The 57,521-nt window shown below is 39.2% G+C and carries 39 protein-coding genes, 4 tRNA genes and 1 other RNA gene (1 of these 44 only partly in view); 2 read left to right on the forward strand and 42 right to left on the reverse strand.

Going from position 1 to position 57,521, the window contains the following annotated elements; translation table 11 throughout:
* From EO111_RS00265 to EO111_RS00440, 36 genes are all read right to left on the reverse strand, one after another.
* On the reverse strand, window positions 1–1,023 hold the 5' portion of the coding sequence (locus EO111_RS00265; protein WP_127010168.1) for a hydrogenase small subunit. Its footprint begins 120 nt before the window's first position; the window shows 1,023 of its 1,143 coding nt (coding positions 1–1,023); its start codon is at window positions 1,021–1,023; its stop codon lies off the left edge, out of view.
* Between the two features lie 133 nt (window positions 1,024–1,156).
* Window positions 1,157–1,474, reverse strand: a complete 318-nt coding sequence (locus tag EO111_RS00270) for a co-chaperone YbbN (RefSeq protein ID WP_127010169.1) — start codon at window positions 1,472–1,474, stop codon at window positions 1,157–1,159.
* Between the two features lie 43 nt (window positions 1,475–1,517).
* Window positions 1,518–1,871: RNase P RNA component class A (gene rnpB, locus EO111_RS00275), an RNA gene on the reverse strand.
* Between the two features lie 67 nt (window positions 1,872–1,938).
* Window positions 1,939–3,048, reverse strand: coding sequence for a Nif3-like dinuclear metal center hexameric protein (locus EO111_RS00280; RefSeq protein ID WP_127010170.1), 1,110 nt, complete (start codon window positions 3,046–3,048; stop codon window positions 1,939–1,941).
* A 93-nt stretch (window positions 3,049–3,141) separates the two neighbouring features.
* Window positions 3,142–3,846, reverse strand: coding sequence for a class I SAM-dependent methyltransferase (locus tag EO111_RS00285; protein WP_127010171.1), 705 nt, complete (start codon window positions 3,844–3,846; stop codon window positions 3,142–3,144).
* Window positions 3,847–3,904: 58 nt separating this feature from the next.
* Window positions 3,905–3,979, reverse strand: a tRNA-Ile gene (locus EO111_RS00290).
* A gap of 5 nt (window positions 3,980–3,984) precedes the next feature.
* Window positions 3,985–4,070 (reverse strand) — tRNA-Leu (locus EO111_RS00295).
* A gap of 15 nt (window positions 4,071–4,085) precedes the next feature.
* Window positions 4,086–4,161 (reverse strand) — tRNA-Phe (locus tag EO111_RS00300).
* Window positions 4,162–4,205: 44 nt separating this feature from the next.
* Window positions 4,206–4,281 (reverse strand) — tRNA-Asp (locus tag EO111_RS00305).
* 94 nt (window positions 4,282–4,375) lie between these two features.
* On the reverse strand, window positions 4,376–5,164 hold the full coding sequence (locus EO111_RS00310; RefSeq protein ID WP_009353113.1) for a carbon-nitrogen family hydrolase: 789 nt from the start codon (window positions 5,162–5,164) through the stop codon (window positions 4,376–4,378).
* Between the two features lie 8 nt (window positions 5,165–5,172).
* Entirely contained in the window at window positions 5,173–5,799 is a 627-nt protein-coding gene (gene epsC / locus EO111_RS00315; protein ID WP_009353111.1) for a serine O-acetyltransferase EpsC, read from the reverse strand.
* A gap of 62 nt (window positions 5,800–5,861) precedes the next feature.
* Entirely contained in the window at window positions 5,862–6,776 is a 915-nt protein-coding gene (locus tag EO111_RS00320) for a PLP-dependent cysteine synthase family protein (RefSeq protein WP_062401388.1), read from the reverse strand.
* Window positions 6,777–6,879: 103 nt separating this feature from the next.
* The gene (locus EO111_RS00325) at window positions 6,880–7,866 is read right to left on the reverse strand and encodes a molybdopterin-binding protein (protein WP_127010172.1); all 987 of its coding nucleotides are present in this window, start codon (window positions 7,864–7,866) and stop codon (window positions 6,880–6,882) included.
* Window position 7,867: 1 nt separating this feature from the next.
* Window positions 7,868–8,245: a CrcB family protein gene (locus EO111_RS00330; protein ID WP_062401384.1), complete on the reverse strand. Its 378-nt coding sequence runs from the start codon at window positions 8,243–8,245 to the stop codon at window positions 7,868–7,870.
* 361 nt (window positions 8,246–8,606) lie between these two features.
* Window positions 8,607–10,022, reverse strand: a complete 1,416-nt coding sequence (locus tag EO111_RS00335) for an aspartate ammonia-lyase (RefSeq protein WP_009353123.1) — start codon at window positions 10,020–10,022, stop codon at window positions 8,607–8,609.
* A 468-nt stretch (window positions 10,023–10,490) separates the two neighbouring features.
* Window positions 10,491–10,721: a 30S ribosomal protein S18 gene (rpsR, locus tag EO111_RS00340; protein WP_009353119.1), complete on the reverse strand. Its 231-nt coding sequence runs from the start codon at window positions 10,719–10,721 to the stop codon at window positions 10,491–10,493.
* A 38-nt stretch (window positions 10,722–10,759) separates the two neighbouring features.
* Window positions 10,760–11,170 carry a single-stranded DNA-binding protein gene (locus tag EO111_RS00345; protein ID WP_009353084.1) on the reverse strand — a complete coding sequence of 137 codons (411 nt, stop codon included), beginning with the start codon at window positions 11,168–11,170 and terminating at the stop codon, window positions 10,760–10,762.
* A 21-nt stretch (window positions 11,171–11,191) separates the two neighbouring features.
* Window positions 11,192–11,476, reverse strand: a complete 285-nt coding sequence (gene rpsF / locus EO111_RS00350; RefSeq protein WP_009353064.1) for a 30S ribosomal protein S6 — start codon at window positions 11,474–11,476, stop codon at window positions 11,192–11,194.
* Between the two features lie 178 nt (window positions 11,477–11,654).
* The gene (locus EO111_RS00355; RefSeq protein WP_009353099.1) at window positions 11,655–13,487 is read right to left on the reverse strand and encodes a carbon starvation protein A; all 1,833 of its coding nucleotides are present in this window, start codon (window positions 13,485–13,487) and stop codon (window positions 11,655–11,657) included.
* Window positions 13,488–13,753: 266 nt separating this feature from the next.
* Entirely contained in the window at window positions 13,754–14,764 is a 1,011-nt protein-coding gene (dusB, locus tag EO111_RS00360) for a tRNA dihydrouridine synthase DusB (protein ID WP_127010173.1), read from the reverse strand.
* Complete coding sequence (locus EO111_RS00365) at window positions 14,748–15,515, reverse strand: type III pantothenate kinase (RefSeq protein ID WP_009353081.1); 768 nt, start codon at window positions 15,513–15,515, stop codon at window positions 14,748–14,750. Before EO111_RS00365 ends, dusB begins: the two co-directional genes overlap by 17 nt.
* A gap of 1 nt (window position 15,516) precedes the next feature.
* Window positions 15,517–16,500 (reverse strand): biotin--[acetyl-CoA-carboxylase] ligase, encoded by a 984-nt coding sequence (locus EO111_RS00370; protein WP_127010174.1) that lies wholly within the window; start codon window positions 16,498–16,500, stop codon window positions 15,517–15,519.
* Between the two features lie 214 nt (window positions 16,501–16,714).
* The gene (gene ftsH / locus EO111_RS00375; protein ID WP_009353116.1) at window positions 16,715–18,622 is read right to left on the reverse strand and encodes an ATP-dependent zinc metalloprotease FtsH; all 1,908 of its coding nucleotides are present in this window, start codon (window positions 18,620–18,622) and stop codon (window positions 16,715–16,717) included.
* Between the two features lie 75 nt (window positions 18,623–18,697).
* On the reverse strand, window positions 18,698–19,234 hold the full coding sequence (gene hpt / locus EO111_RS00380; protein ID WP_009353069.1) for a hypoxanthine phosphoribosyltransferase: 537 nt from the start codon (window positions 19,232–19,234) through the stop codon (window positions 18,698–18,700).
* A 22-nt stretch (window positions 19,235–19,256) separates the two neighbouring features.
* Window positions 19,257–20,552: a tRNA lysidine(34) synthetase TilS gene (tilS, locus tag EO111_RS00385; protein ID WP_127010175.1), complete on the reverse strand. Its 1,296-nt coding sequence runs from the start codon at window positions 20,550–20,552 to the stop codon at window positions 19,257–19,259.
* Entirely contained in the window at window positions 20,539–21,447 is a 909-nt protein-coding gene (locus EO111_RS00390) for a phosphatase (protein WP_127010176.1), read from the reverse strand. The genes tilS and EO111_RS00390 overlap by 14 nt, the downstream gene beginning before the upstream one ends.
* Window positions 21,448–21,545: 98 nt before the next feature.
* Complete coding sequence (locus EO111_RS00395) at window positions 21,546–21,845, reverse strand: septum formation initiator family protein (RefSeq protein ID WP_126940729.1); 300 nt, start codon at window positions 21,843–21,845, stop codon at window positions 21,546–21,548.
* A gap of 163 nt (window positions 21,846–22,008) precedes the next feature.
* Window positions 22,009–23,415, reverse strand: coding sequence for a pyruvate carboxylase subunit B (locus EO111_RS00400; protein ID WP_009353080.1), 1,407 nt, complete (start codon window positions 23,413–23,415; stop codon window positions 22,009–22,011).
* 256 nt (window positions 23,416–23,671) lie between these two features.
* Complete coding sequence (locus EO111_RS00405; protein ID WP_009353121.1) at window positions 23,672–23,992, reverse strand: hypothetical protein; 321 nt, start codon at window positions 23,990–23,992, stop codon at window positions 23,672–23,674.
* Window positions 23,993–24,111: 119 nt separating this feature from the next.
* Window positions 24,112–25,014: a hypothetical protein gene (locus tag EO111_RS00410; protein WP_009353093.1), complete on the reverse strand. Its 903-nt coding sequence runs from the start codon at window positions 25,012–25,014 to the stop codon at window positions 24,112–24,114.
* A gap of 8 nt (window positions 25,015–25,022) precedes the next feature.
* Entirely contained in the window at window positions 25,023–25,967 is a 945-nt protein-coding gene (locus tag EO111_RS00415) for a phosphodiester glycosidase family protein (RefSeq protein WP_127010177.1), read from the reverse strand.
* A 101-nt stretch (window positions 25,968–26,068) separates the two neighbouring features.
* On the reverse strand, window positions 26,069–26,548 hold the full coding sequence (folK, locus tag EO111_RS00420) for a 2-amino-4-hydroxy-6-hydroxymethyldihydropteridine diphosphokinase (RefSeq protein WP_127010178.1): 480 nt from the start codon (window positions 26,546–26,548) through the stop codon (window positions 26,069–26,071).
* The gene (gene folB, locus EO111_RS00425; protein WP_009353117.1) at window positions 26,548–26,910 is read right to left on the reverse strand and encodes a dihydroneopterin aldolase; all 363 of its coding nucleotides are present in this window, start codon (window positions 26,908–26,910) and stop codon (window positions 26,548–26,550) included. Before folB ends, folK begins: the two co-directional genes overlap by 1 nt.
* Window positions 26,910–27,743, reverse strand: a complete 834-nt coding sequence (gene folP / locus EO111_RS00430; RefSeq protein ID WP_127010179.1) for a dihydropteroate synthase — start codon at window positions 27,741–27,743, stop codon at window positions 26,910–26,912. Before folP ends, folB begins: the two co-directional genes overlap by 1 nt.
* A complete protein-coding gene (gene folE / locus EO111_RS00435; protein WP_127010180.1) occupies window positions 27,736–28,302 on the reverse strand; it encodes a GTP cyclohydrolase I in 567 nt (188 codons plus the stop codon). The genes folP and folE overlap by 8 nt, the downstream gene beginning before the upstream one ends.
* A gap of 9 nt (window positions 28,303–28,311) precedes the next feature.
* Window positions 28,312–29,868 (reverse strand): ABC-F family ATP-binding cassette domain-containing protein, encoded by a 1,557-nt coding sequence (locus EO111_RS00440; protein WP_062401361.1) that lies wholly within the window; start codon window positions 29,866–29,868, stop codon window positions 28,312–28,314.
* 172 nt (window positions 29,869–30,040) lie between these two features.
* On the opposite strand from EO111_RS00440, the gene EO111_RS00445 reads away from it, so the two are divergent.
* Window positions 30,041–30,883, forward strand: a complete 843-nt coding sequence (locus EO111_RS00445; protein WP_127010181.1) for a pyridoxamine kinase — start codon at window positions 30,041–30,043, stop codon at window positions 30,881–30,883.
* A gap of 9 nt (window positions 30,884–30,892) precedes the next feature.
* Window positions 30,893–31,489 carry an ECF transporter S component gene (locus EO111_RS00450; RefSeq protein ID WP_127010182.1) on the forward strand — a complete coding sequence of 199 codons (597 nt, stop codon included), beginning with the start codon at window positions 30,893–30,895 and terminating at the stop codon, window positions 31,487–31,489.
* 334 nt (window positions 31,490–31,823) lie between these two features.
* Here the strand turns inward: EO111_RS00450 and EO111_RS00455 are convergent, their stop codons facing one another.
* The 6 genes from EO111_RS00455 to EO111_RS00475 all read right to left on the reverse strand — a co-directional run.
* Window positions 31,824–32,207 carry a thioesterase family protein gene (locus EO111_RS00455; RefSeq protein WP_127010183.1) on the reverse strand — a complete coding sequence of 128 codons (384 nt, stop codon included), beginning with the start codon at window positions 32,205–32,207 and terminating at the stop codon, window positions 31,824–31,826.
* A 119-nt stretch (window positions 32,208–32,326) separates the two neighbouring features.
* Window positions 32,327–32,719, reverse strand: a complete 393-nt coding sequence (locus EO111_RS00460; RefSeq protein WP_038144450.1) for a type II toxin-antitoxin system death-on-curing family toxin — start codon at window positions 32,717–32,719, stop codon at window positions 32,327–32,329.
* On the reverse strand, window positions 32,719–32,865 hold the full coding sequence (locus tag EO111_RS08255; RefSeq protein WP_164727575.1) for a hypothetical protein: 147 nt from the start codon (window positions 32,863–32,865) through the stop codon (window positions 32,719–32,721). Before EO111_RS08255 ends, EO111_RS00460 begins: the two co-directional genes overlap by 1 nt.
* A 197-nt stretch (window positions 32,866–33,062) precedes the next feature.
* Window positions 33,063–39,638, reverse strand: coding sequence for a YadA-like family protein (locus EO111_RS00465; RefSeq protein WP_127010184.1), 6,576 nt, complete (start codon window positions 39,636–39,638; stop codon window positions 33,063–33,065).
* A 532-nt stretch (window positions 39,639–40,170) separates the two neighbouring features.
* Window positions 40,171–55,605: a YadA-like family protein gene (locus EO111_RS00470; protein ID WP_127010185.1), complete on the reverse strand. Its 15,435-nt coding sequence runs from the start codon at window positions 55,603–55,605 to the stop codon at window positions 40,171–40,173.
* Window positions 55,606–56,635: 1,030 nt separating this feature from the next.
* The coding region (locus EO111_RS00475) for an Abi family protein (RefSeq protein ID WP_164727576.1) at window positions 56,636–57,521 on the reverse strand (886 nt) is incomplete at its 5' end.

The raw sequence follows: 57,521 nt of genomic DNA on the forward strand, positions 1-57,521 counted from the left end.
AATGACTGCACCAAAAGCGCCGAATCCTGCCACTGTTCCTAATGTATCCACATCAGTGATGGTGTTTGGGGTATGAATATGAGGCAATCGTTGATAAAAGTTATCATTGTCCCAGAATCCCTTTTCAGAGCAACCAATACAACCATGTCCAGATTGAATTGGATAGGACAACCCATTCCACCAACGCAAATTGCCACAAGAGTTATATGTTTCTGGTCCACGGCAACCTACTTTATATAGACACCAACCAGCTTTCGATGCATCATCATCAAAATGTTCCACAAACAATCCAGAATCAAAGAAAGGACGACGATAGCATGTATCATGGATACGATTGCCATAGAATTGTTTTGGTCTTCCTTCTACATCAAGAGGTGGAATTTCGCCAAATAAAGCATAATGCATAATCACACCAGTCATGACCTCTGGAATCGGAGGGCATCCAGGTACTTTAATGATTTTTTTACCTTTTACAATAGAAGAAACAGATACTGTATTCGTTGGGTTCGGTTTTGCCGCTTGAATACCTCCCCAAGCTGCACAAGATCCATATTCGATGATGAAAGCAGCCCCTTCAGCGCATTCTTTCAATACATCTACAAATGGACGTCCACCAACTTGGCAGTAAGATCCATTTTCATCCAATGGAACGCCACCTTCAACAGCTAATACATACTTACCTTTTTTACTTTCTAACAAGTGATGTAAATGATGTTCAAATGGTTCCCCTGCTGCGGCAGCCAAGGTATCATCATACTCTAAGGCAATCATATTTAAAATCACATCAGATGCGAAAGGCGATGTGGATCGAATGAAAGACTCGTCACATCCTGTACATTCATGACCATGCAACCAAATCACCGTAGGTAATTCTTTTGTTTCTGCCGCTGCTACGACTTTATTGGTCAATGCTGGCGGCAACCCTAAAATAGCAGTTAAAGCTACACAGGATTTCATAAAAGTACGTCGGCTTAATTTACGCTCTTGGAATAGATTCCAAAGACTATTCAATGATTCTTTCACAAAAAAGCCCCTTTCTTGCAATAACTTTATAGCATCTCTACAAATTGATATACTATCCATAGTATATCATGAAAGATATTCCTTCTATAGAACATTAATCACTAATTTGTAAAAATATTTTTATATCCTCTATTTATAGTTTCAATAATTTACGTACAGAAGCTGCCTTCTTATAGCCTCCTACGCGATCTTTCTCTTTTCCTTTTTTATAGTAGATAATTGTTGGTACACCTTGCACATCTTCTTTTAAAGCAATCTCTTTAGCTACATCAATATCAATAGCAATCATACGTGCTACACCTTGCAATTCATCATATAACACATCCAGTTCTTCTTTCATAGATTGACAAGGAGAACACCATTCTGCTGTAAAGCAAGCTAAGACGATTTCATCCTCACCTTTTACAACAGCTTTAAAATCTTCATAGTTGTTAATCGATTCTAGTTTCATCACAATACCTCCTACAATAACAAAACCGCTCCGAAGAGCGGTTTTGAGCAAGCAATCAATAAGCCGAGTTCTGTCCTGCTTTCGCAGTGGCGATTATCTTTCTAGGCGCATAGTTGCCTATACGCTCAAGCGGCACAACCCGAAAGGTAGGCGGGCAACCCTTAACCCTTTCCTATTCGGCCTTGCTCCGGATGGGGTTTACCGAGCATACATGTTACCATGTACCTGGTGCGCTCTTACCGCGACCGTTCCACCCTTACCACCCAAAGGTGGCGGTTTACTTTTCTGTGGCACTATTCCCTATGGTCACCCACGCCGGCCGTTAGCCGGCATCCTGCCCTATGGAGCTCGGACTTTCCTCAAGTCAAGTAGACTTGCAATCGCCTTTCATACTTACTGTTTAAGTCTAGCATAGACCACCGAGAGGGTCAATACCTCTCTTATACATTATAAACCGAAAGTGCTTAGACTTCAAAGAAAAAATCTCTTTGCACTTTACTTTCTATGACCTCTACTTCTTGAGTTGTGAAAATTCTTTCTATCATTCGTTTCAATACTGTTTGGCTCATGTATTCTGTACCATAATGGCCCGCATCAACAACTGTGATTCCTAATTCTTTTGCTAGTTGCATATCATGGTATTTGACATCCCCAGTAATATACACATCTGCTTTTTGCTTAGCTGCTATCTTAATGAACTCCGCTCCACTACCCGTGCATAGACCTACACGTTGAATGGATGATTTCTTAGCTCCACCCCAACGCAATGTACTATGAGGGAATGCAGATTGTAATACTTCTTTGAACTCCTCTATCGATAGTGGTTGCGGTAAATTGCCAATGCGACCAATACAGTGTGCATCATAAGCATTCTCTAAGGCTACTATATCGTAGGCAATTTCTTCATAAGGGTGAGCTTCTTTCATAGCCGCTAACACCTGACCTAATAGCTTTTTAGGCACTACCGTTTCCACACGTTCTTCTGGCACAGTTTCAATCGCCCCTACCTGACCAATGAAAGGGTTCGTCCCTTCTAAGGGCAAGAATCTCCCTTCTCCAGCAACAGAAAAACTGCAATGACTGTACGCACCGATATGACCTGCCCCCGCGTTGCCCATGGCTTGGCGAAGTTGTTCACTATGCGTAATAGGTACATAAACAGCCACTTTATAAGCTACGTCACGTCCCGTTTCTTCTAACCCTTGTATATCTTGTAACCCTAGTCGTATAGCCACTTCGTCATTAAGCCCGCCAGCTGTAACATCCAAATTCGTATGCGCACTATACACATTAATCGTATGGCATAATAGATCTCTAATCATCTTACCTTGTATCGTATCAATGTTGATAGATTTTATACCTTTGAAAATCATCGGATGATGTGTCACAATCGCATCTATCTGTTGCTCTATCGCTTCTGCTACTACTTCTGGCGTCACATCTAATGCCGTTAACACACGTTGAACGGTTGAACTCATAGATCCCACTTGTAATCCGCAATTATCCCAAGACTCTTGCAACTGCAATGGCGCTTGACTTTCAATGGCTTGAGCAATATCTTTCATAGTTACCATATATACCTCCTATCCACCATCTCAAGGTATGATGTAACGTTCCATACTCATCAATGGTTATACTTTTTTTAATGGTGAAAGTTTCATCTGTACCTATTGTAAAATACCTTGTAACGCCTTCATTTCTTGTTCCATCACCTGAACAGCATCACTAGATTTCGCTGTATCACGCATATGTTGTAGGATAGATTGCAACGTTTCAATTCTACGTTGTATGTGCTGTGTCCAAACTTCAGATTGTTCTTGTTGTAACAAAGCACCATATTCCCATAACATCGATTCTCTAGATAGCTCATTATACACGGAAGTAGCGCCTCGTTGTACTAACCACATGTCATAATATTGGTTACCCTCTACTAAGCATGATTCTTGGACAATGCCATACCCTTGATCTACCAAAAATTGTTTCAACTCTCGTCGATGGCTTTGTGGTTGTAATACATAGGTATGTAACAATTCAGGACCTACCGTAATGATGTGTTGCATCAATTCTCCGCCCATGCCGCAAATGACTGCGCAGTCTACTTCTCCTTCTTTTGTGACAGCTAATCCATCTCCTAATCTACATGTAATATAATTTTCTAATTTCCGTTCTTTTACCAATCCTTTAGCGGATTCCAAAGGGCCTTGATTCACATCAATAGCGATAACTTGTGTAGCCACTTTTTCTTCTATGCAAGCCACTGCTAAATACCCATGATCGGTACCCACATCCGCCACCGTTTGACATTGTGGAATCATATGTAATACTTGTTCTAATCGTTTTGAAAGTGCCATATCTGTAATCTTCTCTTTCATTATACAATGAACATCTATAGATAACAAAAACCATCTCACATTGTGAGATGGTTTCTTATGGTGGGCCCACCTGGATTTGAACCAGGGACCGACCGGTTATGAGCCGGTTGCTCTACCCCTGAGCTATAGGCCCTCGTTTGGTGCGGATGATGGGACTTGAACCCATACGAGCGTACGCTCACCACCCCCTCAAGATGGCGTGTCTGCCATTCCACCACATCCGCATGAGGATATGTATATGGTGCCTCAGGGCAGAATCGAACTGCCGACACACGGATTTTCAGTCCGTTGCTCTACCGACTGAGCTACCGAGGCAAATATATAAATCGATATATTTGCTTAAAAATAGGTAAAAAAAATGGCGACCCCGATCGGATTTGAACCGACGATCTTCGCCGTGACAGGGCGACATGTTAACCGCTACACCACGGGGCCGTGTACTGAGTACTTATATACTATACCATAGGTATTACATCTTGGCAATACCTATGGTCAATTATATATATTCCTAAAATGCATACTAATTCTATTAATAACAATTTGGTTTTCTATCACGGAACACATTAATTTTAGAGCGAATGTGGTCTACAATGTCTAAATCAATAGTTACTATGTGAGTTTGCGGCGTTTCATCACATTCTAATAACACTTCACCCCAAGGGTCTACTACCATCGAGTGACCTGCCATTGGTAATTTACCAATAGTTCCACAACCATTAACACTACAGAAAAACATTTGATTCTCTATAGCCCTAGCTTGATTTAATATTTGCCAATGATGTAAACGTAACAATGGCCATTGAGCTGGCAAAAAGAATAATTCTATCCCTTGTAATGCTGATTTACGAATTAGTTCGGGAAAACGAATATCATAACATGTGGCACTGGAACAAAGCACGCCATCTAATGTAAAGTTATGAATCGAATTACCACCCGTGAAATATTCATTTTCTTTGGCAGGACTAAACCCATGCATCTTATCATACGTAGATAGCAATTCCCCTTTGCGGTTGTATACATAGGTTCTATTGTAGATAGTGTCTCCTTCTTTAACAGCTACTGATCCACCAAAGATATTCACATGTTCTGATTGCGCCAATTCACCCAACAAAGCTTGCGCCCGTTGACCTGATTCATCTGCCAATGCATGTAACTCTGGACCCGTCATAAAGCCCGTATTCCAAGTTTCTGGCAATACTACTACATCCACGCCTTGCTTAGCAATCGCTCGTACACAAGTTTCCACTGTTTCAAAATTACTATCTATTTGTCCAATCTCTGTAGCTAATTGAATGATACCTAATCGTAACTCTTTCATCATTCCTCCTAAATGTGCCAAGCCATATGATCAGTAAAGTCATTTGGCTCTAATGGCAACGCATGCCGTCGTGGTACATAGGATCCTTTGTCAAAACGATCTACTTTAGGGCGACGATATATAATATGCTCTGGTTCCGTTTCAAAAATGATCACATTCTTTGGTACATCTCGTTTAATGACTAGATTACAACCTATTTTTGAACCTTTTCCTACCGTAATATCACCTAGCACCTTTGTGCCTGCACCGATAAGCACATCATCTTCCACCGTAGGATGACGTTTTATCTTACGAGAATCCATCCCTCCAAGAGTCACCCCATGAAACAGTGTCACATTATCTCCTACAATAGCAGTTTCACCAATGACAACCCCCATACCATGGTCAATAAATAAGCCTTTACCAATTTTCGCACCTGGGTGAATTTCTATGCCCGTTACTCGACGTGCATGTAATGCTACTCGCCGGGCCAAAGTAAACCAACCTTTTCGATATAGACGATGCGCAAAAAAATGCCAAAATAATGCTGTTATATGAGGATATGTCCACACTACCATATACCAAGAGGTAGCAGCTGGATCAGATTGTAATACACGCTGTATATTGTATCGAATAGAATTCCATACCTCTCTCATAAATTCCTCCCTATACACAGATAGCATGGCCTAGACCATGCTATCTTTTGTATCACAATCGATTAAGAATGAATCCAATCTACACTTTCAAATTGAATCATAGATAGATATTTTTCTACTCCATCTGGAGCTACCACGACAACGTCTACATCTGGGAATTTACGACCATATTGACGAGCCACAAAAATCGCAGCTGCTGATGAAATACCAATACCAATACCAGTTTCACGCATGAAGTTAGCTACTTCTTCAATCGCATCTTCATCGGTTACTGTTTGTACTTCATCCATCAAAGAAGAGTCGAAGTTTTCTGGAATAAATCCAGCTCCAATACCCTGAATTTTATGAACCCCACCAGTACCGCGAGAAATAACTGGAGATCCTTCCGGTTCTACGGCCACCGCTTTAATATATGGGTGTTGCTCTTTTAAAGCTTTTGTTACACCTGTGAAGGTGCCACCTGTACCAATGCCAGCTACGAAGATACCTACGTTAGGCACATCGCGCAAAATTTCTTTCGCTGTTGTTTCATAATGTGCATGTGGATTTGCTGGGTTAACAAATTGCCCCAAAGTCACTGCATTAGGATAGTTATCAAGAATTTCTTGTGCCTTTCCAAGAGCACCTTTCATACCTAATTCTTTTGGAGTTAAAATTAATTGTGCTCCATAGGCTTTAATTAATTCACGACGTTCCTTACTCATACTTTCAGGCATAATAATGATTGTTTTAATGGACAACATAGCACCTAGCATAGCTAAAGCAATACCGGTATTACCACTTGTGGCTTCTACAATAATAGTATCGTTTTTAATTAAGCCTTTTTCTTGCGCATCTTGCAACATACCAAGAACAGCACGATCTTTTACACTGCCACCGGCATTGTATTTTTCTAATTTCACATATACATTAGTATCTGGAATTCGATACATTGGTGTGTTTCCAATTAAGTCAATTGCATTTTTTACAACAGCCATACTTATTCTCCTCTACTTAGACTTCAATATAAAACACTTAATTTTATTCCTATTCTATAGATAGGATTTGATTTTGTCAACTACATTCTTCTCAAAATTTTACTTATTTTGATTGAAAGCCACCATGCCCCATACGAATGCAATCTTCTTTTGTGATTCGTACATCTGCTAATAAACGTGGCGTTATCACATCAAAAGCGCTCGGATTATTGTACAATACACCACCTGGTACCCCCAGTACTGGCGTACTATCTTCCAAATACGCAATGCACACCATCGAGCCTGGCAACACTGGTAGCCCATAAGTAACTACTTCTTTCGCACGACGTGCAATGGCACCTGGAGTTAAATCATCAGGATCTACACTCATACCACCCGTGCAGAAGATAATCTCTGCCCCTTGGGACTTTACTTTGTCTATGGCCTCCACAATTTGATCAGTATTATCTGGCACAATTTCATGAGCTACCAGTTCTACACCATAATCCGCTACACGGTCTTGGATAACCGCTGTGAAAGCATCTTGAATGCGCCCTGCAAAGACTTCACTACCTGTAGTAACAATACCCATTTTTTTACGCACAAATGGATAGACTTGTAAGATAGGCTCCTTACCTTCACGTAATCGTTTCGCTTCTTCTAACTGCCATGCTTCTAATAATAATGGAATACATCGCATGCCTGCTACCGGTTGCCTAGCTTTTACAGGTGTGCCGTGTAATCTTGTAACAATGGTCAACTCCCCAATACTATTGATTTCATGCAATCCTTCCACATCCACGGTCAATACACCATCATGATTTGCCAAGGCTTCAATTTTGCCTTGTTGTACTGGGGTAGGGCTGAGAGATGGATGTTCACAAAAACGATATAATTCTTCTGCTACTTGCTCCTCATGAACCAAATTATAGTCGGATTCTTCCATTACATAAATATGCTCTTTTCCTAATTGCAATAATAATTCCACATCTTCCGCTCTGATGATGTGTCCTCGTTTAAATGGTGTGTCTTTTACTTCTCCAATGACGATGCGCACAATATCGTGGCATAGTGCTTGACCCACTGCATCTTTTACATGTATTTCTTTCATTCTAGTATCCCCACATTCGTTTACCAATGGTGAAAGCTAGCCCGCACAGGCCATACCCAACCAATACCTGTCCACCCATGTAGGATAGCATATACCACAAACCTTTCTCTTGCAGCATATATCCTTCAAAGATAAAGGTAGAAAAGGTTGTAAGTCCACCTAAAAACCCTGTAATACATAACAGCTTTACCCAAGGTGACACATTAGGTTGCCCTTCAATATATGCCATGCCCAAGCCAATAAACATGGACCCTATGATATTTACTAGCACCGTTCCCCAAGGATACAGTGCTCCTTTCGTGACCATATACTGTCCAATGCCATACCGCGTCATGGCACCAATAGCCCCACCAATAGCCACTGCTATATATACATTCATAATCAAACTCCTTTATTCCTTTATTATACACTACCCTAAGCGGATTATATACTAAACCGCGAATTTTTCTCTCTCGATTTATATATAAGTTGTTATAGTTACACCCTATATTAGAAGTGCCCACTATTTTTTTCACTATATGTCATATCAACATTATACACACATGACATCTCTCATGTAGCATAAGCTAGTACGTATACTAGATTCATACACGCTCCATACCAATATAACTCCTACTACGTGTTACAGAGAGCTTACCTATAAGAGCTATACTAAAGAAGACCCACATAGACTACCTAGCTCAACTACTTTGATACAACAAAAAAGAACTGCCTATTTCTAAGCAGTTCCTTTATATACATTAGTTTCCAGGATTTTTTACTAAATCTTGACCCGCAATACCAGGGCGCGTCATTTCTTTCGGAGAAAGAATATAATCCATTTCTTCTTTCGTTAACAATCCTTGTTCTAGAATGATTTCTTTTACGCTACGATCAGTTTCCAACGCTTCTTTTGCCAAAGCAGAGGCATTTTCATAACCAATATGCGGCAACAAAGCTGTGACGATACCAACAGAACGTTCTAACCAATATTCACATTGTTCTTTATCTACTTCAAGGTCAACTAACAATTTATCTACAAATGTATTTACCGCATTTTTTAAGTAGCACATAGAGTTGAACAAGTTATAAGCAATCACTGGTTCCATAACATTTAATTCGAATTGTCCATTTTCTACGCCAAGAGAAATTGTCAAATCATTGCCGATAACTTGGTAACAAGTTTGGTTCAACACTTCCGCAATTACTGGATTTACTTTGCCTGGCATGATGGAAGAACCCGGTTGACGTGGCGGTAATTTTAACTCACCAATACCACAACGAGGGCCAGATGCCATTAAACGGAAGTCATTAGCCATTTTAATTAATACTAGGGCTGTTACTTTCAATCCAGAAGAAATATCCGCAAACACATCTGTATTGTTCGTAGCATCAATTAAGTTGTCCGCCGTAATGAACGGTTCTCCTACAACACGGGATAATTCATCTACAACAGCTTTGATATACGTAGGCTCTGCATTCAAGCCTGTACCCACAGCAGTAGCCCCCATATTCACAGTATGTGCTTCTAACATAGCAGATTTGATACGACGAATACCACGGCGCACGCCAGATGCATAAGCACCCATTTCTTGACCTAATGTAATTGGCACCGCATCTTGTAAATGAGTACGACCCATTTTTAAAATTTCTTTATACTCTTCAGCTTTTTTATCTAATTCATCTGCTAAACGACGAAGTGCCATTAATAAAGGTTTACTTTTCATAATCGCACATACTTTGATAGCTGTTGGGAAAGTATCATTTGTAGATTGTGCCATATTCACATGGTTATTCGGAGATACAATGTCATATTGACCTTTTTCATACCCTAAAATTTCCAAAGCACGGTTCGCTAATACTTCGTTCATATTCATATTAAAAGAAGTACCTGCTCCTCCTTGGATAGGATCTACAGGAAATTGATCATTGAAATTACCACGTACCACTTCATCTGCAGCACGACTAATAGCTTGACCTATTTTTTCATCTAAACGACCAGTACTCATATTCGCTAAAGCACAAGCTTTTTTTACCATAGCCATAGCTTTTACGAAATCTAAGTCAATTTGTTTACCTGTAATAAAAAAGTTTTCAATACCACGTAATGTTTGTACTCCATAGTACAACTCATCGGCTAATTCTAATTCACCTAGAAAATCATGTTCTTTTCTCATAGTATACCTCATTTCTTATAACATCATATGTATCTACTGTATAAGCTTTGTGTATATGATATACCTGTATTATATCATGTATCTTGTATACAAAATAGGTGCATGCTTTCTAGTTCCGAATAATGCCTCCTTGTACATCTAATAAAATAACTAAAACTCATAGCAATCATTAATTTTGCTCATTTTTATATATTTCTATAGACTATATAGGAATATATATGATATAAAATTTATGTTATAAATACATCCAGTTCTATATTACAAGGACCCTCTGCTATATAGGAAACATATAAAAGCTAACTCCAACTACACTCCAGAAGAATAAATGTGGTTCCAACCGCACGCAAAAAAGCATAAAAAGTGGCGCCAACCGGGAGCCAACGAACTCAAATTATATCTTTTTAACCACTTTTAGAAAACAAAAAACCCAGTAACTAAGTTAGCTACTGGGCTTATATTTGTATAGAATTATTCTGCTGTGAATGGCAACAACGCGATAGCACGAGCACGTTTAATTGCAAGTGTCAATTTACGTTGATGTTTAGCACAAACGCCAGAAATACGACGTGGAAGAATTTTGCCACGTTCAGTCGTGAAACGACGAAGTTTAGCAATATCTTTGTAGTCGATTTGATCAGCATGGTCAACACAGAAGTTACATACTTTTCTTCTTGGTTTTCTGCCTCTATCTCTTCTCATTGAGAAACCTCCTTTGATATAGTTGTGGAGTTCTTAGCTTAGAACGGAATTTCTTCACCTGCGCCTGCACCGGAACCTGCACCAAAATCATCAAAATTGGATGCACCACCGTCAAAGGCATCAAATGATTGCGTATCTAAGGCTTGTCCCACGAAATTAGCAACTACTTCTGTTACATATCGTTTTGTACCATCTTGTGCTTCGTAAGAACGAGTCGCAATACGACCTTCTACAAAACAACGGCTGCCTTTACGCAAGTTTCCCGCAGCTTCTCCTAATTTTCCCCAAGCTACACAATTTACAAACGCTGTTTGTTCCTTAGTCTCGCCATTTTGATCCACATATGTATTGGATGCAGCTACTGTGAAAGTAGCAACAGCACGACCAGTTTTTGTGTAACGCACCTCAGGGTCACGAGCTAAATTCCCTAAAAGTTGTACAGAATTCATATCCTCAACCTCCTTAGGCTATTATTCTTCGTGTTTTACAATCAGGTGTCTAAGAACGTTATCGTCGATTTTAAGTACGCGGTCGATTTCTTTGATTTCGCCAGGAGCTGCTTCAAAGTTAATCAATACGTATACGCCATCAGTATGTTTATTTACTGCATACGCTAAACGGCGTTTACCCCAAACGTCAACTTTCTCAACTGTACCGCCAACACGAGCAATTAAAGCCTCAATTTTATCAAAAGTAGCTTTGTTTGTCTCTTCATCAGCTGGTTTCACAATCACCATGACTTCGTATTTGTTCATACAAAATCACCTCCTCTTTCGGACTAACGCCCCTATCTTACATAGGGGTAGGAAGATGCTTACCATCAATAAGCCTTATTATTGTACAACATTCTAGTCTGAATTGCAAGAAAAATATGAAAATAGACATAGTCCCCAAGGAGCCATGTCTATTTCATTAACATACTAATTATGTATATTATGCTTCTGCTTGTTTTGCTAATTTAGCGTAACTTTCAGCTTCTACTTCTTCTTGTGTTCTAAAATCTTGTGGTAATGTAGATAATCGAATCCAACTACGAATTGCCTCTACTAATACAACAAGAATCATAATAAACATAGCTACAGAGAAGGCCACTAAAATCCATTTACCAGCTGGAATATAGTTGAAGAATACGTTTTCAATATCAGCAGCGACTGCTACAATCGCCATAAGAATAGTTGGAACACCTGTTACCCAAGCATACCGTTTTTTCCCTAAACGCATGATGATTGTTGTACTTACTGCCAATGTCATCGTACCTAATAATTGGTTAGATACACCGAATAATGGCCAAATTGTGCCAATGTTGCCTTGTAATACTAGGTATCCCCACATGATACAAATCAATGCAGCACAACCATATACACCAGGAGCCCAATGTTGGTCATTGAATTTAGGCCAGTATAAGCCAAGTAATTCTTGTAATAAGTAACGACCTACACGAGTACCTGCATCAATCAAAGTCATGATGAACAAGGCTTCAAACATAATACAGAAGTGATACCAATAGCCCAATAAATGATCCATATTAGGTAGGCGAGAGAAGATATGTGCCATACCTACTGCTAAGGATACAGCGCCACCAGGACGATGCATCAAGTCTTCCCCTACTAGAGCTGATAACGCTGGTAATTCATGCACTTGAAGTCCCAAGGCTCTAAAAGATTCTGCCGTAGAGTTGATTGCAAAATAATCATCTGGATGCAGTGCAGTAGCTGCAATCATTGCCATCATAGAAATGAAAGATTCTGTTAACATACCACCATAACCGATAGGTAATACTTCTCTTTCATTTGTTAACATTTTAGGTGTTGTACCTGTTGCGATAACCGTATGGAACCCAGATAAAGCACCACAAGCAATGGTAATGAAAATATATGGGAATACAGAACCTTTCAATACAGGACCGCCACCCCAAATATATTCTGTCACTGCTGGCATTTGGATTTCAGGCATAACGATTAGAATACCAAGTGCTAAGGCTCCTATAGTACCAATTTTTAAATAGGTAGATAGGTAATCACGAGGAGCTAATAACAACCAAACTGGTAATGCTGCTGCGAAGAAGCCATAGACAGCTAACATAATTTCAATTGTTTTCAAATCATAAATAAACCAAGATGCATATTCACTAGCCGCTACATTGGGACCATAGATAATAGCTGCAAAAATAAGACCAACCCCAATGATTGTTGCTTCTTGAATTTTTCCCGGACGCAACCATTGTAGATAAATACCAATAAAAATTGCAATAGGAATTGTTGCAAACACTGAGAAAAATGCCCAAGCAGAGCCGTGAAGCGCATTGGCTACTACTACTGCCATACCTGCTAATGTAATAACAAGCAAGAATAACGTCGCTAGCATAGCACCTAAACCTGCAATTTTGCTAATCTCTTCACGGGTAATATCCGCAATGGATTTACCATCATAACGAATAGACGCAAATAGAATAACCATATCATGGACTGCACCAGCAAATACGGAGCCGATAAGAATCCACAGAGTACCTGGCAAGTACCCAAATTGTGCTGCAATTACCGGTCCCACTAAAGGACCTGCCCCAGCAATTGCTGCGAAATGATGACCAAATGTGACCCATTTATTTGTAGGCACATAATCATGTCCATCATTGTGAACCATAGCCGGCGTCATTCGATACTTGTCTAAAGTTAACACCTTCGCCGCTATGAATGCCCCATAAAAACGATATCCTAACATTAAGATACACGCTGAGGCAATAACTAAATAAATACCATTCATGACCATACATACACCCCCTAAATGTTGGATGAGTCACGCTATATATACCCATTCATTGCATGACATCACCCTATGATCTATGCAAAAAAGTAAATTGGTATTTCTGATTTAATTATAGTTACAAATATCATCCATGTCAATTTACTATTTCTCATAATGGTACTGATTTAGTCTTAAAGAAACTCCGTATTTACAATACATTCTAGGCTTATGAAGTTTCTTTATTCTCAATATAATAAGATTTCATGCCCTTTCAGAATGCACAAAACACCTTACATTGTATGCCCCGAACGGCTTTCCAAGTATGCTTTATAGTCATTTACAACGTTGATAAATGATTCACGTCCCATAGCAACATTGAGAGCATTTCTCCATCTTGCTGCCTCTGGCAATCCTTTGATATAAAAGCTAGCATGCGTTCGAATCTCACGAGTTGCTAAGTCCACACCTTTATAGTGACATAGCAACTCATAATGACGTAAGAGCATAGTAATTCGCTCTGATCCCGTTGGACTAGGGCTGTAGCTACCTGTTTCTAGGTATTCTTTAATTTGTCGAAATAGCCACGGATTTCCTTGCGCTGCACGCCCTACCAAGATCGCATCACAGCCGGTGTATTCCAACATCGCTTTCGCACTTTCTGGAGAGTTCACATCACCATTACCTATGACTGGAATCTGCAAAGCAGACTTCACCTCTTTAATGTAATCCCAATTGGCCTTACCACTATACATCTGTTCACGAGTACGACCATGCACAGCTACTGCAGCTACTCCTACAGATTCCATGCGTTGTGCCATATCCACTACATTGATACACGTCTCATCCCAACCTAGACGCAATTTAACAGTCACTGGAATTTGTACCGCTTTCACAGCTGCCTCCGCCACCTTCATGGCTAACTCTGGAGTCTTCATTAACGCAGAGCCATCTCCAGAGGATACTACCTTTTTCACAGGGCAGCCCATATTAATATCTACTATAGGCGCTCCCGCTGCCTCTACTACTTTTGCTCCAATGGCTATGGCTTCTGGATCTGACCCAAAAATTTGCATAGAAACAGGCTGTTCTACGGTTTCCATATAGAGCAATTCTTTTGTATGTTCATTATTGTATTTAATCCCCATGGCACTCACCATTTCCGTACACACGAAAGAGGCTCCCATTTCTTTTGCTAATAAGCGATAGGACACATCGCTAAATCCAGCCATGGGTGCTAACCCAATACGGCCAGGAATTATGACATGTCCTATGTGCCAGGATGTATTATTGATTTCTTTCATAAATAAGTCGTAATCCTTCTAATGTCATCATTGGATCAATGTGATCAATCACATCAGTTTCAGCACTAATGAGAGGCGCTAAGCCTCCAGTAGCCACCACTTTTGTATCCTCTGGCATTTCTCGTTTCATACGAGCCACAATGCCTTCCACTTGTCCAACATATCCAAATAATACGCCTGCCTGCATAGCACCAACTGTATTGCGACCAATGACAGGACCAGGATTTTTAATTTCAATTCTTGGTAACTTAGCAGTGCGACCAAACAGGGCTTCTGCAGAGATGCCAATACCAGGAGATATAGCCCCACCTAAGTATATACCACCGTCTAATACAGCAGAATACGTCGTCGCTGTGCCAAAGTCAATGATAATTAAGTTTCCACCATACTTTTCATAAGCAGCCACCGCATCTACAATTAAATCGGCTCCTAGTTCACGAGGGTTTTCGTATTTAATAGAAATACCTGTTTTAATACCAGGGCCTACGAATAATGGTTTTTTGTGAAAATAGCGCAAACACACACGCTCTAACGTAGGGTTCAACGGAGGTACTACAGAAGAAATAATGACAGCTTCCACATCCTCTTTATTCACCTTTGGATCATGAAGAAATAAATTGCTCAACAACATGCCATATTCATCAGTAGTTCTCCCACGATCTGTAGAAATGCGCCAATGAGCCATAATTTCTTTTCCCTCATATACGCCTAATACGATATTCGTATTCCCTACGTCTACAACTAATAACATCTTAATATCCTCCTCCAGCGGAGCGTATGGACACATCTCCTGCTATGATACGTTCCTCACGTCCATCCTCTAATTGAACGATCAGATTTCCATCTCTATCCAAATCTTTAGCATACCCTATATAATCTTTATCTGGCGCTTTTACCAGTACTTCTTTATATAAAGTTACACTATACTCTTTCCATTCTTCCAAGGTAGAGTCAAAGCCTTCTTGACACACCTTTTCATACTGATCCTCTAAGGCTTTTAAAATTACAGCGAAGGCCTCTTTGCGATCTATCTCTATCCCAGCTATAGCAAAAGACATGACTTTATCTTTCAGATCCTCGCTAACTTCTTCTATCGTCGTATGCGTATTGATACCAATCCCTAAGACAATATAGTTAATCTCTTCCATAGTGCCATTCATTTCTGTTAGAATACCCACCATTTTACGAGACCCTACCAATATATCATTCGGCCATTTGATGCCCGCCTCTGAAAGCCCCAAGGTACGGAATGCTTTCACTAAGGCAACTCCTGCCATTAAGGTACATTTTGACGCTTCCATAGGTAAGAACTTGGGTCTTAGAATTAAACTAAACCAAAGCCCTTTTCCATAGGGAGAATACCAACCTCTAGATAAGCGACCACGACCGGAAGATTGTTCTTCTGCACATACCACTGTACCTTCTGGAACTCCATCCATAGCCAAGGCCTTTGCGATACTATTTGTGGAATCTAACCGTTCTTCATATACATAATAACGGCCAAAGGATTTTGTTTGTAATACCCCTTCCATCTCTTCAGGACTAATCAGGTTCGGCTCTTCTAGCAACCGATACCCTTTTTTTGTAAAAGATTCTATCACATAGCCTCGTTTACGTAGTACTTCTATATGCTTCCAAATCGCTGTACGTGACACCTGGCAAGCCTCTGACATCGCTTGCCCAGATACAAATTGATTTCTGTTTTCTTTTAAAAAGTCTAGTATTTCATCTCTCACGGCTTGTCGCCTCCTTACCTTTATCGAGGTTTACAATACGATTGTACAGAGGTCCTACATAAAAAGCAAGTCTTTTCTAAGTAATTCACCATCCATAGCTATGCCAATTTGGTACACCTACAAAAAGGGCTCTCATAATACACCTTGATTAAATCTAATATGTACAAAAGGTACCTTCCCCTAGGGGAAGATACCTTCCTATTAGCATCTTAGATTATTCTTTTGATACATCAATTTTATCTGGCATCACGATACCTGCTACTTCTAGAGGAGTTTTCTTACTATTCTCTTCCTCTTCTGCTTTTGCTTGTGCTTCTTCTGGACTTAGTAAAGTACCATAGCGATACAAGTTTTCCACTTGCTTAGCATCAATTGTTTCTTCTTCTAATAAAGCTTTCGCCATATTATGTAAGAAATCAATATTTTCTGTTAACAAGTTCATTACATCACCGTATGCTTCTGCTACAATGCGATGCATTTCATTGTCAATTTTTTCAGCTACTGCTTCACCATAATTACGTTCAGAGCCTAAGCTTTTACCTAAGAAGACTTGTTCTTGATGTTCACCAAATACCAATGGTCCTAGCTCATCACTCATACCCAAACGAGTAATCATTTCGCGAGCAATGTTCGTCACCATTTGTAAGTCTCCAGAAGCACCACTACTGATTTCTTTCAGTACAATCGCCTCTGCACAACGTCCACCCAAAGCCACGCGAATCTGTGCTAGCAATTGGGAACGTGTCATATAGTTTTTCTCTTCTTGTGGGAGCATCATGGTGTAACCACCTGCGCTACCACGAGGAATAATTGTTACTTTATGAACAGGATCTGCATTGGGCCATAAATGAGCCACAATGGCATGACCAGATTCATGGTATGCTGTCAATTCACGTTCTTTTTCACTCACCACATGACTTCTGCGCTCAGGACCATAGCTTACTTTTTCACTAGCTTCTTCTAAGTCATGCATGGAAATGGATTTACGATCTTGACGAGCTGCTAACAACGCTGCTTCATTTAATAAATTGCTCAAATCAGCACCGGTAAAACCAGGTACTTTTTTCGCAATCGTTTTTAAATCCACATCTGGATCCAACGGTTTATTACGAGCATGCACTTGTAAAATCGCCTCACGACCACGAAGATCTGGACGACCCACTGTCACTTGGCGGTCAAAACGACCTGGACGTAATAAAGCTGGGTCTAAAATATCTGGGCGATTCGTAGCCGCAATGGTAATAATACCTTCATTGGCACCGAAACCATCCATTTCTACCAACAATTGGTTCAAGGTTTGTTCACGTTCATCATGACCGCCACCAAGGCCTGCACCACGTTGACGACCTACTGCATCAATTTCATCGATGAAAATAATGCATGGTGCATTTTTCTTAGCTTGACTGAACAAGTCACGCACACGAGAGGCACCAACACCAACGAACATTTCTACAAAGTCAGATCCACTAATGGTAAAGAATGGAACTCCTGCTTCCCCTGCTACAGCACGTGCTAACAAGGTTTTACCTGTCCCTGGAGGGCCAAACAATAAGACCCCTTTTGGAATTTTAGCCCCGATCGCATTAAATTTACCAGGATTACGTAAGAATTCAACGACTTCTTCCAATTCTTGCTTAGCTTCATCTGCACCAGCCACATCTTTAAAGGTCACATTAACTTTACCTTCTCCCTGCATTTTAGCACGAGATTTGCCAAAGTTCATGACGCGACCAGATCCACCTTGTGTAGACTGCATCATAAAGAACCAGAATCCAATAATTAATACAATTGGTAAGGCAGATGTTAATAAGCTAACCCACCAAGCTGGTTGCTCAGGTGGTTGCGCCGTTACATCAACACCACCTTCAGACAGTTTTGCAAAAATACCTGCATCACTTGGTGCATAGGTAGCAAATTCTGTACCAGATTTTAATTTACCTGTAATAGAATGATCCCCTGTAATTGTGACACTCTCTACATTTTTTCGTTGCACCTCTTGTAGGAACGATGTATATGTAATTTCTGATTTATTTTTTGTACCTTCAGAAAAAGAGTTAATCGCTGCCACTGCTGCGACAATTATCAACAAATAGAGGAGTACGTTTTTTAAGCCTCGCTTCAAATTTTTCTCCTTTCTCATCTATAATCTAAATTGATACTTATTTATCATATCAAATTTTGTCGAATATATCAACGATTATTGATAGACTTCTTCTTTTAAAATGCCAATATACGGCAATTGACGATATTTTTCATCGTAATCTAAACCATATCCAATGACAAACTCATCTGGGATGACAAAGCCTTCATAGTCTACATAAACATCTACTTTACGACGATCTGGTTTATTCAACAAGGAACAAAGACGAACACTAGCCGCTTTGCGAGATTGCAAGTTTTCTAGTAAATAGGACAAGGTTGTACCAGTATCTACTATATCTTCTACTACAATCACATGTTTTCCTTCTACAGGACGATCTAAATCCTTTAAAATACGAACTACCCCACTACTTACAGTACTACTACCGTAACTAGAGCAGGAAATAAAATCCATTTTTACATCGCCTTCAATATGACGTGCTAAATCTGTAAAGAATACAATGGCCCCTTTTAATACACCTACAAGGACAATTTCTTTACCTTTATAATCTTCTGTAATTTGACGACCTAATTCCGCCACTCGTTTTTGAATTTGTTCTTCCGAAAGCAATAATTCTTTCACTTCTGGTATCATAGTAACTCCTTATTAGTTAGCTCTATTTCTTTTCTATGTCACTACATAGAACAACCTTAATTGTATCATATGACGTCAAAACTTGCACCTGACGGAAACGAAATTCTTTTCCCTTTGGACCCTTGACTAAAGAACATAAACCATCTATAACTGCCTGATTCAATTGTTCTGGTTTCACATAAAGGCTTAGTACTCGTTTCCATAGTCGGCTCACTAAGGCATCATGCTTACCCATCAGTCCTCGTTTATCCAACACTATGCCAGTTTCATCATGACTGACATAGTCCGATTCTAGCCGTGTCACCTCTTGCTCAAAATAGGAGGTATCACATTGCGCCAATGCACCTAATCGATACAAGGCATTCACTGTTTGTGGATACCTTTCCGTACAGGTAGGTATCAGGACTTGTCGAATCCAATTCCTATCATAGGTCGTGTCTTGGTTAGACACATCTTCTCCATAAAAACACTGCAACCACTTAGCATAATCTTGTAATACCTGTTTAGGTAAAGATATACAAGGTCTCCACAGATTTTCTGTGATAATTTTCATTCCTTGTAAACCCTCTAGTCCAGTTCCACGTAACAAGTGAGCTAAGATTGTTTCCCCTTGGTCATCTAAATGATGAGCCGTCACAATATATTCATATCCCTTATCTTCTGCAATATCTTGCAGATGAGTATACCTCAATTGACGCCCCATCATCTCAAAGGATATACCTTCCTCTTTGGCCTTATCACCAACATGTTCATGCACTGTATAGCAGGGCATACCAAATTGTATGGCATACCATTCTACTAGCTCCACTTCTTCTAAAGCCTCTACTCTAAGTCCATGGTCCATAGTAAATACGCCTACATTCGTGAATCCCTCTATATAAAAATAATGTAATAAGGCTATAGAATCTACCCCACCGGAACAGGCTAACAATAGAGGCGTATCTTTTGTTACTGAATCCCCCATCGCTGATGTCACTGCCTGCCGAAACCGCAACACAGTAGCCCACATATCTCCATATAAGGCTTTCTCTCGACTACGATTCATAGGGATAGTAGATTGATACATACGGTGTCGATACGTATGATACTGATCAATACAATTCTCTCCATAGTATCTATTCAACACGGTGCGACTGTTATCTACTTGCTCAGCCAATTCTTCCATCGTCAGCAAGGGCACAACCATCTCCACATATTTGCGTGTTTCATTGGCCTTTTCCACTTCTATACTGGTGTGCAAATCTCCTTGACTTTCATAGGCATCTAACAAACTAGTCACCAAAGGCGCCCAAGAATAATAGGATTTATTTTGCACCATATTGCGCTTGCCACCCTTCTAATCCATCAGCTTCACTGACCACAATCGATCCAATTTGATACGTATCCATAAGAGATGTAATAATCTCGGCCCCTGGCACAATAATATCTACACGCCCTGGTTGCAAACCTTTCACTTCCAACCGTTCTTCACGACTCATATACCGAAGCTGTAATATCATAGCTTCAATAGTACCGCGGTCCATACGATGCCCCTGTATTCGTCTAGGATCGTAACTTTCCATTTGCAAATCTATGGCCGCCAAGGATGTTGCGGTGCCACCAATACCAATAAACTCGCCAAACGTCCCTTCAATGGGTAGTTCATCCCACATACGCACAGTTTCTTCCCATACACGTTGGGGTCCCTCCCTAGATATATCTTGCATACGCACAGCACCAGCGGGATAGGATTTTGTAAAGTACACATGGTTCGCATCACCCAAGGCAATTTCCGTACTTCCTCCCCCTACATCAATAGTAGCATAGTGAAAGTCTGGATGTTCATAAACCGTGGCCCCTATAAATCCATAGGTAGCCTCCTCTTCACCACTTAGTACACGGTACTCCATAGGACACACTTGCTTGGCTTTCTCTAAGAAGTCCTTACCATTTTCTGATTCTCGAATGGCACTCGTAGCAAGACCAATGCGGATAGTAGCCCCATAGTCAGTGAGTACCGCGTCTATTTCTTTGAGAGCCTGAACACCACGCTCCATAGCTTCCTCTGTTAATAGTCCATTACTATGACGTTTACCTAATTGTGTAGTCCATAATTGCTTCGGTTCATTCTGCCACTGCGAACCATCATAGGTCCCCAACAATACCCGAAACGAGTTAGAACCTAAGTCCACAATTCCAATCCGGCTGCCTTGTTCTACTATACATTGTTCCATTTTTATCGCTCAACTTTCTATCCCTAGTTATTTACAATTATATCTATAGTCTATCCATAGTGTACACAAAAAAAGTGATACTCTTGTATCACTTTCCCTTATCGAACATAGGGAACTTCCCCTGGCTTAACTAAGCCTAGTTCTTCCCGTGCTACACCTTCGATATGTTTATCATCTTCTAATAACTTTTTTTGTTCTGATAAATCTTCATTTTCTTTCTTTAATTCTTGCAACTGCTGTTCAAGTTGATGTTTTTCTTGATGTAAACTATAGATTGTATATACTTGCTGCACTACTACTATGGCAAACAAGATAAACAAGGCTAAGCGAACTTTGTCTAATTTTCTATTTACTTTTCTCTTTGCCGATCCTTTCGGTTTTCCATTTACATTTGCCATACCTATCACTCCTGTATTGTATCTATAATTGTATTATAGCATATGTAGGCATTTCCGTGTACACTTCCTATAAAAGAGTGCGACTACTACGATGCCTCCATGATATACAATAAAAAGCGACCCCACTAGGAGGTCGCTTTTTATATGTGAATGTAAGGATTAACTATTCACCTTTGTAGTTCAATACTTTTTGAGTTACAGGTGTTGCATGTTTTTCGAAGTATTGAAGAGCTACTTCTGGGAACATTGCGTATGTTAATACGTCTTCTTCTGTTACGCCAGTGAAGCCTTTAGCTTCAAGATCAGCACGCATTTTTTCCATTTCTGGAGCTACGTCATCAGCTGGACGATGAGTGATAGGAGTTTCGTCGCCAATGATTAATTCTTTGATTTCTGGTTTTACAGCTGCTGGAAGTTGACCGTATTTACCACGAACTAGGTCTTTTACTTCAGCTGGTGTAGTGTTGTAACGAGGCAATCCTTGAGATTGGAACAACACGTTCATCATAGCCATTGTACCAACGATTTGAGATGTTGGAGTTACCAATGGAGGGAAACCAAGATCTTCTCGAACGCGAGGCATTTCATCCATTACGTCGAAGAATTTGTCAGCCATACCCATTTCTTTCAATTGATTTTGAGTATTGGACAACATACCACCAGGAATTTGGTAATGACGAACTTCTGGTAATACTTCATGAGCTGGAGTCAAACCGAATTCATCAGCGATTTCTTTACGAACGCCACGGAAGTATGTAGCTAATTCACGCATTTTAGCAAGATCTAAACCAGTGTCGTATGGAGTGTTTTTGAAGATTTCAACGATAGATTCAGTAGCAGGTTGGCTAGTTGCATGGCCGAATGGGCTCAATGCAGTGTCGATAATATCAACACCAGCTTCAACTGCTTTTAAGTAAGTAGCAGATGCTAAACCGCAAGTGAAATGGCTATGTAAATCGATATCGAATTTTTCGCCAAATTCTTTGCGCAAATCTTTTACTAAGGATTCTGCATCGTATGGAGCTAATAAGCCGGACATATCTTTGATGCAAAGGGAATCAATACCCATTTCTTTCAATTCTTTAGCTACTTTTACGAAGCTTTCGTTAGTGTGTACAGGGCTGATTGTGTAAACCATAGTACCTTGTACATGAACGCCTGCTTTGTTACCAGCTTCGATAGCAGCACGCATGTTACGAGGATCGTTCAATGCGTCGAAAATACGGATGCGGTCCATACCGTTTTCTTTTGCTTTGCGAACGAATGCTTCTACTACATCATCAGCATAATGTTTGTAACCCAATAAGTTTTGGCCACGAAGTAACATTTGCAATGGTGTGTTTTTTAAGTTTGCTTTTAATGTACGAAGACGTTCCCATGGGTTTTCATCCAAGAAACGGATACAGCTATCAAATGTTGCACCACCCCAGCATTCCAAAGCATCATAACCAATTTCATCCAATTGTTGTAATGCTGGAAGCATATGGCTCATACGCATACGTGTAGCCAAGATAGATTGATGACCATCACGAAGAACTGTTTCTACTAATCTTACTCTTTTTGCACTCATAATCCTTCTCCTTCACATTGACCCTTTTCTATCAAGACTCTACCACCTGATAGAAAGGGAATTATTAAATACATGAGTAACAGTTATCTCATGTATAATGTACATAACTATATTAGACTACTAAACGCCATCTTTGTCAACCTAAATACATGCTTTTTAATCATATGAATTTTATCGATGTAGTTACATGTATATCCACTATTTTAGAGGGGTTTCACCACTTTTGTTTCGATATTCATTGTCAACTGATGTATATCTATTTCACTTTTTTAGGCGCTGTTTCTAACACAATATGTTGACCATTTCGTTTTACCTGAATAGAAAAGTCTTTTACATCCTCTTTAAAATAATCCATTTTTATCGCTAGCAACAACTTGCCAATTTCTGTTTTTATCCGCTCTGTTAAAAACTCTTGATAAAAATCATCTTCCGTTTTATGTGACTTTACTTTGGCCCCTAGTTTGTTACCTGTACTGGCATTATCTTTCAATATAGCAGTCTCAAAGGTTTCTGTTTCCACAAACCCTTTCATCATGTCCGCATCACTTAATCCTTTTTGGATTTTAAATTTCGCCATTTTTTAGTTCCTTCTTTCCATATGTCCCACAATTTTGTTTCTATTATGACTAATTGTTATAGCTTTTTATGAAAGACAGTGAATTTTATTACTGAAAGTTACATGTATCGTATAATTCTTTATTGCTTTTTCTCAGAAGAACCGCTATCTTTAGCAGTCTCTTTATCCTTTAAGATAGAATCTACAGTAATTTCTGATAATTCTGTTGGGTTATCATAGGTATAAACTTTATTAAACCCTACCCCTAGTTTACCTTCATAGGCCTCTAAGGCACGATTTTTATCATCCACTTTAACAATGTAAATCAATTGACCTTGGGTAACACCGATTAAACGGAATTTTCCCGGAGGGTTGATGGCACGCCATCCACCTTCTGTACCATTGAACATAAATACATCTCCAGTACGTACATTATCATAGAAGAACCGATCTTCATTGTAGAACATGCCGATACGCCCAATATCAGACGCTTGCATATAGACACGACGCGTATCATAGTTTGCATCTGTACGATATACACGATATGCACCGTCTCCGACACGGACCTTCATGTAGACTACATTCGTTGCCGCAGAGTACGCCACATCTGTAATACGCGATCCATTAGGAACAGAATTAATAGTTGTATCAATTTCATGTTCTGGTGCTTCTGGGTCAATACGAGCTAACATCACATCATTATGACGGCCACCAAATAAACCAACAATGGCTAAATTACGATCTGACATCCATTCAAAATAAGATACTTCCCGTTCTTTTAAATCCAAAGTAACAGGAGCTTCTTTACCAGCCGTGTATATATCCACACGATTTTGTTCCACTACAGCCATATATTTATGGTCATGAGAGTAATAGCGAGTTCCCTCTTTCACATCTGGAAAGTTTTTATCTACTTCCTCGCCATTGATCACCTGAAAATTTGTAGTAGGCGCTAAGTATACTTGGTCTAAATACAGGTAGACACCACCTTGCAAAACTAAGCCTAGCAAAAAGGCTGTTGTTACTTTTCCAAAGGTATTCATAGACTCTCCTATTTCACGATAAATACAGTAGGAATCATGCGTTCACCTAACAAATCTGCAGGCTTGTTCACAGTTTTACCATTATAGAACAACGTGGTGCTAGAACCACCATCCAAATTAGCTGCAATCACAGCCCCTTCTTGGTATAAAATATCTTGCACATCACGCAAAGTAGCTCCAGCAGAGTAGGCTTGACGTCCATCAATGACTAAGAATAGGACCGTCCCATCTTTCTTTTGAGCAATGGCTGTTCTAGGTCCAATGCCCCAGCCACCATCACCATCAGTAATCATCTTCTTACCATTTACGATAAGCGGTGGACCGAAAGTTAAACCTTCTTTGGCTCCCATCTCTTTCAATTCACGCTTGTTGTAAGTACCAGCAATTAAGTTACCAGATTTCGTAAAACCAATGAAATCTACATCTTCATCAGGTCCTACATCTTTACCTAATACATACTCTCCATCATGCAGGATAAATCCATACGGAGAACGCCCTGTTCCTGTCCCATTAGGGTCATGGAATCCACCCCCATTAATAGCCGCTACTGCCCCATTTAAACGAGCAATATTACTAGTCGTCTCGCCTTTTTCATTAAGATGAGGTGCTGTAGCTACCTGAACTCTTCGTGGATCTGGAATTTCTAGTAAATATCCCGTATACCGATTAGACTCAATTTTACGCAAATTCAATGTAGTATCTTCTTTTACATCAAACTTAAATAATTCTTGGTTTTCACCAGTCCCAACTGTACCCACAATTTTTTGTATTTCTTCAGGCGTATAGAGCCACGTAATATAATGTGGATGTCGAGACCGTAAAATAGCGCCTACTACGGTGCGTTTAATGTTATCAAAAGGGCCAAACAACACCACGATAGGTGATGTAATAGCTGTAAATATAAACATGAGAAGGATAAATTTTACCCATGCTTTTCTAAAAAAAGAACCCATATAATATGCTCCTTTATCTATTCCTATCCTATACTGCAGATATACTGTTGTCGTAATACCAACAGGCCTAAGTAAATACGATAGGCTATGTGTAATGTCTGTTAAGACTCCAATACTCGTAACTCTTCTATTCGATCAGAAATAGATACTCCTTCATAGGAAAAGTGAGGATACACCTCTCGCAACGGTTCCAACACAAATTGGCGTTCCCAAAAATAGGGATGAGGTACCACTAAATTAGGTTCTTCTACACACACAACTTGACCTGCTTCAGTTTCTATCCACACAATATCTAAATCTAATGTTCTAGGTCCCCAATGGATCTCTCTCTGTCTACCCGCTAAACGCTCAATATGCCATATAGTTTCTAGCATGGTCAGAGGTTCTAAGGTGGACTTTACTTTCAGAATCCCATTTAAAAATGGTCCTTGCTCCACTGGCCCCCATGGTGGCGTTTCTGTCCAGCTCGAATGCTCTACACCAGTTACACCTTGTATACCTACTAGTTGATTCACCGCAAATGCTAAATATCCTTCTCGGTCACCTAGATTAGAACCGATACCAATATAATAGGTATACATTATAATTGCCCTCGTGTAATCACTACTTCTACATAATCTAGCACACCGGGGATCGGCGCTTCTGGCTTGCGCACTGTCACTGAAAGCCCTACAATCCCTTGATAGGTATTCCATAAATCATCTGCAATGAGTGTACCAACCCGTTCAATCAGTCGTTGTGACGGTCCTTCTACAATAGCTTTTGTCCGTTCGTATACATCTGCATAATTAATAGAATCTTCAATACTGTCAGATTGTCCAGGTTTCGTCAAATCTACACCAATAGAAATATCCACAAAGAATCGTTGACCTAATTCATTTTCACTTGGTAGATTACCATGATACCCATAGAATGCCATGTTTCTCAAATTAATTCTGTCCATTACTCACCTCGTAATAGTACATCTGCTACGGTAATTGCCCTCTTATGCATTTCCACATTATGAACTCGCACCATATCTACACCTTGAATCATCCCTGTAATACAAGTAGCTACTGTTCCTTCATCTCGTTGATCCGCGGGAATATCATTTAGTATGGTTCCGATGAAACGCTTACGGCTAGGCGCTAATAAGACAGGATATTCATACACTGTAATTTCTCCTAACCGTTGGATTACTTCCACATTTTGAGCATAATCTTTGCCAAAACCAATACCTGGATCAAGCCAAATATTTTGCGGTTTTACTCCTTCTTTCAAAGCTAGATCCACCGAGGAGAAGAAAAATGCCTTCATATCATCGATAATGTCATCGTAATCAGTACTATTTTGGTTATGCATAATAATGACTGGCACATCATATTTTGCCGCCACCGCTGCCATGTCCTTATCATATTTTAAGCCCCATATATCATTCAATATATGAGCCCCCTGCGATAAGGCAAAATCAGCTGTTTCTGCTCGGTATGTATCCACAGATACAGGTACAGTAGAGCATTCTAGAACTGGCAACAGTACTTCTTTCATACGCTCTAATTCTTCTGCTACAGAGATTTGTGTATGCCCAGGACGCGTAGATTCTACGCCTACATCAAGAATATCTGCCCCTTGTTCTATCATTAGTTTTGCATGGGCTACGGCTGTGTCAGAAGTATTGTAACGACCTCCATCAGAAAAAGAGTCTGGAGTTCCATTCAAAATCCCCATAATTAATGTACGGTCTTTTAGCTCTAATTGTTTACCATCTTGCCAGTTGTACTTGCGGTACTTAAACATGATCGTTACCTCCTAATAACACCAATGCTTCCTCGCGTAATGTCCCCATGGATTCTAATATACCTGTGGCTACCATCGTTTTTGCTACGGTTTCCTGTGCTACTTCACCTTTCATAAGCATGCATAAATGGGTGGCTTCTACCATTACCATGGCACCCAATACATCGCCATCTTCCACTAAAGATGTGGCAATGTCATGGGTCAATCGTTCCTGTAATTGTGGACGCTTAGCATAGACATCCACTAATGCTTTCAATCGGCCCAAGCCAAATACTTTACCATCTCGTGGTTGATACACAATATGTACTTTGCCATAGAAAGGCATTAAATGATGTTCGCAAATCGAATAAAAGGGGATGTGATTCACTGATACAAGGCCTGTATGCTCCGTAGGATATACATCACCTAACGCCTCTTTTCCAGTGCTATGACACCCAGAAAACAAGCCTTCAAACAGCGTAGCTACACGTTTGGGCGTATCTGTCATGCCCTTTGTCTCTAAATTAATATCAAGACCTTCTAATAATTGGCGTACACCCATTATAGCTTGTTCTTTCATAGTCATCTCCTAAATAATTTTCGTGGTCCAATCTTCGATAGTCCAAATATCCGTTACCCAAGATTCGTAAAACTCAGGCTCATGACAAACTAGGACAATGGTTCCTTTAAAAGCTTGTAATGCCCGCGCCAATTCTGCTTTTGCATCCACATCCAAATGGTTCGTCGGTTCGTCCAAGACAAGCACATTATAGGACTCTTGCATCAATTTACATAGGCGAACTTTTGCATTTTCCCCACCAGATAAGACGCGCATTTGACTGGTAATATGCTCATTGGTAAGTCCACAACGAGCCAAAGCTGCACGCACCTCAGAATTAGTCAGGGACGGATAGGCATCCCAAATATAGTCTAAAGCCGTTTTAGAATTATCTCGACTATCTTCTTGAGCAAAATATCCAATTTGTAAGAACTCACCTTTTTCTATCTTTCCAGATAGAGCGGGAATCATACCTAATAAGGTTTTTAATAAGGTTGTTTTTCCTAACCCATTCACGCCTTGAATAGCTATTTTCTTACCTCGTTCGATCACCACTTCTACAGGACGTGTCAAGGGCTCATCATAGCCCAAGACAAGATCCTTCGCATCCACAATAAAACGGCTTGGGGTTCGTCCCTCTTTAAATCCAAAAGATGGTTTTATCTTTTCTTGTGGTTTCTCCAAGATTTCCATTTTTTCTAACCGCTTTGCTCTCGAGTTTGCCATACCACGAGTCGCTACACGGGCTTTATTTCGCTGAATGAAATCCTTCATATCTGCCACTTCTTGCTGTTGTCGCTCATAGGCACGTAAGGCTTGTTGTTTTTTTACTTCGTAGGCAGCTAGGAATTGGTAATAGTCTCCTGTGTATCGTGTGAGCTGAGCTTGTTCAATATGGTAAATCACATTCACCACAGAATTTAAAAACTCCACATCATGAGAGATTAAGATAAAGGCATTTTCATAATTTTGTAAATAGTTTTGCAACCATTTAATATGGTCCACGTCTAAATAGTTTGTCGGTTCGTCCAACAACAGTATAGTAGGTTGTTCTAACAACAACTTTGTGAGCAACACTTTCGTCCGTTGACCACCACTGAGATCCATCACATCACGGTCTAGACCGATATCCATCAAGCCTAAACCCTGCGCAGTTCGTTCAATGGTAGCATCGATTTCATAGAATCCACGCTGCTCTAGCATCTCTTGCCACTCTCCAGTGAGCTCCATAAGCTCATTCATTCTGTCCTCAGAGCAATCGCCCATCTCTAAATAGGCATCTTGCAGTTGTTGTTCAATACCGTATAGAGAATCGAAAGCCCCTCGTAATACATCACGAATGGTCATCCCTTTCTCTAATACACTGTGCTGATCCAAATAACCCACCGTCACTTGATTGGACCATTCCACTTTTCCTTCATCAGGCATCAAGTGCCCTGTTATGATATTTAAAAATGTTGACTTTCCTTCTCCGTTGGCGCCGATCAGGCCTACGTGTTCGCCTTTCAGCAAACGGAAGGAGGCATCATCTAGTATTTGTCTTGCCCCAAATCCATGGGTTACATTGGTTACAGTTAAAACACTCATATTCATTCTCCAAACTAACGTTATGTATCCTTTTATTATACGTTAACATGACAATAATTTCTAGTTTTTAAACATCTGTCCTGTTATTTTTATATTTTCTGTGTATTTACGCATGACACTGTGAAAGTGTATACTAATAGTATTCTAATACTAACAAAAAGGAGTATATCCCATGAATCATGTACCTACTATCTTATCTATACAAGATATGAGCTCTGTAGGCCGTTGTTCACTAACTGTATTCATACCTTTAGTGAGCGCTTTACGGTGCCAACCTATCCCATTACCAACAGCGGTACTTTGCAATCATTTAGAATATCCTAATTTTGAAATGGTGGACATTACGGATCACCTTGAAAGTTTCTACAACTGTTGGAATAAAAATAATATCACTTTCGACGCCATCCAAAGTGGTTTCCTCGCATCACCTGAGCAAATTCGTCTTGTTGAAGATGCCATCGAACGATTCGGCAAAGATAAATTAGTTGTCGTAGATCCCGCTATGGCAGATGACGGCAAACTCTACTCCATCTACAACGAGGAAATGGTGAAAGAAATGCGTAAACTCATCACCAAAGCTTTCATCATTAAGCCGAACTACACAGAGGCTTGTTTCCTCTTAGACATGCCCTATGACCCTACACCGCAATCGGAAGAGATTATCTATGATATGTGTCGCCGCTTACATGCGCAAGGCCCAGAATATGTGGTCTTATCTAGCTTACCATCTGAGGATTCCGCCCTCATCGCCGTCTATCGGGGTAGTACAGATACTATCACTTGGGTATCCAATCCATTAGTACAGGTGAAGGCCCACGGCACAGGGGATACTTTCACAGCTATTTTAACAGCCCTCGTATTACGTGGCTATACACCAGAAGAGGCATCTCGCATTGCCGGTCAATTTACTACAGAGGCAGTCAAATTCACCCACAAAACAATCGGTTCTCTTCGTGACGGCTTAGCGCTTGAATTATTATTAGATCGTTTAATTTCTATTCCAGACCCACAATAAGGAGGTTTCATGAACACGTACAAAACAAACAATGATATGACCCAATCTACTAACACAGCAACGTCTCAGCATACACAACCGGCTATATCTACTAGCTCAAGATCCACAACAAAAGATATTATCTATGTCGGATTATTATCCGCCTTATGCATCGTGTTTACGACTATTAAAGTACCTTTACCAACAGGTGCCATGGTACATCTTGGTTCCGCTGCCCTATTCTCCATAGCATCCGTATTCGGCGGATTCTATGCAGGGCTCGCTGGCGCCATCGGGTCTGGCATTTTTGACCTCATCATGGGCCATTCCCAATACACCTTATTCTCCATCGTAATCAAAGGACTAGCGGGCGTGATTGTAGGTGTATTAACAGTAGGTTGGAGACCTTCCATTCCTGCTCGTTCCATATCTACCCCTCGCATCTTATTAGCTATGCTAGTAGGTGCTATTTGGACAGCTGCAGGGTACTTCGTAGCATGGTGGGTTGTACTGGATAGCTATATCGCTGCCGTCACAAGACTCCCTGCATCCTTCCTAACTAGTGGCATCGGCATCTTAGTAGCCTTGCTATTAATCCCGATCCTACGCCGTATCCCTCGTAAATAATTTGTCATACCCTTGAAAGTATGGTATACTAGACACAACAAAAGAGAGCCAATAACGTGTCGAAGGCGTTAGGCTCATCTCAAGGTACTAAAATTGAAATAGCCTAACGTATTGAGGTGGCTAGACCTCATTCGTTAGGCTTTTTCTTACATGTTTAAGTAAGGAACGCCCTTATGTGTAGTAGCCTTGTGGCGTTCTTTACTATCCAAATAGCACTAATATATGAAGAGCAGTGCGTGTTCCTGAGCAAACATTATGAAATACCGTTTGCGAAGGAATATGCACTGCTCTTCCCTTTATATAATTTAGTTACAAACGCCACAGGCTACATAACTTAACCAGTGACGATCTTGGCCATGAACTTCTCATTATTAATAATAAACCGTTCATGTGTGCCACGGCCGATAACTTTTTCACCTTCTTTAGCGACTACTTCAAAGGTTACTTTTCTACCGTCCACTGCTACTACCGTTGCCATTGCCGTTATAGTTGCTCCTAATGGGCTAGCCGCTTCATGACTTGTTTCCATGCGAATCCCAACGGATCCTTCGCCATCTCCTAAATCACCTTGAATTCCTGTATAGGCTGCTTTCTCCATCAATGCTACCATCGCAGGTGTGGCAAATACAGGTAACGTACCGCTCCCCATATACTCCGCTGTATTATTAGCTTCCACTACCACCGTAGCCATACCAACTTGTCCAATCTCGATTGCCATAGAAACTCCTTTCTAATATTAACAGTAATACAGACTATTATTTGATTTCATTCTAGCACTTTAGGGGAGTTTTTTCTATTATATGTGCAAATTTCTTTTAGAGATAAACATATTATTTTTCATATTTCTTCTGCATACACACGAAGCCAATTAACAATGTCTTCAAAAGACTTCTCACCAGAAGCTATATCAATAATTAAAGATTTCTTTTCTTCTAGAGTAGTATTAATTATATATCCATTGGCCTTTAAATATATAAACATACAATGTAATGCAGTTCGTTTGTTTCCATCTATAAATGGGTGATTCTTTGCTATTCCTCTACATAATTGTGCTGCCTTCTCATGTACTGTAGGATATAAGTCATATCCACCAAAAGATTGAAACGCTGTAGAGATAGCTGACTCTAATAATCCAATATTCCTTATTCCAGGTAAAAGTACAAACTGTCTTTCCAAATCAGAATGAAAGTTTAGTATATCTTGTAACAAGAGATGAATAATTTTATCCATTAGCAGTTCTCTAATTCTTTATATAATTCATAATTTTCTACAATCAATTCTCGTGAAAGTTCTTTAAGCCTTTTTTCTAATTCCTTATTATTCTCACTAGTAATAATTTTAATATTTTTTTTATTATTTGTATCATCTGTATTCATCATACCCTCCTAAATCTCATAACGATATTACATGTATTATAATTAATACATGATATGATTTGACTCTATTCTAACACTTTTATTGGATATTTTCTATTTTTTCTTGATAAAGATAAGCAAAGTGGGTACCACGTCTTTCGACGTTGGTACCCACTTTTTGGTATGCATAATTTAGTACTAACTATTGATATTTAGTTTTATGCCATCCCCATGCGTTCCATAAGCATTTTAATTTGTGCTTTCATTTCTGCATTTTCTGCATCTTTTCTAGCATTTTCTGCTTTTAATGCAGAAATTTCATCTTGCATTACATATACAGAGGAGATTGGACCACCTTTGTAACGTTCTGGGATATTGTCATCATCACCAGTACCGAAGCGATATGTGGCACCGATGTTTGCCATGCTCTTACCAGAGCCCATTGTAATTCCTGCATTGAACATAAAGTTTTCGTTAGCATAGTGTGCAATACCTAATGCTAATGCTTGGTTTCCATCATAAGAGCCGATGCCTGCCATGATTTGAGATTTTCTCAATGGATCGTAGCTTAATGGATTCATGGCTGCTAATGCTGCAGAATGTGCACCAACTTCGCTTACACGTTGGGAAGTTTTTTCTAAAGCAGCGCCAAGTTTATTTGTCACTTCTTTAACTTGACCAACAGTAACTGCATCTGTATCTGCAACACCTGGAGCAACATTGGTAATACGATTACCACCATTATTTAAGCCATCTTTTGTTAAGCTTACAGGTTTCGTAGGGTCACCTGTACTTGGAGCAATGCTAAGACCTGCACCATCCATTTTCACAGAACTATCTACTACAGGTTTTCCATCTTTGTCTTTTACAACATTGCCGTCTTTATCTTTTTTGTAGTTGTTGTAATCAGAACCATTCAAGCCAGTGATTTTACCGTCTTTGATTTCTACTTTAGATACTGTACCATCCGCATTTTTGCTTACTACGGACAAGCCTTTATCAGTAATAGTTGTAGTATTAACGCCTTCTTTTGTAGGAACACCGTTTGCATCTGCTGGAGCACCTGCTGTGATACCACCATTTTTGATATCTACTTTAGATACATTGCCCTTTGCATCTTTAGTGGCTACGGAGAAACCATCTTTATCCATAGATGCAGCAGAACCTTCTTTTGTAGGAATGCCTTTATCATCTACTGGATCTCCAGCGCTTACACGACCATCTTGGATTGTTACTTTAGATACATTACCTTTTTCATCTTTAGATGTTACAGAGAAACCATCTTTATCCATAGATGTAGCAGAACCTGCTTCTGTAGGAATACCTTTTGCATCTGCTTGAGCACCAAACCTACCCATGTTAGCTGTTACACTACCTTCTGGACCGTTAAGTTTAACTTGGTTGCCATTTTTACCATCGCCAAGTGTTACAGTGTCTTTTAATTTCACTGTGAAAGTTTTTACACCCTTGTCATTAGTTGTAGATTCAGATACATCAATATTACCTTCACCTTGTACATGGATTAGGTCTGTAATAACTTTTTTACCTGCCGGAGTTAAATCTCCCAAGTTTCTAGCATTGTTAATACGTGCATCTAGTGCACCAATAGCAGCACCTACAGAAGTAACTGGCTTTTTGGACGCTGGATTTGTACCATCTACGGTAATCTCAAATTTTGGTGCAGAGATAGTACCGTCTTTTTGTACCTTAGCACCACCACCAATGGCATTCGCTATAGATGTATTCGCATTAAAGATTTGGTTACCATTTACAACGTCATTAGAACCTTTTGCAATAACACCGTCCTTGACATTTGTAATTTTGTTACCACCATTGTTTAAGCCATCTTTTGTTAAGCTTACAGATTTCGTAGGGTCACCTGTACTTGGAGCAATGTTAAGACCTGCACCATCCATTTTCACAGAACTATCTACTACAGGGTTTCCATCTTTGTCTTTTACAACATTGCCGTCTTTATCTTTTTTATAGTTATTGTATTCAGCACCATTCAAGCCAGAAATCTTACCATCTTTGATTGTTACTTTAGATACATTGCCGTCTTTATCTTTAGTTGTTACGGAGAAACCATTGTCTCTATCCATAGACATTGCAGTACCTGCCTCCTTAGGCTCTCCTTTTTCATTTACCGGAGCACCCGCTGTTAGACGGCCTTCTTTGATGTCTACTCTAGATTCTTTACCATTTTCATCTTTGTACACTGTGGACAAGCCTTTATCATTGATAGTTGTAGTAGCCACTTTATTTGCTGTAGGAACGCCACTATCATCTGCTGGAGCACCGAAAACACCATCTTTTGCTTTTACTGTTTTAGCTGTTACACTACCATCTTTACCGTTGATACCTACTTGGTTTTCACCTGTACCGGCTTTAATAGTGGCATCTGTACCATTGATAGCAACAGCATTTGCACCTTTACCAGCTGTAATAGTACCTGTATCTCCATCTAAAGATACGGCTTTATCACCTTTACCTGCAGTTACTTTATTTGCTTGTACACTACCGTCTTTGCCATCAAGTTTAACTTGTTTGCCGTTTGCACCGTCACCAGCTGTAATAGTGCCATCAGCACCATTCATTTTAACTTCTTTGTCACCTTTACCAGTAGATACAGTTCCTTTAGGTCCATCTAATTTAACTTGCGTATCACCAGTGCCTACAGTCACATTACCATCTTTACCATCTAGCTTAACTTCCTTGTCGCCTGTGCCAGCTGTAACACTACCATCTTTACCATCGATTTTAACAGCTGTTTTACCATTTGGATCACCAGCCACAATAGTTCCTTCGTGTCCATCAAGTTCTACGCCTGGATCATTAGCATGATCTCCATCAGGATCATTTGCATCATGTTTACCAAGTGTAACTTTTTCACTCAATGTTGCATGGAATGTTTTAACTCCATTTTCCATTGTAGAAGTAACAGTAATGTTTTTATCACCTTTAACATCGACGCCTTCGCCAGCTAATTCTTTGATTTTATTTTTGCCAGCCTCAGTAAGTCCTTCCATATTTTTCAATTGCGTAATATCGGCCGCTGCCGCAGAATGAGCATTGTTTAAACGTTCATTCATGGTGGACAATGCTTCGCCTACATTATGAGCCGCAACATCTTTATTATCTTTATCTTTTACTGTAAATGTTGGTTCTGTAACATTACCATTTTCATCTACAGTCGCACCACCGCCAAGATATTTAGCCACTTCGGCTTTTGCTGCATACAACTGATTTCCAGTCACCGCATCTTTAGAGTTTTCAGCAATCTTACCATCTTTCAAATTAGATAATGTCGTCGGGCCCCCTTTACCATCTGGATTCACGACGCTAGCTTTTAGGTTATCTCCTTCTACAGCTTTAGCTGCACCTACTTTATTACCATCTTCACCTACGTCTTTAGCTAAGTAGTATTTACCATCATTAGCTTTTACCAAACGTTTACCATCAGCATCAGTGTATACAACTGACCCAGCTTCACCATTACGTAATGCATTCACTTTATCTGTCAAGGATTTACCATTCAAGCCATCTTGACCAGTTAATCCTTTATCAGCCGCCGTAGCATCTGGATCATCTGCAGATTTACCTGTAGCACCTTTACCATCACGTCCATCAGCAGCTGTGTCCCCTAATTTAGAAATGTTAGCTAACTCTTTTTTTACTTTGTCAGATAAACCAACAGTAATGGTATCGCCTTTAGCTTCCGTTTTGATTTCATCAGTGGCACCTTTTACTTTTAGGGTTTTCTCTTTTAAGTTCAATGATAATTTAGTAGCACTATTATCATCATCGTCAGCTGATTCTGTACCTTTATCATCGATTGTTGTATCGCCAGCGAAGGACAATGTTGTATTAGTACCTAAGTCAGTTTTTAAGGCCTCTAATTTACCTGCCATAGAATCATTTGTTACTACATTATCAGTAATATTTTTTTCAATAGCCGCAATTTTTTCATCAGCAGCAGCGATTTTTTCACCTTGTGCCGTCACTTTTGTATCGATGCCATCCACTTTAGTGGTTAATCCCGCGAGATCCTCTTTTGCTTTATTAGCAGTTCCTTCTACTGTATCTACTTTAGTTTTAAGATCTCCCAAGCCATTTTTATTCTCTTCCACACCAGCTTTTAGTTTAGTGATATCACCTTCAGCTGCAGTGACTTTACCAGCTACTTCATCTAATTTTGCTTTGGAGGCAACACCTTTAATCGTAACATTTTCATCAGCAATTTCAGTATTCTCACCATTTGCTTTTTTCAATGTTACATTGCCATCACTATCCACTTCATATTCGCCTTTTACAACATGTAATTCAGCAGATTTATCAAGTTTGCCTTCTTTTAAATCATTGACACCCGTATTAGCAGCTGCTTTTGCTTCATCTACAGCCTTTTTAAGAGCTACCGCATTTTCAGCTTTTTCTGTTTTTAAACGTTCATTTAATTCAGTTTCATCAACTTTATTACCTAAGGCAGCTACCATTTTATCAAGTGCTGCACTATCTACTTTACCAGATAATACATCTTTTAAGTCATTAATAGCTTTTAAGTCAGCCTTTTTAGCCATTTCGTCTCTGAAAGTATCATTACTTACTTTCGTAGCTAATTCAGCATTGACTTCACCAATTTTGGTATCTAAATCATCTTTACTTGCTTTTTTATCTACTTCTGTTTTTAAATGTTCTAAAGCAGTTTTACTTGCAATACCAGTAATTGTGACAGCTTCCTCTGTTTTGACAGTACCGGTTCCATCTACTTTATCTAATGTGACAGTACCTTCACTATTTACCTCATAGGATCCCTTTTTAACATGTAATTCAGCAGTTTTGTCTAATTTATTGTTTGTCAAATTAGTTACATCAGCTGCATTTGCTTTTTTATTTAATTCTGTAGTTAGATCATCTTTATTTACTTTTTTATCTAATGCTTCTTTTACTTTGCCTGCCGTAACAAGTTTATTCGCATCACCACTAGCAGTCACGTCATTAGCCAAGTTAGGTGTTACACTAACCTTACCATTTGTATTCGTAACAGAAATGGCATCCTTGTTTCCACTTTCAATGGTATTCACTTCGCTCTTAGATGCAATAGTTACGGCATTGCCATTTGCTGTTAAGGTGATATTATTACCCGCTACTAATTTTACTTTATGAGCTTCTGCATCACCTTCAGTTGTTTTAGGCACTAAATCTGTAGTAGTGGATCCATTCACCACACTTACTGTACTTACTGTGTCATTGCGTAATGCTTTTAATTGTTTTACGTTTACTGCATCAGTATCATTAGTACCACTTGCTACACTGATAATACGACGAGTGATACTGCCTCCATTACCTACAGAAACAACGCCATGATCAGTGTTATTGACAGCATCTTTTGTTAAGTAACCAGTAGTCGCTGTACCATCAGCTGCTGTGGTAGTAGACCCTTCACCTAATGCTACAGAATTAGTTAATGCAGAATTGGAATTTCTACCGATAGCAATAGCACCTGCCGCAGATGCTTTTGCGGTATTACCAAGGGCAATGGTACTATGTCCAGATGCAGTTGTGTTATTGGAGCCAATACCAATAGCACTTTGACCTGTAGCTTTGGAGTTATAACCAATAGCTACCTGACCACCTGTGTCCACACCTTCTTCACCAGCAGTCATATTAGAACCAATCGCTACTGCTTGGTTACCATATACTCGTGTGATATAACCAATAGCAGTCGTACCATTTTGTTTAGAAGTAATATCATAACCAAGGCCTACCGATTTAAAACCATCTACGTTAACTATACTACCAATTGCTGTAGATCCATGTTGTCTAGCTACTACTGTAGAGCCAATAGCCGTGGTAGCAACACCTGAAGCTGTTGCAGTAGAACCCATGGCAATGGAATTACTACTATTGTCCACTGTTTTAGATCCAATCGCAATCGATTGCGTTCCAGATGCTGTTGGAGCTTCTGCTGCATCAGTACCAGCACTACCAATAGCAATGGATTGTACACCGCTAGCAGAGGCATTTTTACCTGCAGCCACTGCGCCTGCTGCGGAGGCACTAGCCCCATTACCAGCAGCCAATGCACTATCTTGTGAGGCTTCACTAGATTTACCAACCGCTGTAGCATTAGCTCCTGTAGCTTTCGATTGATCACCTACCGCTACAGTGCTATCTGCTGTGGCTTGTGCTTGATTACCATAGGCTACTGCTGCTGTTCCAGTAGCGTTAGATTGGTTACCAATACTAATGGCTGTATCCTTCGTAGCATTTACTTTGTTACCAATAGCAATAGCAGATAACGCTGTCGTCACTGCTTCATTACCGATGGCTACTCCTTTTTCACCTGTGTCAGCACGACTCAAACGACCAATGGCGATAGAACTTTGCATACCTGCGTTTGCACGAGTACCGATGGCAACACTATCACTACCTAAAGCTTGTACTTTTCCAAAATTGGCCCCCGAACCAATAGCTACTGCATTTTCTGCAGTGGCGTTAATACCATTACCCATTGCTACAGAAAATCGTTTTGTTACAGAAATACCCTTACCAATACCTACAGAGCTATCACCAGCTACCTCCACGGTTCGACCGATTGCTACCTCTGCACCGGCTGTTGCGTTCCCTTCAGGAATTGCCGCTTGTACATTTGTCACTTGTGCACTCACTGCCAAAGCTGCTAATACACTAGCTACAGCAATTTTCTTTTTACCTGTAGTGTTTTTTGCTACTTCTGAAACTACGATGTAGCACTGCTTAGACTTACTCCAAATAACTTTGAATAACTTGTTCATTGTGATAATCCTCCCTTTTTCTGGTCATCAAACCTTGAACTATATATATTTATATTTGTTAAATATAAACTGCCCCATTTATCGATGTAACTTATACATCACTACATAGTCAATAACATATCACTTTTACATGTTTCAATCTTAAATTTTATTATAAAGAAATACATTATCTACTTCTTATTATACATATCTTTACTAAAAGTACTAGTATAATTTTGATTATTTTATTCACTTTTTGTAATAATCAAAACTTTTTTATCACTCCAAGTCTATATTACGCTATACTGCACACTTCGTTAAATCTTTAAATGCAATTACAAAAGCATTGAATTTCAACGTTTTTAAAATCCTATTATGTTTTATACTTTTAATTATATACATTTCATCGGTTTTTTTCAATATTGCATATTTCATCATTTTACAAAAAATCACTATCACATACTGTAGTCCATTTCTAACATGTAAAATGGACACCACGTCTTTCGACGTGATGTCCATTCTTTCATAGAGCGATAAGCTATCTCCTATTGAGTTATTTTGCTGCTAACATTTCAATACGTTCCATAAGCATTTTCATTTGCTCTTTCATTTCAGCATTTTCTGCTTTTAATGCACTTACTTCGTCTTGCATTACATAGACAGAAGAAATTGGACCGCCTTTGTAACGTTCAGGAACCGCACTATATTCTCCGCCAAATCGATATGTCACACCTGCATTGACCATGTTGCTTCCATCGCCAACAGCAACACCTACATTAAATAGAGTATCTTCGTTCGCATAATGAGCCACACCTAATGCTAAGGCTTTGTTACCTTTATAGGAGCCAACGCCTGCCATGACTTGAGATTTTTTAAGAGGATCATAGCTCAATGGATTCATCGCTGCTAATGCCGCTGCATGAGCACCTGCCTCATTCACACGGTTATTTAAAGCATGTGCTGCTGCACGTACTTGACCTACTGTGGCTGCATCCGTATTAGCTGTACCTGCTGCTACATTGTGAATTTGGTTACCACCATTGTCTAGACCATCCGCTGTTAAGGAAACAGTCGGTTTATCTAAACCTTTTACTGGTGCAATCGTAATACCTTCGCCATTGACTGTAGTTGTCACTAGACGAATCGGATTACCATCTTTACCTAATTGATGTTTCACAGATCCATCTGCATTCTTAACAATTTCTTTAGAACCATCTGGATTTGTTTTTATTTCAGGTAAGTAGTAGTCGTAGGATGTGGAACCATCTTTCATTTTCACATCTTTCGCTAACTTAACAGTCATAGTAGCTGGCTTGCCATCTTTAGCTTCTGTAGATACAACACCGATATTATCATCTGTTAATGCTTTAGTAGCTCCACCTTTAATAGCTAATGTATCGCCTAAACCAACTGTCACTGTGTTACCAGTATCACCTACAAATACTCGACCACGGGCCAAGGTATCCATTACATCTTTCACTTGACCTTGCGTTGCCACTACACTGCGATCTGCATCAGTCACTACTTTAGCTGGATCCCACTTCGTATTTGTCAAACCAGATACTGTACCATTTTTGATTTCTACTTTAGATGTAGTACCATCAGGGTTCTTAGTCGTTACTGCTATACCATCTGCTGTAACAGTTGTATTAGTTCCTGTAGAATCTCCTAATTGAACTGTCTTAGCATTTACTGTATTAGCTTTCACTGTATCAGCTGCTACTGCTTTGCTTGTAACAGTACCTGTTGTACCATCTACAGTAATTTTCTTATCACCAGAACCAAATGTAACTGTGTCATTCAATTTTGCTGTGAAAGTTTTTACTCTAGTAGTGCTATCAGTACTTGGTGTGACAGTAATACCATGTTCACCTGTTACATTGATCAAATTAGTAATTGTATCCTTACCAGTATTTGTCAGGTTGCTTAGATCTTTTGTGGCAGAATTACCTTTTAAGCTTTCAATCTCTTTATTTGCTTTTGTGATATCACTCGCATTTTTTGCAATGGCTGTTGTATTAGCACCAATTGCTTTTGTATTAGATTGAATAGCGGATGCATTGTCTTTAATTGCTTTTTCATTAGTAGCAATTTTGCCTTCTGCTGTAGTAACACGGTTCTCTACTGTTTGAATACGATCTGTATTAGATTTAATAGTCTCTGTATTGTTCTTAATGTCTTGGGCATTTTTCTTAATATCTTCTGCATTTTTAGCAATCGCTTTTGCATTTTCGCCAATTTGTTTTTTATTCTCTGCAATACCTTGTTTATTAGTATCGATATCTTTTCTATTAGCTGCAATATCTCTTGCATTGTCAGCAATTGCATTTTTATTGGCAGCTATGGCTTCTTTATTAGCATCAATTGCTTTCGTATTCGCTGCAATATCATCTTTTGCCTTAGTCATATCACCTTGAAGCGTTGTGATTTTGCCTTCTGCACTGCCCAAACGTGTATTTAGATCAGAAATCTTACCCAGTTCCGCTTTCGCATCTGCTGTTAAATCCACTGTGTATTCACGTTCACCCTTAGCATTTAAGGTACCACCAGTAACAGAAACACTACCATTATCAGCTGCTTTTACAGTTGTATCACGACCGTTTACAGTGTATGTTGTGTTACCATCTTTTGTTTCAGATGTTACAGTCACATTATTACCAGCTGTAACTTTTACTGCATCTCTTGCTGCTGTTTTTGCTAAATCAGCCACTTTATTCTTACCATCTTGAGATAAGTTGCTTAAGTTTTTATCTGCTGCATTATCGATAGCATTACGAGTTGCTTCATTCAAGCCGAATACAACTTTACCATCTTTATCAGCTGCAATTGTGATACCCGCTTTTGCTGCTTCAGCAGTAGCTGCTGTACCATCACCAGATACGAAGTTCAAACCTTTTTGTAATGTTACAGTCTTAGCATTTGCATCTTCTGCGCTATTAGCACGATATGTGATAGATGCCTCTAAATTAGGGGCTACTACTTTCGCATTGCCAAAGTCGACTGTAGCTGGTGTAGCAGGGTTGGTACCTTCTGCCTCTTTTTTAGGTTTCAAGGTAATGGTAGCATCACCATTTTTAATCACTAGGTTATCTTTGCCATTACCAGCGATTTCTTTGATATTGCCAAGATTTTCTGCTAATTTCACATCAAGATCATTGTTATTTTTCACAACTTTGATGTTGTTTGTTTCAGCATCTGTGCGTGTGAAGTTGTCAGCACCTTTAATTGTTAAAGTTTCACCTAAGTTACGATGTACTTTACCAACATCTGTTGTGTCATTGCCCGTGAAATCTAACCCTTTATTGCCAAGGACAGTGTTTGCATTATTGATACGACCATCTAATTTAGAAATCGCATCGCCTACATTCTTAACTGCTTCTGTACCTGTGCCATCATCTTTTGTGATGTTGTATGTAGGGCCTGTGAAAGTACCATTTTCTACTTTAGCACCACCACCTAAGGCTGTGGCTAAATCAGATTTAACAGTGTGTAATTGTCCGCCGTTTACAGCGTCTTTGGAATCTGCTGCTACTTTTCCATCTGCGATGTTGGACAAGGTAGTTGGCGCTGTAGTTTCTCCATTAGGATTTACCACACGAGCTTGTGGAGTTGTCACTTCTTCTGGTTTTTTACCTTTGTTTTCCTCAGCAGTTTTTACAGTACCGTCAGCTTTTACTTCATCAGCTTTGTAGTATTTACCATCTTTTGCTTTTACCACACGGTCACCAGCATCATTAGTATATACCACAGATCCAGCTTCTCCATTACGTAATGCATTTACTTTATCTGTTAACGTTTTGTCATTCAAGCCGTCTTTACCAGTTAAACCAGTTGCACCAGATGTACCATTCACACCATCACGACCATTAGATGCTGTATCACCTACATTGTTAATAGCATTTAATTTTGCTTTTACTGTGTCAGATAAGTCTAATGTGTAGGCACGAACTTTTGTCGTAGCATCTGGAGTACCGCCGGAAATAGCCAAGCTATCTGCATTCACTGCTACTGTTGTATCATTAGCATTTACTTTATATGTAGTGACACCTGTAGTAGTCGTTGTATCAGTTGTAACAGTGGTGTTAATACCGTCTGCTACAGTAACTGCTGCTTTAGCTGCTTCGCCTGCCAACTCTTTAACTTTATTTTTACCAGCATCAGTTAAATTGCTTAAGTTTTTATCCGCTGCATTGTCAACTTTTTCACGAGTCGCTTTGTCTAAGCCAAACGTTACTTTACCATTATCTTCTGCGGTAATAGCTAAGCCAGATTTAGGACCTTCTGCAGTAGTCGTAGCATCTGTACTTGCTACGAAATTAAAGCCATCAGCTAATTTAACAGATTTAGCATTTGTTGCTGCTTCATCGTTGGCACGATATTTGATGGACGCATCTAAGTTAGATGCTACTACTTTTGTATCGCCAAAATCGACAGTAGCTGGTGTAGCAGGATTAGTACCTTCTGCGTCTTTTTTAGGTTTCAAGGTAATGGTAGCATCACCATTTTTAATCACTAGGTTATCTTTTCCATTACCAGCGATTTCTTTGATGTTGCCAAGGTTTTCTGCTAGTTTTACATCAAAACCATCACCTGCAGTATTTTTCACTACATCAATATTATTCTTAGCATTAGCCTCACGAGTGAAGTTTTCTGCACCTTTCACTTTTAAAGCTTCACCAAGATTGCGATGTACTTTATCTGTGTCAGCAGCATCTTTATTGCCATAGAAATCTAAGCCTTTATTACTAAGAACAGTGTTCGCATTGTTGATACGGCCATCTAATTTAGAAATCGCATCACCTACATTATTCACAGCTTCTGTTGTATTACTGCCATCATCTTTAGTGATGTTGTATGTAGGGCCTGTGAATACACCGTTTTCTACTTTAGCACCACCACCTAATGCTGTAGCTAAATCAGATTTAACAGTGTTCAATTGTCCACCGTTTACAGCATCTTTGGAGTTTGCTGCTACTTTGCCATCTGCGATGTTAGACAAGGTTGTAGGAACTGTAGTTTCTCCATTACCATTCACAACACGTGCTTGTGGATTCTCTACTACTTTTGGTGCTTTACCGTTATTTTCCTCAGCAGTTTTTACAGTACCATCAGCTTTTACTTCATCAGCTTTATAGTACTTACCATCTTTTGCTTTTACCACACGGTCGCCAGCATCATTAGTGTACACTACAGATCCAGCTTCGCCATTACGTAATGCATTCACTTTATCTGTTAACGTTTTGTCGTTTAAGCCGTCTTTACCAGTTAAGCCATTTGCACCATCACGTCCGTTGGAAGCTGTATCACCAAGTTTATCTAACTTGTTTGTTACTTTTTCATCTAAGGATAGAGTAATGGTTCCATTGTTAGCCACAGTTTTGATTTGATCAGCTGTACCAGCTACTTTTAAAGTACCTGTCGCTAATGGTAAGTTCAAGTGATCATCACCATTTGCCGCACCTTCGTTAGTATCGCCAGCATAACGCAGATTTGCATTATTAGTCACTGTTGTATTTAAGTTTTTAATCGCATCATCTACATATTTTTTATTCGTTGCATCGCCTTCTGCTTCTGCTTTAGCCACATTAGTGATTTTCATGTCACCGGCATTGATACCATCTTTACCGATTGTTACAGTTTTAGTTTCACCCGCTGCACCGTCTGCACCTACTGCAGTATTAGCGATGGATACACCATCTGCTCCTAATGTAATTGTAGAGCCTGGTTTACCTGCTCCAGTAGCATTACTAATAGATTTGATGTTACCAAGGTTTTCTGCTAATTTCACATCAAGATCATTGTCATTTTTCACAACTTTGATGTTGTTTGTTTCAGCATCTGTACGTGTGAAGTTTTCTGCACCTTTGATCGTTAAAGTTTCACCTAAATTACGATGTACTTTCGCAGTTGTACCATTACCTGTGAAATCTAAGCCTTTATTAGCAAGCGTAGTATTCGCATTGTTGATACGACCATCTAATTTAGAAATCGCATCGCCTACATTATTCACAGCTTCTTTCGTATTGCTACCATCATCTTTAGTGATGCTGTATGTAGGACCTGTGAAGGAGCCGTCAGCATTGACTTTAGAATCTCCACCAAGCGCTGTAGCTAGGTCAGATTTCACAGTATGTAATTGTCCGCCGTTCACAGCTTCTTTGGAGTCTGCTGCTACTTTGCCATCAGCGATGTTGGACAATTTGGTAGGAACTGTAGTTTCTCCTTTAGGATTTACTAAACGAGCTTCTACAGTGGTAGCTGGTTTTGCACCATTCAATACATTGCCATCTTTATCTACATCTGCAACTTTATAGTATTCTCCATCTTTAGCTTTTACTAAACGTGCACCATTTTCATCTGTATATACTACAGATCCAGCTTCGCCGTTACGTAATGCATTTACTTTTTCAGTTAATGTTTTGTCGTTTAAGCCGTCTTTACCAGTTAAGCCTTGTGCACCAGATGTGCCATCTTTGCCATCACGTCCGTTGGAGGATGTATCGCCAAGTTTAGCTAATTTGTCTGTCACTTTTTCAGCTAAGGATAAAGTAATCGTTCCATTGTTAGCTACAGTTTTGATTTGATCAGCTGTACCCGCTACTTTTAAAGTACCAGTTGCTAATGGTAAGTTCAAGTGATCTTCACCAGCTGCTACACCTTCGTTAGTATCACCAGCATAACGTAGATTTGCATTATTCGTCACTGTTGTATTTAAGTTAGAAATCGCATTATCTACATATGCTTTATTCGCTGCATCGCCATCTGCTTCTGCTTTAGCTACATTAGTAACTTTCATGCCACCAGCATTGATACCGGCTTTACCGATTGTTACAGTTTTAGTTTCACCTGCTGCACCGTCTTGGCCTGCTGCTGTATTAGCGATAGATACACCATCTGCTCCTAAGGTAATGGTAGAGCCTGGTTTACCTGCTCCAGTAGCATTACTAATGGATTTGATCTTACCAAGGTTTTCCGCTAATTTCACATCAAGATCATTGTCATTTTTCACAACTTTAATGTTGTTTGTTTCAGCATCTGTACGTGTGAAGTTATCTGCACCTTTGATTGTTAAAGTAGTACCTAAATCACGGTGTACTTTAGCAGTTGTGTCATTACCTGTGAAGTCCAAACCTTTTGTAGTCAATGCATTGGTTACATTTGTACCTGCTTGGGTAATTTTAGTAGATAAATCATTGTAATTTTCAGTAACTTTTTCACCTAATTGTGTTAATTTTTCTGTATTTCCAGAAATCTTAGTATTCTGTGCTGCATTGGTAGCATCTAATTTTTCAATAGCATCCTTAATCGTAGTGGCATCATCTTTAGTACCAGCCGCATTAGTAATGCTAAACGTTGGTCCTGTAATTTTGCCATTTTCATTAATTGTTGTACCACCGATGATAGCACCAATTTCAGATTTAGCAGTATATAATTGTCCACCGTTCACAGCTTCTTTGGAGTCTGCTGCTACTTTTCCATCTGCGATGTTGGACAAGGTAGTTGGCGCTGTAGTTTCTCCATTACCATTCACAACACGTGCTTGTGGATTCTCTACTACTTTTGGTGCTTTACCCTTATTTTCCTCAGCAGTTTTTACAGTACCATCAGCTTTTACTTCATCAGCTTTATAGTATTTACCATCTTTTGCTTTTACCACACGGTCACCAGCATCATTAGTATATACCACAGATCCAGCTTCGCCGTTACGTAAGGCATTTACTTTATCTGTTAAAGTTTTGTCATTTAAGCCATCTTTGCCAGTTAAGCCTTTCGCACCAGATGTGCCATCTTTACCGTCACGTCCGTTAGAAGCTGTATCTCCTACTTTTGCTAATTGAGCTTTTACAGTTTCAGCTAATCCAACTGTAATTGTATCTCCTTTGGCTGTCGTAGCGATTTCATTTTCAGCGCCATTCACATGCAATGTACCTGTTGCCAAGGATAATCCTACTTTAGCTACACTTTGATCTTGTGCGTCTTTTGTTACATTACCAGCAAAGTTTAATGTTGCATTACCAGATACAATATTTCCTAAATTAGAAATAGCCTCATCTACATATTTTTTATTTGCTGCATCGCCATCTGCTTCTGCTTTCGCTACATTAGTAACTTTCATGCCACCAGCATTGATGCCATCTTTACCGATAGTGACAGTTTTAGTTTCACCTGCTGCTCCATCTGCACCTGCTGCTGTATTAGCAATAGATACACCATCTGCGCCTAAAGTAATTTTGCTACCTGGTTTTCCGTCTGCATCAGCATTAGTGATAGAAGTGATATTTTTCAAGTCACTAGCAAGTTTTACATTTAATGTATCTTCTGCAGTAGCATCTTTTTTCACAGAGATATTGTTTTGACCGTGGATGTTTAAAGTTTCTCCTAATTTACGAGTTACTTTATCTGCTGTTGCATTATCACCAGCAAATACCATGCCTTTCTCAACGATACCATCTACTTTTCCTTCTAAAGTTGTTACTTTTCCTGCAGTTTCAGAAATCTTAGTATTTTGTCCAGCATTGGTAGTATTTAATTTATCAATAGCATCTTTAATAGTTTTAGCTTCTTCTGTTGTACCATCTGCTTTAGTAATGTTGAATTTTGGTCCTGTTACAGTTCCATCTGCTGTAATATTAGTACCACCTATAACAGTAGATAAACCATCTACTGCTTTTAATTTTCCTTTAGTAGCTGCAGATAAATCTAAGGAATACTTACGTACTTTATCTGTACCTAAATCGCCACCAGTAATGGCAAGGCCATCACCTGTTACAGCCACAGTTGTATCGTTTGCATTTACTTTATACGTAGTTACGCCTGCAGTTGCTGTATCTTTTTCAACAGTAGTATTAATACCGTCTGCTACTTTCACAGCATCTTGTGCTGCACCTTTTGCTAGCTCTTTAACTTTATTTTTGCCATCATCAGATAAATTGCTTAAGTTTTTATCTGCTGCATTATCAATAGTGCTACGAGTCGCTTTATCTAAACCAAATGTTACTTTACCATTATCTTCTGCACTAATAGCCAAACCAGATTTAGGACCTTCTGCTGCGGTATCTGTAACGTTACTTACTACAAAGTTAAATCCATCGGCTAATTTAACAGATTTAGCTTTTGCTGCTGCATCATCGTTGGCACGATATTTAATGGATGCATCTAAATTAGATGCTACTACTTTCGTTTCACCAAAGTCGACTGTAGCTGGTGTAGCAGGATTAGTACCTTCTGCATCTTTTTTAGGTTTCAAGGTAATGGTAGCATCACCGTTTTTAATCACTAGGTTATCTTTTCCATTACCAGCAATTTCTTTGATATTACCAAGGTTTTCTGCCAATTTCACATCAAAACCATCACCTGCAGTATTTTTTACTACATCGATATTATTCTTAGCACCTTCAGCACGAGTAAAGTTCTCTGCACCTTTCACTTTTAAAGCTTCACCAAGATTGCGGTGTACTTTATCTGTATCAGCAGTATCTTTATTACCGTAGAAATCTAAGCCTTTATTACCAAGGACAGTGTTCGCATTATTGATACGACCATCTAATTTAGAAATCGCATCCCCTACATTGTTCACAGCTTCTTTTGTATTGCTACCATCATCTTTTGTGATGTTATATGTAGGACCTGTGAAAGTACCATTTTCTACTTTAGCATTACCACCTAATGCATTAGCTAGGTCAGTTTTAACAGTATTCAATTGACCGCCATTCACAGCATCTTTGGAACCTGTTGCTACTTTTCCATCAGCGATGTTGGACAATTTAGTTGTACCACCAGTTGTTGTACCATCTGGGTTCACCACACGAGCTTCTACAGTAGTAGCTTTTGCTGCACCATTCAATACATTACCTGTTGCATCTACATCTGCAGCTTTATAGTATTCTCCATCTTTAGCTTTTACTAAACGTGCACCATTTTCATCTGTATATACCACAGATCCAGCTTCGCCGTTACGTAATGCATTTACTTTATCTGTTAAAGTTTTGTCATTTAAGCCGTCTTTACCAGTTAAGCCTTGTGCACCAGATGTACCAGCTTTGCCATCACGACCATTAGAAGATGTATCACCTACTTTTGCTAATTGAGCTTTTACAGTTTCAGCTAATCCAACTGTAATTGTATCTCCTTTTGCTGTCGTAGTGATTTCGTTTTCAGCACCATTCACATGTAATGTACCTGTTGCCAAGGATAAACCTACTTTTTCAGTTGCTTGATCTTGCGCATCTTTTGTCACATTACCTGCAAAGTTTAAGGTAGCATTACCAGATACAATATTTCCTAAATTAGAAATCGCATCATCTACATATTTTTTATTTGCTGCATCACCTGCTGCTTTAGCTTCTGCTACATTAGTGATTTTCATACCACCAGCATTGATACCATCTTTACCGATTGTAACAGTTTTAGTAGCTCCATCTTTCGTGTTAGCGATAGATACACCATCTGCCCCTAATGTAACTGTAGAGCCTGTTGTACCATTTCCACTGCTGATAGATGTGATATTTTTCAATTCACTAGCAAGTTTTACATTTAATGTGTCTGCTGCAGTACCATCTTTTTTCACAGTGATATTATTTTGACCGTGGATGTTTAAAGTTTCTCCTAATTTACGAGTTACTTTATCTGTTGCTGCATCATCACCAGCAAAAGTCATACCTTTATCAACGATATCTTTTACTTTACTTTCAGTTTCAGAAATCTTAGTATTTTGTCCAGCATTGGTAGCATTTAGCTTATCAATAGCATCTTTAATAGTAGTTGCTTCTTCTGTTGTACCATCTGCTTTAGTAATGTTGAAAGTAGGTCCTGTTACAGTACCATTTGCACTAATTGTAGTTCCACCAATTACATTAGTCGCTATATTTCCTACAGCAGCTAATTTACCTTTAGTAGCTGCAGATAAATCTAAGGAATACTTACGTACTTTATCTGTACCTAAATCCCCACCAGTAATGGCAAGGCCATCACCTGTTACTGCCACAGTTGTATCGTTAGCATTTACTTTATATGTAGTTACGCCTGTAGTCGTTGTATCTTTTTCAACAGTAGTATTAATACCATCTGCTACTTTCACTGCATCTTGAGCTGCGCCTTTTGCTAGCTCTTTAACTTTATTTTTGCCATCATCAGATAAATTGCTTAAGTTTTTATCCGCTGCATTGTCGACTTTTTCACGAGTCGCTTTATCTAAACCAAATGTAACTACACCATTAGCACCTGTTGTGATTGCTAATCCAGATTTTGGTACATTTGTATCTGCTGCTGTATCTGTAGCTGCAGTGAAGTTAAATCCATCTTGTAATTTAACTGTTTTCTTAGTATCTCCATTACCTGCTTTATAAGCAATACTTGCATCTAGGTTCTTAGCAATTACTTTCGCATCACCAAAGTCAACTGTACCTTTGTCTCCACTAGTTGGAGCTTTTACAGTCACTTTTGTATCGCCATTTTTGATCACTAAATCACTAGTACCATCACCAGAGATTTCTTTCATCTTAGCAAGGTTTTCTGCTAATTTCACATCCAGAGCATCGCCATTTTTAACAACTTTGATGTTGTTCTCAGTTGCTGCACGACTGAAGTTTTCTGCACCTTTAATTGTCAAAGTAGTACCTAAATCACGGTGTACTTTACCAGCATTAGTTGTGTCATTGCCTGTAAAGTCTAAGCCTTTAGTCACTAATGTGCCATTAGCTGTAGTAATACGAGTATCTAATTTGCTAATTGCATCACCAACATTAGATGCTGTTTCTGTGCCTGAACCATCCGCTTTTGTAATGTTATATGTAGGGCCTGTGAAAGTACCATTTTCTACTTTAGCACCACCACCTAATGCTGTAGCTAAATTTGTCACTTTTTCTACAGTATCAGAGATTTTTGTATTTTGTCCCTTATTCGCTGCATCTAGTTTTTCGATGGCCTCTTTAATAGTTCCAGCATTTTCAGCAGTACCATCTGCTTTAGTAATACTGAAAGTTGGACCTGTTACAGTACCATCTGCAGCAATTGTAGTTCCACCAATCACATTGGTTGCTAAATTTCCTACAGCAGCTAATTTACCTTTAGTATCTGCAGATAAATCTAAGGAATATTTACGTACTTTATCTGTACCTAACTCACCACCAGTAATGGCAAGTCCATTTCCAGTAACTGCTACTGTTGTATCATTAGCATTCACTTTGTATGTCGTTACACCTGCAGTTGCTGTATCTTTTTCAACAGTAGTATTAATACCATTAGCAACTTTCACAGCATCTTGTGCTGCTGTTTTTGCTAATTCTTTGACTTTATCTTTACCAGTGTCAGATAAATTGCTTAAGTTTTTATCCGCTGCATTGTCAACTTTTTCACGAGTCGCTTTATCTAAGCCAAATGTAACTACACCATTAGTACCTGTTGTGATTGCTAATCCAGATTTTGGTACATCTGTATCTGCTGCTGTATCTGTAGCAGCTGTGAAGTTAAATCCATCTTGCAATTTAACTGTTTTCTTAGTATCTCCATTACCTGCTTTATAAGCAATACTTGCATCTAAGTTCTTAGCAATTACTTTCGCATCACCAAAGTCGACTGTACCTTTGTCTCCATTAGCTGGAGCTTTTACAGTGACTGTAGTATTGCCATTTTTGATTACTAAATCTTGCGAACCAGTGCCAGCGATTTCTTTCATGCCAGATAGTTTATCAGACAATTTAACAAGCAGACCATTGGCACCATTAGCAGCATCTTTTTCTACACGAATGTTAGTATTCGTTGTAGTAGACGTGTAATTCGCACCACCTTTGACAGTTAATGTTGTATCTAAAGTACGTGCTACACCTTGATTATCGTCACCAGTGAAAGTAATCGCTTTCATCTTGAAAGTATTATAGTCAGACTGCAATGTATCTAGGACAGATTTTTTAGCAATATCTTTAATCGTAACGCGAGTAGTTTGATCTTGGTTATTACCATTTTGTTGAATCAAAGAAGCAGTACCATCAGTATTAACAGTGTACTCACCTGATTTGATGTGCATCTCAGCTGTTTTATCAATTTTATCATCAAGAGCTGCTTTTACTTTGCCAGAGGTAACAAGTTTGTTATCCTCATTCGCTGCTCCTACAGAACTAGCAACATTCGGTGTAATCGTAACAGCACCATTGTTATTATTTACTGTTAAAGCAGCTGTATTCCCACTAGTTACTGTTTTCACAACATTTGTTACATTCAACGTAACAACACCATTGGAATTAGAAATGGCAATATTGTCGCCTGCTTTTAAAGTAACACGTTTCTTAGTTTGATTATTCACAGTTTGAGGTTCTACATCAGTTGGGTTAGCATCTCCCGCATTTTGTGTACGTAATAACCACTCATTCTTTTCTAATGCTTTCAACTGTTTTATATTGACTGCATCATAATCATCAGTACCACCCGCTACACTGACAATACGACGTGTTATAGTAGCTGTTCTATCAGAATCATTTCGTTTATTACCAACGGAAATCACACCATTACCGCTATTGTTAGTAGATTCACCAGACAAATATGCTGTTTTTCCAGCTCCATCTGCTTCCGTTGTAGTAGACCCTTCACCTAGTGCTACCGAATGTGCTAATGCAGCATTCGCATTAGAACCTAATGCCATGGCACTTGCTGCTGTTGCTTTTGCTAATGTACCGATGGCCGCTGAATTATCTCCAGACGCAGTGACTCTATTAGTATCATTCACCCCTGCACCAATACCGATGGCATTTTTGCCGGATAAATTAACAAAATACCCTAGAGCCGCACCTGCACTCGCTCCGGCTTCAACTGTATTGCGGGCACCCACACTAACCGCCTGATTACCAGCCACTGAAGAGGTATAACCAATATTCGTACTACCCGTATCAGTAACTGTCAAATCATAACCAACTGCAACAGATTTGTCACCCGATACTACAGCATTTCTACCGATGGCAATAGCACCCAATCCTTGAGACTTCGATAAATACCCAACAGAAATACCATCTGATGTTGTTGATTCAGTATCAATACCAACAGAGACAGATCGTATCCCTTTAGCTTTAGCACGCAAACCTACTGCCACACCTTCTTCTTGTGTTGCCGACGTATTTGTACCTACCGCTACTGCACGTGCTCCAGCTGCTGATGCACTGTTACCAACGGCAGTAGAGGTTTCACCTGTGGCACTAGCAGATGTACCTGCTGCAAAGGCATGTGAATTGGTTGCTTGAGCACCATTACCAATCGCTGTAGATGATTCTCCTGTCCCTTGCGCGGATGTACCCAATGCAATAGCATTAGCTTTCGCCGTTGTGGCACCATTACCAATTGCTGTGGCGGAGGTTCCAACTCCCTTGGCAGAGGTACCAAAAGCAATTGAGTTTTCACTACTTGCTATTGCTTTTTTACCAATCGCTGTTGATGCGACAGCATTACCTTGTGTTGATGTACCAATAGCAATAGCATCTTGACCTGCGGCAATTACTTTTTCACTAGTTTCACCGCTAGATCCAATAGCAATAGCATTTTTAGCCTTTGCTCGTACATCATAACCTATCGCTGTAGAGTATTGAGCCTCTTCAAGCGTTTCATTTGTAGAACCAATATTGACAGACTGATTCCCTTTTGTAAAGGAATTATACCCAATAATTGTGCTACCAGAAGCCTTATTGCTAGCTATAACATTAGTACCAATCGCTGTGGTATATTCTCTTAAGGATTGAGCATTTCTACCCATAGCAATTGAAACACTACCTGTCGCTTTAACTCCTGAACCAATGGCTATCGCTTTTTCACCAGTTGCCTCCGTCTGAATACTATCATTGTCATTACCAATACTGATAGCACGATTACCTGATGCCTTTACTTTGTAACCAATACCCACTGCTCCTGCACCAGACACCTCTGAATTAGAGCCCGCACCAAAAGCCTGATTACCACTAGTTGTTACTGTATAACCGATAGCTGTTGCACCACCACCAGTCGCCTTAGCTGCATTACCAAATGCACTATCATTCGCATTTTCAGCTCGAGAAGAGCTACCTACAGCAATTGTATTTGCAGTCTGTGCCTGCGCATCATTACCAATTGCTACACCATTTTCACCACCGGATACAGCCGATGTACCTAGGGCAACAGAACTTACCGCAGAAGCTTCTGTTTTATAACCAATAGCTACCGCCTTTTCTGCCGTAGCTTCTGTTTTTTCTGTATTATCAGTATATGATGATCCATTACCACCACCAATTGCCACCGCATTAGCAGCCTTAGCAGTAGCACTTCTGCCTAATGCCAAAGCATTGCCACCTGTTGCTACAGCCCGTATACCAATAGCTGTATCGCCCCATTTATTATAATCAGAAATAGTCTTTTCAGGGTCTTGATTGATATCTGGTCCTGGTTTTCCATCCTCATCATATACATTAGCCCCTGCCAAGGATTGCCAACCAATCGCTATAGATCCATTTCCATAGCCTCGAGAACTAACACCAAAGGTAGTAGCCCCTTCTTTCATCGCACGGGCTTGTTCCCCCATAGCAATACCATGAAGCTTTGCTCGTGTATTATAACCTACACTTACACCATAGTCTCCATTAGCTTCAGAACTACGACCAACTGCAACACTATATGAATACCCTAAAACTTGTGCTCCTTGTCCAACTGAAACCGAGGAATTCCCCATACTTTTGGCTCCTACACCAATGGCAATACTAGGTTGAACCGTAGTGGAACCATCGTTGTGTATTACAGTTCCATCACTAACACTACCATATCCTATCGCAATAGACCCAGGAGTTTTTGGATTACCCCCTCCTTGTGAGACCTCTCCAGCTGCATCAACCATATTAGTTATAGCTCCACTACCCACAGCCATAGTCGCCAAGATACTAGCTACAACGATTTTCTTTTTACCGGAATGGTTTTTTGCCATTTCAGATACAACAATATAGCATTGTTTTGACTTACTCCAAATGACCTTAAAAATTTTGTTCATTCTAAACTCCTATACACATATGTTTACAACATTTACATAACAAACAAGTGATACTTATTTACAATATATGCCGCTAATCTAAGCACTTATGGCACAAAAAAATTGAATGCTTACGTATTTCATAATCAACTTATTAAAATAGATAAACATTCATTATTATTTTATATATATTTACACACCATCCTTTTGGGACACCTCATCCGGTCTCTCTTTTCACACTAAATACCTAACACAAACTACTTTATTAAAAAAATAATTTTTCCATTCTATTATATACTAATCTGGTGCACATTGGAATAGTTTTTTTCACAAAATTTATTCTTTTTATCCAAATTTGTATCTGAAAACATCAATGTACCAATATTTTTTGCATCTACTCTTGTACATATATAGTAAAACTACATAACCATATCGAATTAATTGGAAATGGATATATTTTTCCTCCTACTTTTATAGGTAATTCTATTTCTCAATTATTCTAATTACATATATATGCCTCTATAAGCTTAACTGTACCAAAACAAGAACGTATCGCTTACTTTGCATAAAGATTCAATATAAAACTACCAAACTATCTTCAAATGCAAAAATTTTAACTATCTTGGACACCGGTTTCTTTTCATTCACCAAGTTTTGCCAATACCATCAAAATCAAAGTTCATGACTGCATCATAAGCATCCTAGATATATCACCAATAGAACCCTCTAGCCTTATTCGCCACGGAAATAGAGTAGTATTTTTTCTTACACTATTCTATACTACAGATACAGACAAGAAGAGCCATCAACGTGTGAACGGCGTTAGGCTCATCTCAAAATTTGGAAATATGATGACGCCTAACATGTTGAGGTTAGCAGACCTCTTTGTGTTAGGTATGTTCATAAATCAGAGAAATTAGAATCCAAAAAAGGACAACACATAGTGTTGTCCTTTTTCAGTAGGTGATGCCTCCATCACCAAGAGCTCTTAAGAGCCATATCTAAGTATCTATTATACTATCAGAATTACTATATTCAGTCAACTCATTATTTATAGAGAATACTGCATTTTCCCTGACAGCATTGTTTTCCACTGTCCATAATTAGAACATCCCATACGTTTTAACAACTTTTGATTCAATTTATTTCCCGCAAGATATCCCATTCTCCGGTGATTAGAATAAAAGAACTTTTTCATCAATTGTTTTAACTCTATCAAGGATTCAAAATATCCTAAAATTTTGAGCACATCAAATAAAGATAGTTTTGAGTCCTGATACCCATAATGTTTTTGAGGATTTAATGAAAATGCCTTCACTACATTAGAATTAACCTTATAATATGTAGGTGTGGTAAAGTGATTAATTACAGATGTATGTGCACAATTATTTCTCAAACACAGCAAAAAATCCATCATGTTCAGGAACTCTGATCGCTTACTTTTCTTTAATTTAAAATCACTTAAAACATCCTCTAGTACATCATCTTGCAAATAGTGTAATAATCTAACAGTCTCTCCAAACGTTAAGGTTTCTATAGACACCCAAAAAGGGACTGCGACATTCTTATGTGGAATCTTATGAATATCTCTATATACTGCAACATTCGCTGGTGCTATATACTTTTTTGATTGATAAAACTTCATGTCAATATGATCATTCCTATCAATCAGATTCGTTAAGTAAAATGGTTTAAAAAGGATAAAATCAGCAAACTTACTGTATATTTTTTTATTTTGTTCATTGACAAAGGGATAATTTAGAGAATATGGGCAATATGTAACACTCGATGTATTTGTATCACTAGGGTCCATAAAATTTGATTTATTGGTATATTGCATCGTATCATTAAGCATCGTACAATGCCGTTTCGAAAAATGATATGCAATTGAGGTCTTTAACTTCTCTTCTACCTTATTTAGCCTTGAAAATATAATA

It is taken from the genome of Veillonella sp. CHU594 (genome assembly GCF_003992265.1).
In the GTDB taxonomy this organism is placed as follows: Bacteria; Bacillota; Negativicutes; order Veillonellales; family Veillonellaceae; genus F0422.

Excerpts from the sequence above, each read along its gene's own strand:
- EO111_RS00410 (WP_009353093.1), bottom strand. The coding sequence starts at position 25,014 with ATGAATACCTTTGGAAAAGTAACAACAGCCTTTTTGCTAGGCTTAGTT.
- dusB (WP_127010173.1), bottom strand. The coding sequence starts at position 14,764 with ATGAAAGAAATCAATAATACATCCTGGCACATAGGACATGTCATAATT.
- EO111_RS00405 (WP_009353121.1), bottom strand. The coding sequence starts at position 23,992 with ATGGCGAAATTTAAAATCCAAAAAGGATTAAGTGATGCGGACATGATG.
- EO111_RS00390 (WP_127010176.1), bottom strand. The coding sequence starts at position 21,447 with ATGGAACAATGTATAGTAGAACAAGGCAGCCGGATTGGAATTGTGGAC.
- EO111_RS00355 (WP_009353099.1), bottom strand. The coding sequence starts at position 13,487 with ATGGTCATGAATGGTATTTATTTAGTTATTGCCTCAGCGTGTATCTTA.
- EO111_RS00450 (WP_127010182.1), top strand. The coding sequence starts at position 30,893 with ATGAACACGTACAAAACAAACAATGATATGACCCAATCTACTAACACA.
- EO111_RS00330 (WP_062401384.1), bottom strand. The coding sequence starts at position 8,245 with ATGAATGTATATATAGCAGTGGCTATTGGTGGGGCTATTGGTGCCATG.
- EO111_RS00365 (WP_009353081.1), bottom strand. The coding sequence starts at position 15,515 with ATGTTATTAGTTGTAGACGTAGGGAATACGAATATCGTATTAGGCGTA.
- tilS (WP_127010175.1), bottom strand. The coding sequence starts at position 20,552 with ATGGTGCAAAATAAATCCTATTATTCTTGGGCGCCTTTGGTGACTAGT.
- folK (WP_127010178.1), bottom strand. The coding sequence starts at position 26,548 with ATGTATACCTATTATATTGGTATCGGTTCTAATCTAGGTGACCGAGAA.
- folP (WP_127010179.1), bottom strand. The coding sequence starts at position 27,743 with ATGTTTAAGTACCGCAAGTACAACTGGCAAGATGGTAAACAATTAGAG.
- EO111_RS00440 (WP_062401361.1), bottom strand. The coding sequence starts at position 29,868 with ATGAGTGTTTTAACTGTAACCAATGTAACCCATGGATTTGGGGCAAGA.
- EO111_RS00415 (WP_127010177.1), bottom strand. The coding sequence starts at position 25,967 with ATGGGTTCTTTTTTTAGAAAAGCATGGGTAAAATTTATCCTTCTCATG.
- EO111_RS00400 (WP_009353080.1), bottom strand. The coding sequence starts at position 23,415 with ATGAGTGCAAAAAGAGTAAGATTAGTAGAAACAGTTCTTCGTGATGGT.
- EO111_RS00270 (WP_127010169.1), bottom strand. The coding sequence starts at position 1,474 with ATGAAACTAGAATCGATTAACAACTATGAAGATTTTAAAGCTGTTGTA.
- EO111_RS00280 (WP_127010170.1), bottom strand. The coding sequence starts at position 3,048 with ATGGTAACTATGAAAGATATTGCTCAAGCCATTGAAAGTCAAGCGCCA.
- EO111_RS00320 (WP_062401388.1), bottom strand. The coding sequence starts at position 6,776 with ATGGCTGTTGTAAAAAATGCAATTGACTTAATTGGAAACACACCAATG.
- rpsF (WP_009353064.1), bottom strand. The coding sequence starts at position 11,476 with ATGAACAAATACGAAGTCATGGTGATTGTGAAACCAGCTGATGAAGAG.
- EO111_RS00470 (WP_127010185.1), bottom strand. The coding sequence starts at position 55,605 with ATGAACAAAATTTTTAAGGTCATTTGGAGTAAGTCAAAACAATGCTAT.
- EO111_RS08255 (WP_164727575.1), bottom strand. The coding sequence starts at position 32,865 with ATGAATACAGATGATACAAATAATAAAAAAAATATTAAAATTATTACT.
- EO111_RS00445 (WP_127010181.1), top strand. The coding sequence starts at position 30,041 with ATGAATCATGTACCTACTATCTTATCTATACAAGATATGAGCTCTGTA.
- epsC (WP_009353111.1), bottom strand. The coding sequence starts at position 5,799 with ATGAGAGAGGTATGGAATTCTATTCGATACAATATACAGCGTGTATTA.
- EO111_RS00395 (WP_126940729.1), bottom strand. The coding sequence starts at position 21,845 with ATGGCAAATGTAAATGGAAAACCGAAAGGATCGGCAAAGAGAAAAGTA.
- EO111_RS00335 (WP_009353123.1), bottom strand. The coding sequence starts at position 10,022 with ATGAGAAAAGAACATGATTTTCTAGGTGAATTAGAATTAGCCGATGAG.
- EO111_RS00465 (WP_127010184.1), bottom strand. The coding sequence starts at position 39,638 with ATGAACAAGTTATTCAAAGTTATTTGGAGTAAGTCTAAGCAGTGCTAC.
- folB (WP_009353117.1), bottom strand. The coding sequence starts at position 26,910 with ATGGACAGAATTAATTTGAGAAACATGGCATTCTATGGGTATCATGGT.
- EO111_RS00455 (WP_127010183.1), bottom strand. The coding sequence starts at position 32,207 with ATGGCAATCGAGATTGGACAAGTTGGTATGGCTACGGTGGTAGTGGAA.
- EO111_RS00345 (WP_009353084.1), bottom strand. The coding sequence starts at position 11,170 with ATGAATTCTGTACAACTTTTAGGGAATTTAGCTCGTGACCCTGAGGTG.
- EO111_RS00310 (WP_009353113.1), bottom strand. The coding sequence starts at position 5,164 with ATGAAAGAGTTACGATTAGGTATCATTCAATTAGCTACAGAGATTGGA.
- EO111_RS00325 (WP_127010172.1), bottom strand. The coding sequence starts at position 7,866 with ATGAAAGAAATACATGTAAAAGATGCAGTGGGTCAAGCACTATGCCAC.
- hpt (WP_009353069.1), bottom strand. The coding sequence starts at position 19,234 with ATGATACCAGAAGTGAAAGAATTATTGCTTTCGGAAGAACAAATTCAA.
- EO111_RS00285 (WP_127010171.1), bottom strand. The coding sequence starts at position 3,846 with ATGAAAGAGAAGATTACAGATATGGCACTTTCAAAACGATTAGAACAA.
- rpsR (WP_009353119.1), bottom strand. The coding sequence starts at position 10,721 with ATGAGAAGAGATAGAGGCAGAAAACCAAGAAGAAAAGTATGTAACTTC.
- EO111_RS00460 (WP_038144450.1), bottom strand. The coding sequence starts at position 32,719 with ATGGATAAAATTATTCATCTCTTGTTACAAGATATACTAAACTTTCAT.
- folE (WP_127010180.1), bottom strand. The coding sequence starts at position 28,302 with ATGAAAGAACAAGCTATAATGGGTGTACGCCAATTATTAGAAGGTCTT.